This window comes from Microcystis sp. CS-574, from assembly GCF_028329095.1.
GTDB lineage: Bacteria > Cyanobacteriota > Cyanobacteriia > Cyanobacteriales > Microcystaceae > Microcystis > Microcystis ichthyoblabe_A.
This window is the reverse complement of the sequence record NZ_JAQMSY010000072.1, coordinates 1-57,671: the sequence shown is the minus strand read 5'-3', so window position 1 is coordinate 57,671 and position 57,671 is coordinate 1. Positions and strand designations below refer to the sequence as shown.

Annotated in this window: 53 protein-coding genes and 2 pseudogenes (1 of these 55 running past the window's edge); 35 read left to right on the top strand and 20 right to left on the bottom strand. The window is 41.8% G+C overall.

The features are described 5' to 3' along the window. Positions 1 to 52, top strand: the 3' portion of a protein-coding gene (locus PN470_RS05110; RefSeq protein WP_271937454.1) for a 2Fe-2S iron-sulfur cluster-binding protein. Its footprint begins 281 nt before the window's first position; the window shows 52 of its 333 coding nt (coding positions 282-333); its start codon lies off the left edge, out of view; the stop codon is at positions 50 to 52. Between the two features lie 104 nt (positions 53 to 156). Then, the gene (locus tag PN470_RS05105) at positions 157 to 702 is read left to right on the top strand and encodes a hypothetical protein (RefSeq protein WP_130758216.1); all 546 of its coding nucleotides are present in this window, start codon (positions 157 to 159) and stop codon (positions 700 to 702) included. Here PN470_RS05105 and sds read toward each other — a convergent pair. Beyond that, on the bottom strand, positions 699 to 1,670 hold the full coding sequence (gene sds, locus PN470_RS05100; protein WP_002775476.1) for a solanesyl diphosphate synthase: 972 nt from the start codon (positions 1,668 to 1,670) through the stop codon (positions 699 to 701). The genes PN470_RS05105 and sds overlap by 4 nt on opposite strands. A gap of 288 nt (positions 1,671 to 1,958) precedes the next feature. Here sds and PN470_RS05095 point away from each other — a divergent pair, with 288 nt between their 5' ends. Beyond that, complete coding sequence (locus PN470_RS05095) at positions 1,959 to 2,654, top strand: HAD family hydrolase (protein ID WP_002775478.1); 696 nt, start codon at positions 1,959 to 1,961, stop codon at positions 2,652 to 2,654. Here the strand turns inward: PN470_RS05095 and PN470_RS05090 are convergent. Both PN470_RS05090 and PN470_RS05085 read right to left on the bottom strand, forming a co-directional pair. Beyond that, entirely contained in the window at positions 2,651 to 3,271 is a 621-nt protein-coding gene (locus tag PN470_RS05090; protein WP_002732774.1) for a CPP1-like family protein, read from the bottom strand. The genes PN470_RS05095 and PN470_RS05090 overlap by 4 nt on opposite strands. A gap of 86 nt (positions 3,272 to 3,357) precedes the next feature. Next, on the bottom strand, positions 3,358 to 4,419 hold the full coding sequence (locus tag PN470_RS05085; protein ID WP_271937449.1) for a CIA30 family protein: 1,062 nt from the start codon (positions 4,417 to 4,419) through the stop codon (positions 3,358 to 3,360). 469 nt (positions 4,420 to 4,888) lie between these two features. Between PN470_RS05085 and PN470_RS05080 the strand changes: the two are divergent. The 4 genes and pseudogenes from PN470_RS05080 to lepB all read left to right on the top strand — a co-directional run. After that, positions 4,889 to 4,990: pseudogene (locus tag PN470_RS05080) on the top strand (IS30 family transposase); the annotation flags it as partial. Between the two features lie 26 nt (positions 4,991 to 5,016). Continuing rightward, positions 5,017 to 7,428 carry a tetratricopeptide repeat protein gene (locus PN470_RS05075; RefSeq protein ID WP_271937447.1) on the top strand — a complete coding sequence of 804 codons (2,412 nt, stop codon included), beginning with the start codon at positions 5,017 to 5,019 and terminating at the stop codon, positions 7,426 to 7,428. A gap of 384 nt (positions 7,429 to 7,812) precedes the next feature. Beyond that, on the top strand, positions 7,813 to 8,028 hold the full coding sequence (locus PN470_RS05070; protein ID WP_002733358.1) for a hypothetical protein: 216 nt from the start codon (positions 7,813 to 7,815) through the stop codon (positions 8,026 to 8,028). A gap of 502 nt (positions 8,029 to 8,530) precedes the next feature. Beyond that, positions 8,531 to 9,133: a signal peptidase I gene (lepB, locus tag PN470_RS05065; protein WP_103111157.1), complete on the top strand. Its 603-nt coding sequence runs from the start codon at positions 8,531 to 8,533 to the stop codon at positions 9,131 to 9,133. 53 nt (positions 9,134 to 9,186) lie between these two features. Here the strand turns inward: lepB and PN470_RS05060 are convergent, their stop codons facing one another. The 3 genes from PN470_RS05060 to PN470_RS05050 all read right to left on the bottom strand — a co-directional run bounded on the left by PN470_RS05060 (position 9,187) and on the right by PN470_RS05050 (position 13,013). Continuing rightward, on the bottom strand, positions 9,187 to 10,158 hold the full coding sequence (locus PN470_RS05060) for a ribose-phosphate pyrophosphokinase (RefSeq protein ID WP_008201886.1): 972 nt from the start codon (positions 10,156 to 10,158) through the stop codon (positions 9,187 to 9,189). A gap of 204 nt (positions 10,159 to 10,362) precedes the next feature. Beyond that, positions 10,363 to 12,156, bottom strand: a complete 1,794-nt coding sequence (gene typA / locus PN470_RS05055; RefSeq protein WP_002740401.1) for a translational GTPase TypA — start codon at positions 12,154 to 12,156, stop codon at positions 10,363 to 10,365. 152 nt (positions 12,157 to 12,308) lie between these two features. Then, positions 12,309 to 13,013: a DUF1997 domain-containing protein gene (locus PN470_RS05050; protein WP_271937443.1), complete on the bottom strand. Its 705-nt coding sequence runs from the start codon at positions 13,011 to 13,013 to the stop codon at positions 12,309 to 12,311. Positions 13,014 to 13,137: 124 nt separating this feature from the next. On the opposite strand from PN470_RS05050, the gene PN470_RS05045 reads away from it, so the two are divergent. Beyond that, a complete protein-coding gene (locus tag PN470_RS05045) occupies positions 13,138 to 13,797 on the top strand; it encodes an SDR family oxidoreductase (protein ID WP_069474613.1) in 660 nt (219 codons plus the stop codon). A gap of 131 nt (positions 13,798 to 13,928) precedes the next feature. On the opposite strand, the gene PN470_RS05040 is transcribed toward PN470_RS05045, so the two are convergent. After that, positions 13,929 to 14,492: a Uma2 family endonuclease gene (locus PN470_RS05040; RefSeq protein ID WP_002734743.1), complete on the bottom strand. Its 564-nt coding sequence runs from the start codon at positions 14,490 to 14,492 to the stop codon at positions 13,929 to 13,931. Between the two features lie 278 nt (positions 14,493 to 14,770). On the opposite strand from PN470_RS05040, the gene PN470_RS05035 reads away from it, so the two are divergent. Further along, a complete protein-coding gene (locus PN470_RS05035) occupies positions 14,771 to 14,932 on the top strand; it encodes an ATP-binding protein (RefSeq protein WP_271937440.1) in 162 nt (53 codons plus the stop codon). 59 nt (positions 14,933 to 14,991) lie between these two features. Here the strand turns inward: PN470_RS05035 and PN470_RS05030 are convergent, their stop codons facing one another. The 3 genes from PN470_RS05030 to PN470_RS05020 form a co-directional block, all read right to left on the bottom strand. Beyond that, positions 14,992 to 15,294 carry a hypothetical protein gene (locus tag PN470_RS05030; RefSeq protein ID WP_002775500.1) on the bottom strand — a complete coding sequence of 101 codons (303 nt, stop codon included), beginning with the start codon at positions 15,292 to 15,294 and terminating at the stop codon, positions 14,992 to 14,994. 170 nt (positions 15,295 to 15,464) lie between these two features. Beyond that, the gene (locus PN470_RS05025; RefSeq protein ID WP_016517306.1) at positions 15,465 to 16,157 is read right to left on the bottom strand and encodes a response regulator transcription factor; all 693 of its coding nucleotides are present in this window, start codon (positions 16,155 to 16,157) and stop codon (positions 15,465 to 15,467) included. A 24-nt stretch (positions 16,158 to 16,181) separates the two neighbouring features. Beyond that, positions 16,182 to 17,390, bottom strand: coding sequence for an RNA-guided endonuclease InsQ/TnpB family protein (locus PN470_RS05020; protein WP_271937436.1), 1,209 nt, complete (start codon positions 17,388 to 17,390; stop codon positions 16,182 to 16,184). Between the two features lie 243 nt (positions 17,391 to 17,633). Between PN470_RS05020 and PN470_RS05015 the strand changes: the two genes are divergently transcribed. The 3 genes from PN470_RS05015 (at position 17,634) to PN470_RS05005 (ending at position 22,514) form a co-directional block, all read left to right on the top strand. Next, on the top strand, positions 17,634 to 18,998 hold the full coding sequence (locus tag PN470_RS05015; protein WP_272103895.1) for a sensor histidine kinase: 1,365 nt from the start codon (positions 17,634 to 17,636) through the stop codon (positions 18,996 to 18,998). Between the two features lie 463 nt (positions 18,999 to 19,461). Next, complete coding sequence (gene psb27, locus PN470_RS05010) at positions 19,462 to 19,863, top strand: photosystem II protein Psb27 (RefSeq protein WP_272103894.1); 402 nt, start codon at positions 19,462 to 19,464, stop codon at positions 19,861 to 19,863. Between the two features lie 281 nt (positions 19,864 to 20,144). Then, complete coding sequence (locus PN470_RS05005; RefSeq protein ID WP_272103893.1) at positions 20,145 to 22,514, top strand: endonuclease MutS2; 2,370 nt, start codon at positions 20,145 to 20,147, stop codon at positions 22,512 to 22,514. 142 nt (positions 22,515 to 22,656) lie between these two features. Here the strand turns inward: PN470_RS05005 and pyrC are convergent, their stop codons facing one another. Further along, entirely contained in the window at positions 22,657 to 23,691 is a 1,035-nt protein-coding gene (pyrC, locus tag PN470_RS05000) for a dihydroorotase (RefSeq protein ID WP_002775509.1), read from the bottom strand. Between the two features lie 581 nt (positions 23,692 to 24,272). On the opposite strand from pyrC, the gene PN470_RS04995 reads away from it, so the two are divergent. The 7 genes from PN470_RS04995 to PN470_RS04965 all read left to right on the top strand — a co-directional run bounded on the left by PN470_RS04995 (position 24,273) and on the right by PN470_RS04965 (position 32,075). Further along, positions 24,273 to 24,782, top strand: coding sequence for a hypothetical protein (locus PN470_RS04995; RefSeq protein ID WP_002740417.1), 510 nt, complete (start codon positions 24,273 to 24,275; stop codon positions 24,780 to 24,782). A 71-nt stretch (positions 24,783 to 24,853) separates the two neighbouring features. Continuing rightward, positions 24,854 to 25,633, top strand: a complete 780-nt coding sequence (locus PN470_RS04990; RefSeq protein WP_004158156.1) for a photosystem II S4 domain protein — start codon at positions 24,854 to 24,856, stop codon at positions 25,631 to 25,633. Positions 25,634 to 25,676: 43 nt separating this feature from the next. After that, complete coding sequence (locus PN470_RS04985; protein ID WP_271937427.1) at positions 25,677 to 27,725, top strand: DNA phosphorothioation-associated putative methyltransferase; 2,049 nt, start codon at positions 25,677 to 25,679, stop codon at positions 27,723 to 27,725. Between the two features lie 34 nt (positions 27,726 to 27,759). After that, on the top strand, positions 27,760 to 28,389 hold the full coding sequence (locus PN470_RS04980) for a Uma2 family endonuclease (RefSeq protein WP_002759010.1): 630 nt from the start codon (positions 27,760 to 27,762) through the stop codon (positions 28,387 to 28,389). A gap of 13 nt (positions 28,390 to 28,402) precedes the next feature. Next, positions 28,403 to 29,716: a dolichyl-phosphate-mannose--protein mannosyltransferase gene (locus PN470_RS04975; protein ID WP_271937425.1), complete on the top strand. Its 1,314-nt coding sequence runs from the start codon at positions 28,403 to 28,405 to the stop codon at positions 29,714 to 29,716. 61 nt (positions 29,717 to 29,777) lie between these two features. Further along, positions 29,778 to 30,788, top strand: a complete 1,011-nt coding sequence (gene trpS, locus PN470_RS04970; protein WP_103111167.1) for a tryptophan--tRNA ligase — start codon at positions 29,778 to 29,780, stop codon at positions 30,786 to 30,788. 237 nt (positions 30,789 to 31,025) lie between these two features. After that, positions 31,026 to 32,075, top strand: coding sequence for a DNA-methyltransferase (locus tag PN470_RS04965; RefSeq protein ID WP_271937421.1), 1,050 nt, complete (start codon positions 31,026 to 31,028; stop codon positions 32,073 to 32,075). On the opposite strand, the pseudogene PN470_RS04960 reads toward PN470_RS04965, so the two are convergent. Continuing rightward, positions 32,072 to 32,662, bottom strand: a pseudogene (locus PN470_RS04960) (ScaI family restriction endonuclease). The gene PN470_RS04965 and the pseudogene PN470_RS04960 sit on opposite strands and share 4 nt — an antisense overlap. Positions 32,663 to 32,979: 317 nt before the next feature. Here PN470_RS04960 and psb34 point away from each other — a divergent pair. Beyond that, positions 32,980 to 33,159, top strand: a complete 180-nt coding sequence (psb34, locus tag PN470_RS04955; protein ID WP_002740432.1) for a photosystem II assembly protein Psb34 — start codon at positions 32,980 to 32,982, stop codon at positions 33,157 to 33,159. Between the two features lie 74 nt (positions 33,160 to 33,233). On the opposite strand, the gene PN470_RS04950 is transcribed toward psb34, so the two are convergent. Continuing rightward, positions 33,234 to 34,016: a tetratricopeptide repeat protein gene (locus PN470_RS04950; protein WP_271937419.1), complete on the bottom strand. Its 783-nt coding sequence runs from the start codon at positions 34,014 to 34,016 to the stop codon at positions 33,234 to 33,236. A 62-nt stretch (positions 34,017 to 34,078) separates the two neighbouring features. Here PN470_RS04950 and psbP point away from each other — a divergent pair, with 62 nt between their 5' ends. From psbP to ureG, 4 genes are all read left to right on the top strand, one after another. Next, positions 34,079 to 34,627, top strand: coding sequence for a photosystem II reaction center PsbP (gene psbP, locus PN470_RS04945; RefSeq protein ID WP_002801162.1), 549 nt, complete (start codon positions 34,079 to 34,081; stop codon positions 34,625 to 34,627). 241 nt (positions 34,628 to 34,868) lie between these two features. Continuing rightward, positions 34,869 to 35,282, top strand: coding sequence for a hypothetical protein (locus PN470_RS04940; protein WP_271937416.1), 414 nt, complete (start codon positions 34,869 to 34,871; stop codon positions 35,280 to 35,282). 134 nt (positions 35,283 to 35,416) lie between these two features. After that, complete coding sequence (locus PN470_RS04935; RefSeq protein WP_271937414.1) at positions 35,417 to 36,004, top strand: Maf family protein; 588 nt, start codon at positions 35,417 to 35,419, stop codon at positions 36,002 to 36,004. 175 nt (positions 36,005 to 36,179) lie between these two features. Further along, positions 36,180 to 36,776 (top strand): urease accessory protein UreG, encoded by a 597-nt coding sequence (gene ureG, locus PN470_RS04930; RefSeq protein WP_004158168.1) that lies wholly within the window; start codon positions 36,180 to 36,182, stop codon positions 36,774 to 36,776. Between the two features lie 7 nt (positions 36,777 to 36,783). Here ureG and PN470_RS04925 read toward each other — a convergent pair whose 3' ends face one another. From PN470_RS04925 to PN470_RS04915, 3 genes are all read right to left on the bottom strand, one after another. Then, positions 36,784 to 37,509, bottom strand: coding sequence for a WecB/TagA/CpsF family glycosyltransferase (locus PN470_RS04925; protein ID WP_271937465.1), 726 nt, complete (start codon positions 37,507 to 37,509; stop codon positions 36,784 to 36,786). Between the two features lie 27 nt (positions 37,510 to 37,536). Further along, positions 37,537 to 38,967, bottom strand: coding sequence for an ABC transporter substrate-binding protein (locus PN470_RS04920; RefSeq protein ID WP_271937412.1), 1,431 nt, complete (start codon positions 38,965 to 38,967; stop codon positions 37,537 to 37,539). 169 nt (positions 38,968 to 39,136) lie between these two features. Beyond that, the gene (locus PN470_RS04915; RefSeq protein WP_271937410.1) at positions 39,137 to 40,738 is read right to left on the bottom strand and encodes a B12-binding domain-containing radical SAM protein; all 1,602 of its coding nucleotides are present in this window, start codon (positions 40,736 to 40,738) and stop codon (positions 39,137 to 39,139) included. A gap of 522 nt (positions 40,739 to 41,260) precedes the next feature. Here PN470_RS04915 and PN470_RS04910 point away from each other — a divergent pair. The 9 genes from PN470_RS04910 (at position 41,261) to PN470_RS04870 (ending at position 50,944) form a co-directional block, all read left to right on the top strand. Continuing rightward, on the top strand, positions 41,261 to 41,437 hold the full coding sequence (locus PN470_RS04910) for a DUF4089 domain-containing protein (RefSeq protein ID WP_002740449.1): 177 nt from the start codon (positions 41,261 to 41,263) through the stop codon (positions 41,435 to 41,437). Next, on the top strand, positions 41,434 to 42,765 hold the full coding sequence (locus PN470_RS04905; protein ID WP_103111172.1) for an AtzE family amidohydrolase: 1,332 nt from the start codon (positions 41,434 to 41,436) through the stop codon (positions 42,763 to 42,765). The genes PN470_RS04910 and PN470_RS04905 overlap by 4 nt, the downstream gene beginning before the upstream one ends. A gap of 271 nt (positions 42,766 to 43,036) precedes the next feature. Then, positions 43,037 to 44,314 (top strand): glycosyltransferase, encoded by a 1,278-nt coding sequence (locus PN470_RS04900; protein ID WP_103111173.1) that lies wholly within the window; start codon positions 43,037 to 43,039, stop codon positions 44,312 to 44,314. Then, positions 44,301 to 45,092, top strand: a complete 792-nt coding sequence (locus tag PN470_RS04895) for an MOSC domain-containing protein (protein ID WP_103111174.1) — start codon at positions 44,301 to 44,303, stop codon at positions 45,090 to 45,092. Before PN470_RS04900 ends, PN470_RS04895 begins: the two co-directional genes overlap by 14 nt. Positions 45,093 to 45,370: 278 nt before the next feature. Beyond that, positions 45,371 to 46,432: an Mrp/NBP35 family ATP-binding protein gene (locus tag PN470_RS04890; RefSeq protein WP_002733003.1), complete on the top strand. Its 1,062-nt coding sequence runs from the start codon at positions 45,371 to 45,373 to the stop codon at positions 46,430 to 46,432. Positions 46,433 to 46,643: 211 nt separating this feature from the next. After that, the gene (rodA, locus tag PN470_RS04885; RefSeq protein WP_271937404.1) at positions 46,644 to 47,924 is read left to right on the top strand and encodes a rod shape-determining protein RodA; all 1,281 of its coding nucleotides are present in this window, start codon (positions 46,644 to 46,646) and stop codon (positions 47,922 to 47,924) included. 533 nt (positions 47,925 to 48,457) lie between these two features. Beyond that, entirely contained in the window at positions 48,458 to 48,610 is a 153-nt protein-coding gene (locus PN470_RS04880; RefSeq protein WP_071846476.1) for a microviridin/marinostatin family tricyclic proteinase inhibitor, read from the top strand. 276 nt (positions 48,611 to 48,886) lie between these two features. After that, positions 48,887 to 49,864: an MvdC family ATP-grasp ribosomal peptide maturase gene (locus PN470_RS04875; RefSeq protein WP_271937400.1), complete on the top strand. Its 978-nt coding sequence runs from the start codon at positions 48,887 to 48,889 to the stop codon at positions 49,862 to 49,864. Positions 49,865 to 49,969: 105 nt separating this feature from the next. Next, positions 49,970 to 50,944, top strand: a complete 975-nt coding sequence (locus PN470_RS04870; protein WP_069474628.1) for an MvdD family ATP-grasp ribosomal peptide maturase — start codon at positions 49,970 to 49,972, stop codon at positions 50,942 to 50,944. A 202-nt stretch (positions 50,945 to 51,146) separates the two neighbouring features. Here PN470_RS04870 and PN470_RS04865 read toward each other — a convergent pair whose 3' ends face one another. The 4 genes from PN470_RS04865 to PN470_RS04850 all read right to left on the bottom strand — a co-directional run bounded on the left by PN470_RS04865 (position 51,147) and on the right by PN470_RS04850 (position 55,414). Then, positions 51,147 to 51,680, bottom strand: a complete 534-nt coding sequence (locus PN470_RS04865) for a GNAT family N-acetyltransferase (protein ID WP_103111179.1) — start codon at positions 51,678 to 51,680, stop codon at positions 51,147 to 51,149. Positions 51,681 to 51,833: 153 nt separating this feature from the next. Then, positions 51,834 to 53,897 (bottom strand): ABC transporter ATP-binding protein/permease, encoded by a 2,064-nt coding sequence (locus tag PN470_RS04860; protein WP_271937396.1) that lies wholly within the window; start codon positions 53,895 to 53,897, stop codon positions 51,834 to 51,836. A gap of 220 nt (positions 53,898 to 54,117) precedes the next feature. Next, positions 54,118 to 54,372: a DUF7219 family protein gene (locus tag PN470_RS04855; protein WP_002734677.1), complete on the bottom strand. Its 255-nt coding sequence runs from the start codon at positions 54,370 to 54,372 to the stop codon at positions 54,118 to 54,120. A gap of 97 nt (positions 54,373 to 54,469) precedes the next feature. Beyond that, positions 54,470 to 55,414: an NAD(P)/FAD-dependent oxidoreductase gene (locus tag PN470_RS04850; protein ID WP_272103892.1), complete on the bottom strand. Its 945-nt coding sequence runs from the start codon at positions 55,412 to 55,414 to the stop codon at positions 54,470 to 54,472. A gap of 97 nt (positions 55,415 to 55,511) precedes the next feature. Here PN470_RS04850 and PN470_RS04845 point away from each other — a divergent pair, with 97 nt between their 5' ends. Then, complete coding sequence (locus PN470_RS04845; protein ID WP_271937392.1) at positions 55,512 to 56,339, top strand: YaaW family protein; 828 nt, start codon at positions 55,512 to 55,514, stop codon at positions 56,337 to 56,339. A 1-nt stretch (position 56,340) separates the two neighbouring features. Then, positions 56,341 to 57,615, top strand: a complete 1,275-nt coding sequence (locus PN470_RS04840) for an O-antigen ligase family protein (RefSeq protein WP_271937390.1) — start codon at positions 56,341 to 56,343, stop codon at positions 57,613 to 57,615. Positions 57,616 to 57,671: the final 56 nt, after the last annotated feature.

The window sequence follows — 57,671 nt, the reverse complement described above, 5'->3', positions numbered from 1 at the left end:
TAAATACGATGGTTTTTGGGGACAAGGAGACTCAGTGATCAGTGATCAGTGATCAGTTATCAGTTATCAGTGAGCAGTATTAAGTATTAAAGTGTTAAAGTATTAAGTGGCAAGTTCGGAGCCTTCTTTTCACTGTTTACTGATTAAGGTTATCAAATGAACGAGACAATAACTTTTCGGATATCACCAATAATTCGGGTAACTTTATTAAGTTTATATGTGGCGTTAACCATCCCTTTACCCTTTTTAGCAAAAGTCACTAATTCCCCCGTTAATCCCAATTTTCTTTGGTTAGGAATCAGCTTAGGATTAATCGCTTTATACGGAGCTTTAAGTGAAAGAGTGATTTTATCAGAAACAGGGATACAAGTTACCTATCCCCAATGGTTTCCTGCTTTTCTTCGCTCTGGTTGGTGGTTAAATTGGACAGATATAAAAGAACTTAAATGTCGCAGTACAGGACAGGGTGGTTTAGTTTATTATTTCCTTGATCGCTCCGCAGAAAAAGCCTATTTATTGCCGATGCGAGTAGTGGGATTTAATCGCATGGTCAAAATAATCGAGGAAAAAACTAACCTGGATATGACCGATATTCGCCCCCTTTCTCAGCCTTGGATGTATGGAATTCTTTTTATTCTCACCCTATTTTTATTATTAGTCGATGCTTGGACTATTGCTACGGCGAGAACTATGATTCCCTAATAAATTCGGCTCAAAACGTAATCCACTAGCTCGATTAACACCTCTTTTGAGGGAGAAGAAGCTAAACAGTCAAGGTGTTTTAAGGCACTTTGTCCGTATTGATTGGCTAACTCTTTTGAGCGAAGAATACCTTGGCTAGAGTGAATAAAATCAAGAGCTTTTTCGATGTCTCCTTCCTGACTAAATTCCCGTTCGATTAACACTTCTATATAGGGATTTTCCTCCATAGCAAAGAGAGCGGGAGCAGTGATATTACCACTGATCAAATCGGAGCCAGAGGGTTTTCCTAATACTTCCGTGGGAGAGGTAAAATCGAGAATATCATCGACGATTTGAAAAGCTAATCCTAAATTGCGACCATAATTATATAAATGATGATTAACTTCAGCCGATTGCTCGCTTAATACCCCAGCGGCTTTGGCACTATTGGCAATTAAAGAAGCTGTTTTGTAGTAACTTTTTTCTAGATAAGCTTCCAGGGAGATACTGGTATCAAAGCGATTAATTCCCTGTTGAATTTCCCCTTCAGCAAAATCGCGAATCACTTCTGAGAGCAATTTTACCACTTCTAAATTATCTAAATTAGCTAGATACCAAGAGGATTGAGCGAAGAGAAAATCCCCCGCTAAAACCGCCACGCGATTGTCAAATAAACTGTTAACGGTGGGAACACTGCGCCGCAATTCTGCCTCATCTACCACATCATCATGGACAAGACTGGCAGTGTGAATCATCTCCGTGATTTCCGCTAATCGACGATGACGGGGAGTGATATCCCGGTCTAACATGGTAGCGCGAGATACCAGCAACACGATCGCCGGTCGAACGCGTTTACCACCGGCTTCGAACAAATGTTCTGCTGCCGCCGCTAAAATGGGATGACGAGCGCCGACGAGATTTTTTAAGTTATCGGTCAAAAGACGGAGATCATCGTCAACGGGTGCGAATAAAGAAGTTGTTGGGATCATTGGTTAGCCAATTGGCGAGATAGTTACGAAAGTTTACATATCCTTACATTTATTTTAAGCTAACCGTCCAGACTAGGGAAGGGGAAGCATCAGTGATCAGTGATCAGTAAACAGTGAGGGGTTGGAGGTTGGGGTTTTGGGGTATTAGTTGAAATTTCCCCATCTCCCCCCACACCCCACACCCCACTTCCCTCATCCCTAATTTTTTTCCTGACAAAACTCTTGTCATTGTCAAGACTCTAGGGTAACTTGTATATAAAAATTAATAAAGCGAGAAGTATTAGAACGATGTTGAGACTAATTAGCGACTTTGACGGCCCGATAATGGACGTATCGGAGCGATATTACCAAGTTTATCAATACTGTTTACAGAAAACCGCCTATAAAGGTCAAATTATCGGGGAATTATCGAAAGCGGAATTCTGGCAGTTAAAACGGGATCAGGTTTCTGAGAAGCGTATCGGGGAAATGTCAGGATTAGATGAAGATCAAGCGCGTAAATTTGCCCATCTTCGTCGTCAAACTGTTCATACTTTACCCTATCTTGTCCACGATCGCCCGGTGGTTGGTTCTTTGGAAACTCTCCAGAAAATCCAAGAGTTAAAGATCGATTTAGTCGTGATGACGATGCGGCGGGTATCTGAGCTAGATCATGCCTTTAATCGCCACGATATCGGTCGTTTTTTCGCCGCTAATCGTCGTTATTGTCTAAATAACAATTACACCAAAACCAACGACGTGCGCGACAAAACCCTGCTTATGGCTAAGGCCGCTAAAGAACTGCCGGCGGCTGCCGATACTTGGATGGTGGGGGATACGGAAGCGGATATTGCCGCCGCTAAGAGCCAAAATATCAAGGTTATTGGCGTATTATCGGGGATTCGCAGCCGTTCCCGTTTAGAGAGCTACGAGCCTGATTATATCGTCAATAACCTTGGGGAAGCAGTGGACGTGATCTTAGGATCCCTACGAGCGTTCGGTTAACGGAAAAAACTACTAATCACCCAAAAGATCAGAAAAGTGATGAGCGCATAAATTTGGCGATCACCGAAAATATTCAAATCAGCCTTGGCCGCTAAACTGGCTAATCCCGCTCCCAGAGCGACTCCTAGCACTAAACCAGCGAGAGTGAATAGTAAGGCGCGGCCAAAACGTTTTTCTTTGCGGTTGAAAAAATAGATATTAACGAAAACGCCAAAAGCTAAGAGCAGCGGTAAAAGGGAGCCACTGGGATCGGGAACTAACAGCGTTATTGCTCCTAAACAAGCGTAAATCACTGCTGGTACACCTATATCCTGTGCAGAAGGTGTATCGATTGAGCTTCGCCACCAGTTAGGAGATTTACTGCTAGTAACTGGTTTACTTTCCACCGGAATCGTCAGACGTTCGGGAAAACGAATGCGATCGGGTACTTTAATCCTACCTTCCTGTCGCATCCGCAGTCGATCCATGAGGACAGAATCGTAGGCCGCCTCGATCGATTCGACAATTTTGCTATCATTCTGATACTGTTGCACCAGTCTTTGTTTGGCCTCTTGAATTTCTTCAAAAGAGGATTCTTCAGTAACCCCAAGTTGTTCGTAGGGATTCTGTTCACTCATGAACATACCTCCTTAATTATGCTCCCGATAGTCATGATCTTAACCCGATGTTCTGTAGTTTAACTTGAGATGCAAGCTTATTTAAATTAATTAAGTTTAGCGAAAATCTGGCTAGAATCGATCGCTTCGTAGGGATAACCACTGGCATCTAAAAGGCTTTTTTCGGCGATTTCTCCTTCCTTAACGATAATTAAGCGGTTTTTACCCCCGTAGGCCTTAATTGTGACAATTTCTAAAGCAAATAATCCTGGGGAGAAACGGGGATTTAAGGCCCCATCGTACTCGAATTTACTCTGCATTAACTGCAAAGCATAGACGCTACTGCTATCAAAGGGTGCTGCCTCCCGCAGGGTTTTGGCCCGCAGCACTGGGATTAAATCGCCAAAAGGAATAGAAATCGTTTGCCAAGTGCGATCAAGTGTATCAAAAGAATAACAGTAACCGATGCCGTCCCAACGTCCTTCACAACGCAGAATTAATTTATAGCGTTTTCCGTCCCCTTGTACCTGTAATTCTATTCCCTCGTAGTTAGATAAATTTAGGGGAGGATTCAGGTTTCTGGTACGAACTGAGGCAAAACCGCCGTTATTTTCAGTTCTAACGATACCAGAAAAGAGAGCGCGTCCTCCGGTTAGGGTTATCTGACTCTCACTCACTCCTCCCATTACCACATCATCCACCGCACCCCAGATTTCTTTTATATCACTGCTGGGATTGCTAAAGTCAAAGAGGGTTTTTTCAGCGGTTATACCGGCATTTTTCAGTAAATCAAGTAAATTAGCTAAACTATGGCGGTTATTCTCCCCTTGACAGTAGATAATCTCATCAATCCCCATGAACAATTGCGGGGTTTGCAGAGCGAATAAATCGACATTTTCAGCAAATAATTGACGTGCAGACTCGATATTATCGACTAAAGCGCGAATTTGATAGTTTTGCTGCTGTAGTTGAGCGATTACCTTTCTACCGATCGCGTTTTCACCACCAATGACTAAAATAGTCTTCATGCCTTGCTCATTTGTTAGCTGAATTTTTTTATCTTCCCCGAAACCGAGCAGTTTTTGCAGACAACTCCAGAGGGGAATACTATCAAAATAGTCCAGAGTTTGCCAAAATCTCTGAAAATCCCAGGTTTTTGACTCAGCCATAAATTTTATCTCCTTACTGCCATTAATTTTTATTTTATCGAGTTAATTTGGCTGTTTGAGATCAAAGACTCTCCTGTAAAAATCAAAAATCTTCCGTTAGGTGAGGAAACTCCGAGACAGGAGGAGAAAAAAGACAAGAGACAACTATCCTACCCATAAAACCGAAGATGATGTCAAATTTATCTGTGCTTTTAGATATTTTGACCCGATAGCGGCTCGAGAACTTACTTTTGCGGGAGGTCTATTAATTTTGACTCTCTTATTCTTCGTCTGATCAGTTTAACTTAATATAGGAGCGATCGATCTTTGTGTCCTTTGTGGTTCGTTCTATTCGCTCGTACCCAGCAAACCCAAGAGGACCTATTTTTGCTTTGTTCGATTCCATACTATCTAAGTTTCTAAGCTGATTCAAACTACTAATTTGCCATAACCAGTCTAGGATAGCCAACGGAAGGATGCTGCAAAAGTTGTGGAGTTAATTAACAATCATTCCCGAAAATGTCTTGACTATCGAACCCCCTTTGAGGTATTTTATCAAATACGATCGGATAGTGATGCAATTCAGATTTGAGTTTACTGCAAATTTTTTTAATCATCATGCCACAACAATCCTTAATCCCTAAAACCCCGACAGAGCAAGCCATCCCCAATCCCCTAGCACAAAATAGTTTAAATGTCAAGCTTTTTAGAAAAATATGTTTATTGTCTCCCCTGTTGTTTTGGGAATTATTTGGTTTAGCAGTTAGCTCGGTGAGAGCAGTGGAAAACCTACAATGTCCCGTCATTTCTAGGGAAGAGGTTGATACTAATGCTCTCCAAAGAGAAATTGCTAATTATTCGGCCACTCTGCGAGTCTATCCTAGCGATCTGGGTACGATTAAACTTTATCTTCAACGGGGAATGGCCCGAGAAAAAATCAATGATCAAAACGGTGCGATCGATGATTTTAGTCAATACATTTGGTATAGTAATTATCATGCTCCCGCCTTCAAAGATAGACAGTTACTAGCCCAAGCCTATTACCAAAGAGGTGTGTTAAAGTTAGCCATGGTCATTGAGGGGGAAAAAATCCCTATAGCTGAGGAAATCCCTGTTATTGAGAAAGAAACACCATTGATTGAGCGAGAAAGCCGAATTAAATATCAACATCAGCTAAAATTATTGGAAGCTGCCCGCTCAGATTTTCAGCAAGCCTTTAAATATAATCCCAATAAAAGCGAAGTTTACTTTAACCTAGCAATTATTGCATTTTTGCTCAATCATCAATCCTTGGCTTTAGATTATTACCAGCGTTTCATCGGTTATGAAACTGAGAATTATCGCGGCTATTATCATCGAGGAAACCTTTACTCTCACTTAGGCAATTATGCGGCGGCTATCAAAGATTATGATCTGGCCATTTCATACAAACTCGATCTAATTGAAGGCTATTATAATCGGGCCATAGCTTTAGAAAAGATAGGGAGAAAACGAGATGCTTTTAAGGATTATAAAATCGTTTTAAAATGCTCACCTAACTTATTTTTAGCCAAGAATGCTCCTAGCAGTTATCAAAACCGCGCCAGAGTACAAATTGAAATGGCTGACGAGGAAGTAGAATTAGCCAATTTATCGAATAATTCCCCCGAAGGATATCAAACAGCGATCGAGTATTATAATGGAGCCATCAAAGACTTAGCACTTGTCATCCGTATTAATCCCAACTACGATAAAATTCCCCATTCTAGAGCATTTCTTAAACGGGGTTATGCTCACCTAAGACTCAACAATAATCAAGGGGCAATTCAAGATTATAACCAAGCAATTTATCTGCAACCCCAAGACGCAAAAGCCTATGTATATCGTGGGTTAATGCGAGCCAATAAATATCAAGAATACGCAGGAGCTTTAGAGGATTTTACTGCGGCAGTGGCACGAAATCGTCATGATGCAGCCGCTCACTATCATCGGGGGTTAGTGCTGTATAAATTAGGGCGTTATCAGGAGGCAGTAGATAATTATAATATTGCCTTAGCCCAAGATGATCGGATTAATACACCTAGTTTTACTTCTCGCTCTGTCTGTAGCGAAAATATCCAAGAATCTGCCGACAAAAATTATTTTTATAACTCCAGAGAAACCGATTTTCGTCCTAATTATAACATCTCTTGTCATGCTCAAGCCCGGGGAGATGCTTATTTTGCTCTGAAAAATTTTGCCGCGGCCGAAAGAGATTATACTACTTATATAGTTGCCCATCCTAACGATCCAGAAGGGTATCATAAACGGGCCAATGCGCGTTTTGAAAAAGGGGATAAACAGGGAGCGATCGAGGATTATAATGTATTTCTACAAAAAGTCCGCGATGCGAGAATTTTCTATAGTCGTGGTAATAGTAGCGCTGACGTGGGAGATGATCAAGGAGCGATTACAGATTATCTGCAATCTTTGAGCATTAGTCCTATCGATGTGACAGTGTATAGTAATCGGGGAAATGCACGCACGGATACCGCTACTATTCCCGATAATGTACAAGTAACACCGAGAATATCGGAGAATCCGATCGCCTATAATAATCGTGGTATTATTCGACGACAAACTGGTGATAAAGAGGGTGCTTTAGAGGATTTAGATAGGGCAATCAGCTTGAATTCCAATAACCCAATCCCCTATAATAACCGGGGAGTTATTCGCTTTGATTTGGGAGATAATGCCGGTGCTTTGGAGGATTTAAATATGGCTATTGCTCTCCAGTCTAACTATGCTGAAGCTTACTATAATCGAGGTTTAGTTAAGGAAAAAATGGGCGATAAGAAGGGAGCGATTGCGGATTATCAATTAGCAATTACTTATCGTCCCAATTATGGCGAAGCTTATTATAACTTGGCTCTTGCCACCTACGATGATAAAAATCCTAGTAGTCGAGTAGGGAGCCTTAACTATTTGCAAAAAGCCGCTAATGCTTTGATAAAAACTGGTAATTTAGAACTGTATGAACGCGCGGTAGAATGGATGTTAAAAATGCAGTAATTTGTCTAAAAAATAAGCTCATTTTTGACAAAGGCTTCAAGATTTTATCATTGATTAGCTTTCTTGCATAATTAATTTTTGGGGGGTCAAAAGGCTCCCAGAAAAAATCTGGCAATTCTCCCCCCGAAAAAGAAGGCTATAAACTAAGTACATGAAAGCTTTTAGCTGAACAAATTAGGTTTTATAGCAATTCCATTTGATACGTAAATAGAGCTTGCTATGGTAAAATAAAAACGGTTCTTCGGTTTGTGTTATGCAATGGACGGGGGTTATAATAGATGTAACCCTTATATAGAAAAACATTTGGCAATTTTTGTCAATTGTTTTTGATCTAGAGCGAACTAATCAATTAAGTCTCTTGCCAGATAAGGATTTAGTCGATTTATGTCCCCCTATCGAACCATACCAAGTAACGAAGAACCTTTCTATCCAGCCGTGATTAATTACAAGAATACGCAAGAGGCTAATCAGCAAATACCGCAAGTACCGCAAGAGATGAAGAATAAAGCTAAGGCAGTCAATATTAATCAGTGGTGTCCTCGTCGAGAGTTAAAACCAGTGGAAGACCCGAAAATTTACGATTACATAGAATGTAAGTGAGTGAATTACTGAATATTAACTTCGAGATATTGAGGTCGATAAGTACGAACGTAATTCAACACCTGGTCGAGATCCGCTCGGTTGGTCAGGGCGATACACCATGAGGTTCCGTCTTCGCCATTGGGTTTTTCAAAGGACGGATCGTAGTGACCCACATTCCGCACCCTAAGTGTCACAACGTCTTAAAAGAGGAAGGGGCGTGAGCCAAAATACTTATCTAGAGGAGTTATACCATTTTTCTTTATTCGCGTCACAACGAATGCAGGCTTGGCAAGCATTCGAGCGTGGATGTCTGTCATGGATTTAGAAATTTGGTATAATCTTACCGTTTTCTACCCCCGAGGAAATTCCCCTTCCGGCAGCAGAATGGGGCCTTGACAAATTAACAGTGATCCGGTATGTGTGGGAAAATTGTCTTAAAATATTATCTACGCTGCTACTATCACTAAACTAAAAAATTAAAGAGCGCATTAGCTTAATCCTTCTCAAAAGTTAAAATTCTATGGCTGAAAGCTTGAACCATAAATCCGAAAAACCTTCTCCCCCTCCCGTACCCCAAGAAAATCCTTGGCTAGAAGCAGTTAAAACCATTGTCACGGCTGGAATTTTGGCCTTTGGCATCCGCACTTTTGTGGCTGAGGCCCGTTATATTCCCTCTTCTTCCATGGAACCCACTCTCCAGATTAATGATCGCCTAATTATCGAGAAAGTTAGCTATCATTTTCAGAAGCCAGAACGGGGTGATATAGTGGTTTTTAGTCCGACAGCCGCTCTAAAAGCTCAAAATTTTCAGGATGCTTTTATTAAACGGGTGATTGGACTGCCGGGGGATAAGGTGCAAGTCAAAAACGGTTTAGTTTACGTCAACGGTAAAGTTTTAGCGGAAAAGTATATCGCCGAAGAACCTAATTATACTTACGGACCGGTGACAGTTCCCCCCGATCAATATCTGGTTTTGGGCGATAATCGCAATAATAGTTATGATTCCCACGCTTGGGGCTTCGTTCCCCGGGAAAACTTAATCGGTCGCGCTGTGGTGCGTTTTTGGCCCTTCGATCGTCTGGGAGGACTTGACAACCCCGAAGCTGCCATAAATCAGAATTAATGTCAACAAAATAAATATAAAAATTCCCCCTAAAACTAGGGGGATTCGGCCATCTATTTGAACATATTACTCACGGAATTGTCCTCATGGATGCGCCATATGGCCTCACCCAGAATCGGGGCAACCGGCAAGACTTTCAGTTGCGGGAAAAAATGGTCTTGTGGGACGGGAATCGTGTTAGTAACGATCACTTCCTCGACTATGCCACTGGATAAACGCTCGATCGCAGGACCGGAAAAAACCGGATGGGTGGCACAAGCATAAACCTGCCGCGCCCCTTTGGCTTTCAGTAACTGCGCCCCTTGAGCGATCGTACCGGCCGTATCGATCATATCATCGACTAAAACCGCCGTTTTATCCTTAACATCGCCGATCAAGTTCATCACTTCCGCCACATTATGGGTTTGCCGGCGTTTATCAATAATTGCTAGGGGCGCATCACTGAGTTTTTTGGCAAAAGCCCGCGCCCTAGCCACCCCACCCACATCGGGAGAAACCACGACGATATCGGGTAATTGTTTACTGAGAAGATAGTCCACCACCACTGGGGAACCGTAAACGTGATCGAAGGGAATATCGAAATAACCTTGAATTTGGGACGAATGCAAATCCATGGCCAACACGCGACTTGCCCCCGCTTCCGTGATCAGATTAGCCACCAGTTTAGCGGCGATCGATTCCCGGCCGGCGGTTTTGCGATCGGCGCGAGCATAACCATAATAGGGAATTACGGCGGTAATTTGTCGGGCAGAAGCACGACGACAGGCATCAATCATGATCAACAATTCCATCAAGTGATCGTTGACGGGATTGCAACAGGGTTGAATTAAATAGACATCACAGCCCCGGATCGATTCCTGAATCTGGATGTACAATTCACCATCGGCGAAACGTTTACGAATCATCGGCCCCACATCCATACCCAGATAACGGGCCACCTCTTGGGCGAGAGATACATTAGCGGATCCCGAAAAGAGACGCAGACGATTGCTGTCCGACGCGGCGGGAAACATCGGATGTCGCATCAAAGTAGCAGAATAGCTCACAGCAGATTCTTTACCCTCAAACTCAAGGCACTTTTTTCTATCATCTCAGTTTTGTTGAAAATCTGAGTGGATTTCTTTGTTAGATCTCAATCATAACCAATTACCGATCATTTTCGAGCCGTTGCAGCCCCTTTTAGCAGCAACGGCCATGGCAAAATTGCCGCCGGATTTTGTCAAAACCGATTAACGTTTGGCTAACTTTTTCACCGGTAATTTACGCAGACGGATCGATTTCGGGGTAATTTCCACCAACTCATCTGGTCCAATGTATTCGAGGGCGCGTTCGAGACTCATATCCACGGGGGATTGTAACTGAACCAATTCATCCCCGGTGGCGGAACGATGGTTAGTTAACTGTTTAGTTTTACAGATATTGATCTCCACGTCTTGAGGCCGGTTACTTTCGCCGATAATCATGTTTTTATACACTTTTGTCCCCGGAGTAATAAAGAATACCCCCCGGTCTTCGGCGTTTTTGAGGGAGTAGAAAGTGGCGACTCCTTCCTCAAAGGCAGTAATCACACCATTGTAACGGGTGGCTAATTCCCCGGAGAAAGGACGATATTCGAGAAAACTATGGTTCATAATCCCCTCACCGCGACTCAGACGGATAAATTCCCCCCGGAAACCGATTAAACCCCGGGCCGGAATCACGAATTCCAATTGAGTACGGCCATTGCTGCCCGTCTGCATATCCTGCATTTCCCCTTTCCGTTGGCCAAGACGTTCGATACTGGAACCCACCGCTTCTTCGGGTACATCTAAAACGAGGTATTCGTAGGGTTCGCAGGGTTGACCGTTAATTTCGCGATAGATAACCTGCGGCTGCGATACTTGGAATTCGTAGCCTTCCCGACGCATGGTTTCGATGAGAATGCCTAAATGTAGTTCTCCCCGGCCCGAAACCAGGAATTTCTCGGCAGAATCACTTTCTTCCACCCGTAGGGCGACGTTAGTTTCTAATTCTCGCATGAGACGATCGCGAATTTGCCGCGAGGTGACGAAAGTGCCTTCCTGACCGGCAAAGGGAGAATCGTTCACCGAGAAGGTCATTTGTAGGGTCGGTTCATCGACTTTAATTAGGGGTAAAGCTTGCGGGTCATCGGCTAAAGTTACCGTTTCCCCGATGTTAGCGTCGGCAAAACCAGCCACAGCGACGATATTACCGGCGCTGGACTCGTTTAGTTCCACCCGTTTGAGGCCTTCAAAACCAAGAAGTTTTGTTATTTTACCCTTGACAATTGCGCCCGTATCCTTTACTAAAGCAGCCTGTTGACCAGCTTTAATTACGCCGTTATGGATGCGGCCGATAACGATGCGTCCTAAGTATTCCGAATAATCGAGGGTGGTTACTTGCAGCTGTAGGGGTTTGTTAACGTCCCCGGCCGGTGGTGGAACGTGGTGTAAAATCGCCTCAAACAGGGGCTGCATATCTTTGTCTTCGTCTTCGAGGCTTTCTTTGGCGAATCCTTGCATCCCGGAAGCGAACAGAGTAGTAAAATCACATTGGTCGTCATCAGCACCCAGTTCCACAAACAGATCGAAAACTTTGTCCACGGCTAGGTTAGGATCGACGTTAGGGCGATCGATTTTATTGACCACGACAATCGGTCTTAATCCCTTTTCTAGGGCTTTTTTCAGCACAAAACGCGTCTGGGGCATCGGCCCCTCGTTAGCATCGACAATCAGGATACAACCGTCCACCATACCTAAAACCCGTTCCACTTCGCCACCAAAGTCGGCGTGACCGGGAGTATCGACGATGTTAATCAGGGTGTCTTGGTAACGAACGGCGGTGTTTTTGGCCAGAATGGTGATACCGCGCTCTCTTTCGAGGTCATTGGAATCCATGACGCAGGTGGGTACATCTTCCCCTTCTCGAAAGATTCCCGACTGTTTGAGGAGTGCATCGACGAGGGTGGTTTTCCCGTGGTCAACGTGAGCAATGATAGCAACGTTACGGATAGGCAGAGACATAAAATATTGAAGTAGTCTTAGGTTTATTTTTACGAGTAAACATTTCTTAATAATTCTAGCTTAGACTGACCAGCACCGTTAGCAAATCTTTATTTTTCCTTGGTTTCCCATCAGCAAGCTCTACTGCTTACTGTTGACAGACTCCCCAAACCCTAGGCAAGCAACCCACCCTCGCAGGAGTCGAGACGATAGAAAAGACAACTGGAGGCAGGGGGTAGGGGTAAATTGAAGCTAGAGTGAAAATCCTCTTGAACTTTATAGGTTAACCGGGGGGAAACTTGGCGAACAATTTGCGTCAACAGTTTGTCACCGGTTTTTTGGAGAATGGGACGGGGAATCTTATAAATAAACTTGGGAAACTTAACCATAACATTTATATGCAGTTCCCAGGTGACTTGGGTGATAACCGCCGGAATATCCCGTCCCTGTTGCCGAAAAATTGCCTCAATTTCCTGACTAGGAGAAGATAGCGGCATTTCCTCTAGTTTCATAATTGCCTGATAATCCACTAGATAGCCCAAAAACGGTTGATCGGGAATGGCAACACTGCGAGTATGATAGACTCCATTAACCGGCAGATCGAGAACCACAGCGATTTTCGGCTCCAGTTCATAGCCAAAAGCGCCATATTTACCGATGGTGATAAGATAACCATTGTCACCAAAGGGCAGAGTTTTCATCGGTTCGGCACAACGACAAAACCAACCTTCGTGAGCGCCCAGATAATCGGCAACCGTGTCCTGATTGCTATACATATCCATAGAGCCGGCAAAACGGGTTTGAAAACCGAGAAATTGATTGTCTTCTTTGACTTCTACAGATTCGCGAGCTAGGGAGTTAATGGGGGGACACTGCATGACTTATAAACCTGGCAAATGATAGTGTTAGAAAAATTTGGGGATTAACCGCCAAAGGATCGGGGAAATTTGTAGAATTGAGATTAGTGTAACGTATTGTTAAAAACTATTTGGTTAAGAAGCGATGAAAGCATTTGTAGCAGGAGCCACAGGGGAAACGGGACGGCGAATCGTTGCCCAATTAGTCGAACGTCAGATTCCCGTCCGCGCTTTGGTGAGAAACCGCGAGAAAGCGGCGGAAATTTTGCCAGCAGGGGTGGAAATCGTCGTCGGAGATGTCCAACAGGCCGATAAGTTAGAGGCACTAATCGCTGATTGTAGCGTTTTGCTATGCGCCACGGGAGCCAGACCGAGTTTTAATCCCACGGAACCTTTGTTAGTGGACTACTTGGGAACTAAAAATCTCATCGATGCGGCCAAAAAGAAAGGAATCGAACATTTTGTTCTCGTTACTTCCCTCTGTGTGTCGAACTTTTTCCATCCCCTCAATCTCTTTTGGTTAATTTTATTCTGGAAAAAACAAGCGGAGGACTATTTAATCAATAGTGGACTAACCTACACGATTGTGCGCCCCGGAGGCCTTAAAAACGATGATAATCTTAATGCCATTAAAATGTCATCCGCCGATACCCTTTCTGAGGGCAGTATTCCCCGCACGAAAGTGGCCTCGGTTTGCGTAGAATCCCTATTTTATCCCGCCGCTAACAATAAAATTATCGAAATTGTTGCTCCCTCAGATGCTCCCAATCTCGATTGGACTCAATTGTTTCAAAGTGTCGGCTAAACAGTTATCAGTGATCAGTAATCAGTAAACAGCAAACAGTAATCAGTGAACTGATAACCCAAATGTGGAAACTAAAAACTCATATCTGATAACTGGTAACTGATAACTGGTAACTGGTAACTGATAATCCGTTAACCTCTTAACCAGTCAAATAATTGACCGAGGGTGATTTGAAAATTCGTCGCAAAAGCGGGGACGGGTAAAAGAGCATTTTCTGATTCAAAAATAGCGATAGTTCGATCACTAAAATAAACAAAGATAATTTCTTCTTCAGGGTCGATTAACCAACCCATTTGAGTGCCGTGATCCAGACAATAAAGGATATTTTTAACAACTTTAGTCTGATTTTGATCTGGAGAGAGAATTTCAATTAGCCAGTCAGGAGCGATCGCAAAAGTATTTAATACTTTTCCCTCGCTATCGCGAGGAATATTTTCCCAGAGAAAAACTGAAACATCAGGAACTAGAGAACGACTGCCAAAAGTACAACGCAATTCAGGATAGGCACGGGCAATTCGTTGGGGTTTTAGACTAGCGTTAATAGCTGGAACTAAATCACCTTGAATAGTGCTATGTTTACCCTGGGGCATCGGTTTAGGAATAATTTGACCATCAATAAATTCCTTGGCGGGTTTAGTTTCTGGTAATTGCAGAAATTCCCTTATTGTCAGGGAATTATTAACAGTGACAACCATAAAATTTTTTTATTGATCGCTATGATCGTTAATTTTATCGCAATTTCTCCAAGCAGAGAAGATCCAAACAGTTATACAGGGCTGGCTGAATAAATCTAAAAACCTTGTTGGGTAAGACTTTTAGATCTTTTGTCAATCAAAAAGTACTGGATATGGGAGTGATCGGGGGGAAATTTAGGCACTTTTTCCCTGAAAATTAGGTAATTGGCCACCTCAAAACTGGTAAAACCCCACACCCCACACCCCACACCCCACACCCTGCCACCAGGAAAAACTTTTTGCCGCAAACCCTATATAAAAATGTCCGTCACATCGCCTGGACAGGGTTGGGGTTGGTGGTAGCGCAGAAATGCGTGGAACTACACGGAGGCTCGATCGAAATTACTATTATCCCCAGTAATGGAACCACTGTCACGATTCTATTACCGAAACTGGCCTGAAAATCAATAAATCGGAGCGAGAATCATTCTCAATCAGGGGAAAACTTCCGGGGAAGAAATTAGGAAACACCACCCAGACGGGCATATTCTAAAATTGACCGGCTGAGAGCATCGCGATCATCGCGGGTGAGATAATAATTCCGGCCACCGATATCATTAAGAAATCGCAGTAGGGCAAGACAAGCGGACTCTAGATCCGCCCGGTGTCGGGCAGCCGCTAAAGCTTGTTCAGAGGTGGCATAAACTAGGCAATCGCTAATTCCTTCCCTGCCATCCACTCGCCAACATTGAAAAGAATAACCCTGCATTTCTAGGATCAATTCAATCTGCCAACCGTGATAGTCAAATCGCGTATAAATCATTTCAAGCAGCCCCGTTTAGGAGAGGAGAGTCACAGGTTTGACCGCTCTGATTGTTTAGAAGCCCTGCACCTGTCTAACTTTCTAATTTAACGGGTGATTATGGAAACCCTCTGCAAACTTGGTGCAGATTTCGTGCAGAAATGATTTTGTCCACTGTCTAAAGGCAGATATTACTTTAAACGATAACCAAGACCGTGAACGGTTTCAATAAAGTCTTCCGGCGCGCCGAGGGATTTTAGCTTGTGACGAAGACCGCGAATATGGGAAGTAACGGTTTCCTCGGCTGGAGAATCGTCCAAAGACCAAACTCGCTCAATAATACCCGATCGACTTAAGACCCGGCGCCCATGGGTAACAAGTAATTCTAAGAGAGCGAATTCCTTGGGGGTGAGGGAAAGAAATTGACCGTTATAACTGGCCTCGTGGGTACTGGGATTTAACTGCAAACCCCCCCAAGATAATAAAACACTGCTGGTGCTGCTGCCGCGTCGGATCAAGGCCCGAATCCGCGCCATTAATTCGCCCAAATCGAAGGGTTTAGTGACATAATCATCGGCCCCTGCGTCTAATCCGTCGATTTTATCGATTACCGTATCCCTTGCGGTTAATAATAGGACGGGAACGGTGGCATTAGCAAAGACGGGATGATGGGATTCCGCTCGTCGCAGACGTTGACAGAGTAAAGTTCCGCTTAATTTGGGCAGGGTGACATCGAGAACTAAAAGATCATATTTGCCTAATTCTAGCCAATTCCAGCCTTCTTCTCCATCTCTAGCCACATCGACAACGTATTGTCGCTCGCTCAATGCCTCTCGCAAAATCTCGGCTAGTTGCATATCATCTTCTACTACTAAAATTCGCATGGTCTAGACTTGACACTCCCGCCGTCAAGCTGACGCTGTGACGGGGGATTCTTGATTCACAGAAACCCGCTTTTCGGTACAAGTACCAACGAGTCTTACAGTTTCTCCCCAAGCTTGAAATTCCGACTGTCCATCGGTATTTGTTGACAGTATTCTCATACCTTCTTCCCTTACATTCTTGGCGGCGTTTTCATCTCTATCGTGCTGCGTCTTACATTCTGGACAAATCCATTCACGAATACTGAGAGTCAATAAATCATTTTTAAATCCACAGCAAGAACAGAGTTTTGTACTCAGATAAAACCTGTCAACTTCTACAAGTTTTCCTCCCTCTCTTTTTAGCTTGTAGTCCAAGAAATTAAGCAACATACCAAAACCAGCGTCATGTATTGATTTAGCTAATTTAGTCCTTGCTAACCCTTTAATATTCAGATTCTCGGCTACAACGATTTGGTTTTCATCGCATAACTTTCTGGAGAGTTTATGAAGAAAATCCTGTCTAGTATTTGCTATCTTTTCGTGAACCTTGGCTACCTCCTTAATGGCTTTTTGGCGATTATTAGACCCCTTGGCTTTACGAGACAATGCTTGTTGTCTCCGCTTTAAACGTTTAGCATATTTTCTGGTAGGTTTGATTGGGTCAATCTTGTAGGTTGTTTCACCATCAAAAACCGTAACTAAAGAAGATAAACCTAGGTCTATCCCTGATATTTTTAGTTTTTCAATGGTTGTTGAGTCATCCATCTCAAACAAGATGGCAGCAAAATATTTATCTGTACTGGTTTTAGAAACAGTTACGGATTTAATCTTACCATTTATTACTTGAGAAATCTTAGCTTTTACAACCCCTAATTTAGGTAGCTTAATTCCCTTATTTCTAATTGAACAACTTTCAGGATAACGGATTGATTGTTTTTTGTGCTTACTTTTAAATTTAGGGAATTTTGTTCTTTTTGAGAAGAAGTTCTTAAAAGCAGATTCTAAGTTTTTCAATGATTGCTGCAAGGTAGCGGCAGTAGCCTCAGCTAACCATTCAAAATCCAGTTGTTTCTTGAGTTGGGTAAGGTCTTTTGCCATGTCACAGTAGGTCATTCCTTTACCAGTCTCTAGGTACTGATTGTTAGTTTTATTTAAGTAGTAATTCCAAACAAAACGGACGCAACCAAAGTTTTTAGCTAAGGCTAGTTCCTGTTTTTTGTTTGGGTATATTCTCACTTTTAAAACATTTAACATCAGCCTGACCCCATCTGTGCTATCTTTTCAGTATAACACTTACCGCTTAAATGTGTCAAGCTCATACATACCTTGAGAATCAAGCCTTTCCTTATTAGGAAACGCTGTCGCGTTAGTTTAGATTCTGGGGGCAATTCATCTCCCGTTAATTTCTGGTATATTTTTAATTAAGGAGAAATTTAAGGGGAGTCCTCTTGCTCCATTTAGATAGAGTAAGCTGGAAATAGCGTCGGTTAACTTCTGATGAATTGGCTCAAACAAGGAAAATGGATCGCGGGAGGTTTCGGGCTAACTGTCTTATTGATGGGAACTATTAGCCTAGTTTCCTATCGCAATACCCTCGCCCTGCGTCAGCGCGCTGCCCAGGTGGAAGTTACCTACGAGATCATCGATAATCTCGCTAATCTTTACGCTAACATGGCGGTGGCCGAATCGGGAAGACGGGGTTATATCAAAACTGGCAGCTCTAGTGAATTGGGCCGTCATCGTCGGGCGATCGCTTTGATGCAGTCTAACTGGCAACTCCTGGCCAAACAATTAGAAAACGGCACGGATTTCGAGCGGGAAATGGTGACTCAGATCGGGGATTTAATGTATCGGCGAATTGCTCTATTTAATCAATCGATCGCCACCTATAAATCCGATCAATCCGATGATCTTTTGCAAGATGCAATCACGGTTAAAAGTGTCGATATCCGGGATAAGTTTCAAAATCTTCTTACCTATTTACAAGCTAGTCAGAAAAGAAATTTAAGAAGTAGCATCGCTAGTTCTAGGGATAGTATTAGCGAAAATTCTCTGTTGGTTTTACTGGGAACTTTTACTAGCTTTGGGATTATTTGCGGAGTTTATTTTTTAGTTTTTTGGCAAGAGAAACGGCGACAAAAAAGTGAGGAAATTCACCGATTATTACTACAAGAAAAAGAAATTTCTGATCTGAAAATTCAGCTTTTTTCTATGATATCCCATGAGTTCCGAACTCCTTTAACCGTGATTCTTTCCGCCTCGCAGTTATTAGAAAATGGCTTAAAAGATGCAGATCAGTCGAGCAGAAAAAACCTATATAGAATCCAGTCTTCTGTCAAACTAATGAATCAATTTTTAACAGATATTTTGATTTTAACAAGGGCAGAATCTGGTAATCTCAGTTGTCGGCTAGAGCCGCTCGATATTGAAGCTTTTTGTTTAAATTTAGTCGAGGATTTTCAATTTATCAATAAAAATAATACCCCGATTAAATTTGTCAGTCAGGGATTGATGATCCGTCCTTATCTAGATGAGAAACTCCTCTACTCGATTTTAAGTAATTTACTCTTAAATGCGATTAAATATTCCCCCACAGGAGCAGGGATTAGTTTGATTTTGTGGAAAGATAGCGATCGCATTGTTTTTCAAGTCCGGGATCACGGGATCGGCATTGCCGAGGAAGATAGAGGTAAGATCTATGAACCCTTTTATCGGGGTCAGAATGTGGAAAATATTATCGGCACGGGATTGGGGTTAGCAGTGGTTAAAAAATGCGTCGAACTCCACCGTGGCGAAATCGCCCTAGATAGCCAAGTGGATAAGGGAACAAGCTTTACCGTCAAACTGCCCATTTCACCCTAGTTCCAGCTTGAGCGGCCCAAAGATTACAAAATTTAACTTTCTTTCTTTCGAAACAGGACGAAAGCAACGAAGAATTTTTAAGTAAGTAGTTATAATTAAATTGAAGATAGATTTTGCCTCTGATCCCCCCTGCCCCCCTTGATAAGGGGGGTGTCTGACAACTTTTAACACCTACCTACTTATCTTCTAGATTGATCGCTCGCAAAGTCCAATCTCGATCGACCCTGAAACCGTCACCAGTGCCTGATCGCGGACCGAATTAGTCCAGAATCAACTCCCTCCGGGTTGATGGCATCGCAACTTTTAGGCAAAAACAGGGCTTTTACCGCCCAAAAAGCCTATATTTTGGCTATTTACCCCCAGTTGACCCCTGATTTTTGCAGCAGGTTGACTCTCCTGGGGAACTGGTCACGGTTTCCTGATAGGATAAGGTGACTTGGGATTAACTTATGGTGTTGAAAATATGTCTCTAAAACCTTACATTTCTCGCTTATTAGCTTTGGTTCTCGTCCTGGTCATCGGATTGATGGGTTGTTCTGGTAGTTCGGGGTTAACCGGCAATTATGGACAGGATACCCTGACGGTGATTGAAAGTTTAACCACAGCCCTTGATTTAGTCAAAGATGACCCGAATAAAGCGGCAGTTGAGTCGCAAGCAAAGGAACAAATCAACGATTACATCTCCCTCTACCGACGAGATAAAAAATCCGGGGGTTTGCGTTCTTTCACTACTATGCAAACAGCCTTAAACTCTCTAGCTGGTTATTATACCGCCTACGGTTCCCGTCCTATCCCCGACAAACTCAAACAACGTTTAAAACAAGAATTTAAACAGGTGCAATTCTCTCTCCAGAAAGGAATTTAGATACAGTTATCAGTGATCAGGGGTGAATCTCACGTTTGTGACTTTCTCTCACATATTGGTGAGCAGCAGAAGTCATTCAAAGAGGGCGAATGCAATTCGCCCCTACAATAAATAATATCATCAGGCCAATGGTAGGGGCGCACCGCGTGCGCCCCAAATATCATCTAGATATTTCGACCAAATTGAGATGCACCCGTTATCAGTTATCAGTAGAACTCGACCTAATCAGACCAAATCTGGTTAGACTAGAAATACAAAGCGTATTATAAAAAACTACAAAATTGATTCAAGACGAAACCCTAGAATTATTGGAATGGCCGCGGCTATGTCAACACCTAGCTACTTTTGCAGCGACTAAACTAGGTGCGATCGCGATTCGTCAATTGCCGTTACCGGAAAGCAAAGGGGAAAGTTTAAACCTACTCTGCCAAACCAAAGAAGTTTATAGCTTAGAACAAAAATTAGATAGTCGTCTTTCCTTTGATGGGATTACCGACATCGGCGATGCCCTAGAAAGGGCGCATCTGGGGGGTTTATTATCGGGACAGGAACTTTTAAATATTGCCACGACTTTAGCCGGAGTGCGACGTTTACGGCGTTTAATTGACGAACAGGAAGATATACCGGTTTTAAAAGAGTTAGTAGCGGAAATTCGCACCTATCCAGAGATAGAACAGGAAATACACCGTTGTATCGATGAAGATGGCCGCATATCCGATCGCGCTAGTCCCCAATTACGCGAAATTCGGGGACAAATGAAGGTGATTAGAGAGCGAATTTACCGAAAATTACAGGATATCATGCAAAAACAGGGCGGTGCTATCCAAGAAGCAGTCATTACCCAAAGAAGCGAGCGCTGGGTGATTCCCGTCAAAGCATCGCAAAAAGAGCAAATACCGGGGATAATTCACGATACTTCCAGCACAGGGGCGACTTTTTACATTGAACCTCACTCTATCGTTGACCAAGGCAATCAACTGCGGCAATATCGTCGTCTGGAACAAATCGAAGAAGAAAAAATCCTGCGACAGTTAAGTAATCTGATCGCCGAAGCTTTTGAAGACTTAGAATATTTACTAGCGATCGCTACTAGGCTCGATCTGGCCACCGCCAGGGCCCGTTACAGTTTATGGTTAGAGGGTAATCCCCCCCACTTTATCGATGGTTCGGAAACGATTACTTTACGGAATTTGCGTCATCCTTTGCTCTGGTGGCAAAAACACCACGAACAGGGGGGGGAGGTTATACCAATAAATGTGCAGATTAGCCCAGAAATTCGCGTTGTTGCCATCACCGGACCAAATACCGGCGGAAAAACCGTTACTTTAAAAACCCTCGGATTAGCGGCTTTAATGGCGAAAGCGGGCTTGTTTATTCCAGCGCGGGAACCGGTAGAGATACCCTGGTTCGATCAGGTTTTAGCCGATATCGGCGATGAACAGTCTTTGCAACAGAGTTTATCAACTTTTTCGGGTCACATTCGCCGGATTGTCCGCATTTTAGCGGCTTTAAATTCTCGTTCCTTGGTTTTACTCGATGAGGTGGGAGCCGGTACGGATCCGGCCGAGGGAAGTCCTTTGGCGATCGCTATTTTACAATACCTCGCCGATCATAGTTTACTGACGGTGGCTACCACTCACTACGGGGAATTAAAAGCGTTAAAGTATCGAGATTCTCGCTTTGAAAATGCCTCGGTAGAGTTTGATGATCGCACTCTTTCCCCTACTTATCGACTATTATGGGGCATTCCGGGGCGTTCTAATGCTTTAACTATTGCCCAGCGTTTGGGATTAAGTGCCGAAATTGTGGCCGAAGCGAGAAATCATCTGGGGGGGTTATCGGAGGAGATAAATCAAGTAATTGCTGGTTTGGAAGCGCAAAGACGGGAACAGGAGTCAAAAGCTAAGGAAGCTAGTCAATTACTCCAACAAACGGAGAAATTTTATACAGAAGTGTCCACACGGGCTAATTCTCTACAGGAGAGAGAGCGAGAATTAAAGCGTTATCAGGAGCAGGAGATACAAAAGGCTTTATTATCAGCAAAAGCAGAGATTAATGACGTTATTCGCCGATTGCAAGCAGGAACAAAAACCGGTAGAGATGCCCAAAAAGCCACAGAGGAATTAACTGCGATCGCAGAAAGGTTATTACCAAAAACGGAAAAAACTAAGGTTAATTATCGTCCGCAAGTGGGGGAAAGAGTCCGCTTGCCCAATTTGGGACAAACTGCCGAAGTTTTAGCAATTTCACCGGAATCAGACGAGATTTCCCTGCGTTTCGGTATGATGAAGATGACCCTACCCTTAGACCAGATTGAGTCTTTGGATGGTCAAAAAGTGGAAACTGCGCCAAAACCTGCCAAAAATTTGCCCCAAACTCCCACAAAACCCCAGGAGACTCCTTTAATTCGTACTGCTAATAATACCGTCGATATTCGCGGTTCTAGGGTGGCAGAGTCAGAAACGGATATCGAACAGGCGATCATCAGGGCTACCCAATCGGGTATATTATGGATTATTCACGGTAAAGGTACGGGGAAATTGCGTCAAGGTGTTCACGATTTCCTATCCCGTCATCCCCAAGTAAAACGCTTTCAATTAGCACCCCAAAATGAGGGCGGTTCGGGGGTAACTATCGCTTATTTAACTTAGGGTTTTCAGATGTGATACTAAATCCCTTGAGTATAGGCTACATATCAGGGCAGGCACTCATGCAAGGGGCAAGAGGGGGAATAAATAATCAGTCTTTAATAAATCGTGAATTCTTGACCGCAACTATCAAGACTGGCGGTTTTTATTGCCCTAATTGCCAGCTTATCTCTTCACCTGCTCGTAACGGTACCAGTCCAGATTCGGGAAAGGGCAATTCATCGGGAATGCGCCAAGGGGTTTTGTTTAATGTGATTTGTTCCGTATTCCGGGGGAGTTGATAGAAATCTGGCCCGTGAAAGCTGGCGAACCCTTCCAGTTGCTCAAGCGCATCGACGCTCTCAAATGCTTCTGCGTACAACTCTAGGGCGTGCAGAGCCGAATAACAACCCGCGCAGCCACAGGAACTTTCTTTGCTGTAGCGAGAATGGGGCGCACTATCAGTCCCTAGAAAAAACTTGGGATTGCCCGATGTTGCCGCTTGCAAAAGTGCCAAACGATGATCCTCTCGTTTCAAAATCGGCAGGCAATAAAAATGGGGACGAATGCCACCGGTAAAGAGAATGTTTCGGCTAAACAATAAATGTTGGGGCGTAATTGTGGCGGCGACGTTGTTGTTAGCAGATAGAACAAACTTGACCGCATCGGCAGTGGTAATGTGTTCAAAGACGACCCGCAGTTTCGGAAATCTGGTTATCAGTGGGATTAATTGCTTCTCAATGAACACTTTCTCGCGATCGAACACATCAATATCACCATCGGTAACTTCTCCGTGCAGTAGTAGCGGCAGCTCCAGCTGCTCCATCGCTGCCAAAACGCGATCACACCTACGAAGGTCCGTCACCCCCAAGTCGGAATTAGTTGTGGCACCGGCCGGGTAGTATTTCACCGCTTTGACAAACTGGGAGGCTTTTGCCGCCATAATTTCTTCGGGACTGGTATTATCGGTGAGATAGAGGGTCATCAATGGCTCGAACTGTTGACCCTCTGGAACTGCGGCTAGGATGCGATCGCGGTAGGCGGCGGCATCGGCCACGGAGCGCACTGGGGGCTTTAAATTCGGCATGATAATGGCACGGGCAAACTGACGCACCGTATGGGGTAGAACCGCTTTCAGTGCCGCACCGTCGCGGAGATGAAGGTGCCAGTCGTCGGGTCGAGTGATTGTGAGTCTTCGCATTGTTCCATCATACAACGGTTAGGAATCCCAGCGCCACAACTAAACACAAGAGAGAAGTCAATCTTCGGTCAAGGAATCAATTCCCTATTTCAGCAGTCAAGTCGGTTTTAACTAATAAGCTGCCGCGCATCTAAATTGGTATAGGTCGATAAGATAAGGCTAGAACTGCGGTATTTATTTCTCTTTTTTTTATAAATTCAATTGGCGTACAAGTGAATTACTTAAGACTAGATATTATTACCAAAAATCTAATCTCTCTTTTAGTTTTTACCTCAGATGTAGCCGATGAAAACATTCAAATAATGACAGGAGTGAGTCAAACTTTACAGTCTAATCCCAATGGTAATAGTCCTAAAAAACTTCTTGTTAATAATAACAATTAAACCATCTTTATTTATAGTAAATTAGTGCCAGAAATAACCAAGATAGAGCAATTTCTTGAATTGCTAATAATTCCACATTAATCAATCCTATCCAAGATTGACTAACGCATCCCCTTGAATATTTTCTTGATCGAGCGGCTTTTCAGTCCCCAAAATCCTTACAATAGGAGATGAAGATAGCCTAAAAAGTTGGAGAATATGAATTATCTCATTGCCGTGTTAGCTGATCGCATACAAGCAGAAGAAGCTGCCGTTGCCCTGGAAAAGGCGGGAATTCCCCAATCTCAAGTGACCATTCTCGGTCGCGGCTATAAAAGTGCTGATGAGTTCGGTTTGATCGATCCCTTCCAACAGGCCAAAAAACGGGCTACTCTCATGGCTTTTTGGTTAATTCCCTTCGGTTTTGCCGGCGGCTACCTTTTTAACCTGATTACGGGATTGCATACCTTTGATTGGGCTGGAGAACCGGGCAATCATATCGTCGGCGGCATTGCCGGGGCGATGGGGGGGGCGATGGGGAGTATTTTTGTCGGTGGTGGCGTGGGTTTATCGTCCGGCAGTGGCGATGCACTTCCTTATCGCAATCGTCTCGGTGCGGGAAAATATATTATTATCGTGCAGGGTTCGGAAAACCTGAAAAATCAAGCGACTCTTATCCTGCGTCAATTTAACCCCGAAAATCTGCAAGGATACGCCCTAGAACGGTGAACGGTTATCGGGAATAAGTTATCGGTCATTTGATTTTTTCCTAAGAATTTTTGATTAATTACCAGAAAACAATGTTACCAAGAGAAGAATTACTAAAGGGTGTTGAAAACCGCGAGGAGATAGCGAAAGTTATTGATAAAGCCGAACAAGCGATTAAGACTTGGGAAGTGACGACTACAGACTTTCTTTCTCCTGCGGTTTTAGCGGAAGTGGAACGAGTTTTTCAGCGTTTAACTGATGTGTCAATGCAAAAATGGGGCGGTTATCCCCAAGCAGAAAGACAGCGCCTCGGTATTGCTAGAGTTGATCTACCTTTGACAGTAACAGATATTCCCCTATCTGCCCTTGATATTGCTGGTAATTTTCTTTTTGATACCGCTAACCATCGGGATTTTTTAGGGGCAATGTTGGGGACGGGTATCGTTCGGGAAAAAGTCGGTGATATAATCGTTTTAGGTGAGCGAGGAGCGCAGGCGATTGTAGTGCCTGAATTGGCAGATTTTTTATCTGCTAATTTGCGACAAGTGCGTTCGGTTCCAGTGAAAACTAGCCTGATTCCTTTGACGGAATTAAAAGTTAGACCACCGCAAAAAAAAGAAATTAATACCGTGGAAGCTTCCTTACGTTTGGATGCGATCGCATCGGCGGGTTTTGGCATTTCTCGCAGTAAAATGGCCGAGGCAATTAGCGCTGGGGATGTGCGAGTTAACTGGAAAGATATCAGTCAATCTAGTTATAACGTTAAAACCGGTGATTTGATTTCTTTTCGGGGAAAAGGTCGTTTAGAAGTGGGTGAGGTTACTGTGACCAAAAAAGAGCGCTATCGGGTTCATTTAACCAGATTTATTTAGTTTTTTCTGTCTCTAGAATTTGTTATTAGACAGATTAATTGCCATGGCTGAGAATTTCGCCTTAATCGTGCAACTGTGTCAAGTGAGTCCCATCGGTAAACTATTACCGGGGGCGCTTTATGTTCATCGAGAAGCATTACATCAACTGGATCCTATCCTCCAGAGTTACGAACAACAAGCAAGAATTAATCAGCATTTATCTGAGGCAACAATAATTAAATTTAGCACCGATAAACCGAAAATATCTTATCTTTTTTATCCCGATTTTGATCGGGAACCTCACCCAGTTTTAACTAAAAGTTTAGTGGTAGATCTGGGGACACTAATCTTAAGTGAATGGAATTATCAAAATGCTGATAATCCGCCTATTTTACACCGAAAAGAAACTTTTGTTACTAGGGACTATCCTTTTTATGAACAATTCGAGCATCTCACAAAAATCGAGAGTGCTTTAGGACTTTTAAACAGTTCTTATCCCATCGGTACTAAACAGGAATGGCAACGACTTTTAAGAAAGCATCACCTTGATTTTGCAGGAGATTATTTAGTTTGTAATTTAGAGGGACAAAGGGAAAAATCGATAATAATTGATCGCCACAAGGCTGCTCTTGTTCGCAAAACCCTTTCTCGTCCAGCAAGATTAGCATTAGCGGCGGGATTATTCCTTCCTGAAACCACTTTTTTTGATTACGGTTGTGGTTATGGAGGTGATATAGAACGCATAGCTGAACAGGGTTATCAAAGTGAAGGTTGGGATCCTTATTATCGTCCCGATAGTCCTTTAATTGAATCTGATATTGTTAATTTAGGCTATGTAATTAATGTTATTGAATCCGCCGAAGAACGGCAGGAAGCTTTATTAAAAGCTTGGCAATTAACCCGTCAAGTTTTAATTGTTTCAGCACAGATTTTAATTGATGATAGCGAACGGGGTTTAATGGCTTATGAAGATGGAATTATAACTCGTCGCAATACCTTTCAAAAATACTATCAACAGGAAGAACTAAAACAGTATATTGATAGCAGTTTAGGGGTTGATTCTATTCCAATAACTTTGGGAATTTATCTAGTTTTTCGAGAGGAAGAAAAAGCGGAAACTTTTCGTTTATCGAGATGTCGTTCCCGCGCCACCACACCTAAAATTAAAACCCATCTCAAACGCTTTGAAGATTACGAAGATCTATTGACTCCCCTAATGGAATTTTATACCCAGCAGGGACGTTTACCCGTCGCAGGAGAATTATTACAAGAGGAAGAAATTAAGGCAGAATTTGGCACTTTTAGACGAGCTTTTCAAGTGATTTTACAAGTAACAGAAGCGGAAGAATGGGAGATAATTGCCGATAAAAGACGCGCAGATCTTTTACTTTATTTAGCTTTAAGTCAATTTAGCCACTGTCCGAAAGTAAGGGAATTATCCCCCGCTACCCGTGCCGATTTTAAAGCTTTATTTGGCAGTTATCGCAATGCTTGCGCTCTAGCAGAAGAAGTGTTAATAAGTGCGGGAAATTTGCCAGCGATCGCTCGTACTTGTGAAAATAGTTCTCTAGGCAAACTTTCCCGTTATTCCCTAACTATTCATATTAGCATTCTGGAAAAATTACCGATGTTATTACGCTTATATGAAGGTTGTGCTAGTCAAACTATCGGACGGTTAGAAAATGCTAACGTTATTCGTTTATCCTTTCGTCAACCCAAAATTTCCTATCTCTATTACCCCAATTTCGATACAGAAATACATCCGATTTTAGCCACTAGCATGGATGTATATTTAGGTTCGGCTGATTTTAGTTTTCGCGATTATCGGGATAGTCCTAATCCGCCAATTCTACACGAAAAAGAGCTTTTAGTAACGGCGGATTATCCCAACTATGATAAATTGGTTCGCTTAACTCAATTAGAAAAGGATTGGGGATTGTTAGAAGATCGAAAAGCGATCGAACGTTTACAGGGTTGGCAAAAATGTTTAGAGGAGCATTGTGCTACAATCAAAGGCTATCAGATTCTGTGGCGAAAAGATGCCGATCCCTATAAAGTTAGGATTTTACGCGCTAAAATTCAGACCAGAAGAAATCAAAATAAGTCTTCCTGAGTAATTAAGTAAAATAGACGAGGTAATTAATTTTATGATGACTACGATTCGGTTACAAGGATTAGAAGATTTCGAGTTAAAAGCTAATGATCCTGAACAAAGAATGTTTATTTCTGGGGTTAATTGGCAACAGTACGAAACCCTCTTAAAACATTTAGAAGATAGTTCCAGTTATCGCATTACTTACTTAGATGGAATGGTAGAAATTATGGCTCCTAGTCGTCGTCACGAAGTTAGCAAAAAAAATATCGGTAGATTGGTAGAAGTTTATTTAGAATATGCTGAAATTGATTTCTGGGGATTAGGTTCCACCACTTTGCGAAAACAGGAAAAAGAAGCGGGAAAAGAACCAGATGAATGTTTTTGTTTATTTATAGAAAAAGAGTTTCCTGATTTGGCGATAGAAATAATCTTAACCAGTGGCAGCTTGAAAGTTTTAGAAGTTTATCAAAGATTGGGAACTCAAGAGGTTTGGTTTTGGCAAGATAATCAGTTAAAAATCTATTCTTTACAAGAGAATGGCGAATATATTTTAATCCCTAAAAGTGCTTTATTACCGGATTTAAATTTAGAATTATTAGCCGAATACGTCAACCATCCTAATCCCCGTCTTGCTGTCAAAGAATTTCGCTTGCGTTTAACAGAAAATTCCCAGTTATCATAACTATTATCTTTCCATGAGTTCTCAAGTAAAATTTAACCTATCTATCCTAGGGATATTTGTATTTTCTCTAGGAATAAGATTCTGGAATCTCAGTCAGTTTAATACTCTTGTTTTCGATGAAGTTTATTATGCTAAATACGGCAATGAATATCTAATCGGTAAAGAATTTTTCCAGTCTCACCCACCATTAAGTCAATATTTAATTGCTATTAGTATCTGGATTGGCTCCCATTTTCCTGCCGATCCTGAAACCATTAATAATTTAACGGGTTCCCTGCGCTCAACTTTTAGTTATCGCTGGTTAAATGCTTTGACTGGTTCTTTTATTCCCCTCATTATCGGCGCAATTGCTTATCAATTAACCCAGAGAAAAACTGTATTTTTAATCACAACTTTTCTCGCCAGTTTAGACGGATTATTTCTGGTGGAATCCCGCTACGCTCTCAATAATATTTACTTAATTTTATTCGGTTTATCTGGACAATTATTTTTTTTATTAGCACTCCAGAAAAATCAGAAACTTAATTGGCTATTATTATCAGGAGTTTCTTTCGGTTTAGCGGCAAATATTAAATGGAATGGCTTAGGATTTTTACTGGGAATATTTATTTTTATCGGTATTGCTTGGTTAATAAAATTATTTAATCAAGAGCAGTCAAAAGATCATCTTTGGACAAAGGCAACTAACCTGAGATTAGAGGACATTTTTATCGCCTTAATTGTCTTTCCTCTTATTACCTATAGTTTGCTGTGGATACCTCATCTTCTCGTCAACCATCAATATAATTTTTGGCAAGTACATCAAGAAATTTGGTCATTTCATCAGAGAATCAAGGGTAATCAATCTGATGTTCATCCCTATTGTTCTCCTTGGTATAGTTGGTTAGTAATGGGGCGACCTGTGGCTTATTATTTTAAGAGAGTAGGTGATAAAATTTATGATGTTCACGCGATGGGAAATTCGTTGTTATGGTGGTTTTCTACGATAGCAATTCTAGTGGTTTTTAGTCGATTATTTAACCGAAAAGAGCGAGTAATTTCTGCCTATCTTATCTGTAACTATATTGCTAATCTGCTGCCCTGGTTAAAAATTAGTCGCTGTACCTTTCTCTATCATTATATGGCTGCCTATAGTTTCACTTGGATTGCTCTAGCTTGGCTCTTAGCCGATGGTTTAGAAAGTTCCAGTCCTATTTATAAAAATGGCTCGCGCTCGCTGATAATTTTGATAACTTTTGCTTTTATTCATTGGCTACCAATTTATTTAGGCATTCCCCTGTCAGTGCGGGATTATTATCTTAGAATGATTTTTCCCAATTGGATTTAGGATGAAATTAGCACCAAAAACTGATACAATAAAATCATGATAAAAAGCGATCGCATGAGTTATGGGTAAACAAAGAATCTTATCTGGTGTGCAACCAACTGGCAATTTACATTTAGGCAATTATCTAGGTGCGATCCGCAATTGGGTGGAGGGACAACAAGACTACGATAATTTCTTTTGTGTGGTCGATTTACACGCGATCACCGTTCCCCATAATCCCGCCACTCTTGCGGAGGATACTTTAGCAATTGCCGCTTTATATTTAGCCTGCGGAATTGATTTAGAATACGCGACTATCTTTGTCCAATCCCACGTTAAAGCTCATACAGAATTAACTTGGTTATTGAATTGTATCACCCCTTTAAATTGGTTAACCGATATGATTCAATTTAAAGAAAAAGCAATTAAACAGGGGGAAAATGTTGGCACGGGGTTACTCGATTATCCCGTACTAATGGCTGCCGATATTCTACTCTACGATGCCGATAAAGTACCCGTGGGAGAAGATCAAAAACAACATTTAGAATTAACCCGCGATATAGCTGTTAGAATTAATCATCTTTTTGGGCAACCGAAACAACCAATTTTAAAACTTCCTGATCCGATGATCCGCAAGGAAGGAGCGCGGGTGATGAGTTTAACCGATGGCCGGAATAAAATGTCTAAATCCGATCCTTCCGAGATGAGTCGGATTAATATTCTCGATAGTCCCGATGTCATTGCCAAGAAAATTAAACGCTGTAAAACCGATCTAGTTAAGGGTTTAACTTTCGATGATCCAGAACGTCCCGAATGCCATAATTTATTAACTCTCTATAGCATTTTATCGGGAAAAAGTCAAGAGGTGGTCGCAGCAGAATGTGCAGATTTAGGTTGGGGACAATTTAAACCGATGTTAACAGAAGTTACCATAGAATCTCTGCAACCTATTCAGGAAAAATACGCCCAAATTAGAGAGGATAAAGATTATTTAGCCACAGTTTTACGGCAAGGTCGTCTCAAAGCAGAAGCGGTGGCCAATCAAACTCTCGATCGAGTCAAAAATGCCATGGGTTATTTACCACCATTTTAGGGATAATTTTCGGGTGCATCTGATAATTATCCAATCTACTCAGTTGAGATTTTTCAAGGAAAACTCGCTGCTTTATCAGTCAATCTTTAACTCTTGGTGGGGTTTTACCCCCCCCATCCAGGGTAAGGGAAGGAGAATGATTACAAAAGTTATTAAATTAAGCACAACTCCAGTGATATTTTGGTAAAATAAGGGCATAATTAAAACTATCAAAATACTTACCTGTCCTTTGAGATTATGGTTGTAGAGTCCCAGCGGAAACAAAAAAAACTATCGTCTAGGGAAGATGAGTCTCGTCCAATTGCCAGCAAGGAACAAAACTCTTATCTAGCAGAGGGAATTGTTGATCATCAATCAACTCAGATTGCTCCTTCCTCCTTACTACAGCCATTTTCTCCAGAGTTAGAAAAAGATAGAGCCAACAAATTTAATTTTCTTAAAGAAATTCTGGTTAGTCATCTTGGTCAACCTTTTTACTCGGACAACGGCTTTATTCTTTATCAAGGAGATGCCACAGACTTTTTGTCTAAACTATCTCATAGTGACATAAAAATTGACCTCACTGTTACATCACCACCTTATAATATTGGCAAAGAATATGAACGAGTTCTTTCAATCAATGACTATGTTGATTGGTGTGCTAATTGGCTGGGGCAAATTTATCAGATTACTCAAGATAACGGTGCTTTTTGGCTAAATGTTGGTTATTTAGAAGTACCAGAAAAGGGATTATGTGTTCCGATTCCCTATCTTCTTTGGGATAAGTCTCCCTTTTATCTTTTACAAGAAATTGTCTGGAAATATGGGGCCGGTGTTTCTACAAAAAATCGTCTTAGTCCTCGCAATGAAAAATGGCTTTTTTATCTCAAAAATTGCCAAGAATATACTTTTAACTTAGATAATATTCGTGACCCTAACGTTAAGTATCCCAATCAAAAGAAAAATGGTAAATATCGTTGTAATCCCCTCGGTAAAAATCCTTCTGATGTGTGGGAAGTTTCTAAAGTCACTACAGGAGAAAAGCGCAGTTCTAAGGAAAGAACCGGACATCCCGCACAATTTCCTTTAGCAATTGTCGAGAGAATTATACAAGCTTCATCTAATCCGGTAGAAATAATTCTTGATCCCTTTGCCGGTTCTTGTTCTACAGGAATAGCGGCCTTGGGATTAGGAAGAATTTTTGTGGGTTTTGAAATTCGACCAGACTATTGCGAGATAGCTGCAGAGAGATTTAAAAGATTTAAAAAAGAAAGAAGCAATACTTATATCCAAGGCTCATTATTCTAGATTTTTCGATACAATTGGAGCAATTTATAGTTTTCTACGTCAGAGGAAAGACGCGATTGTTGACCTGTAGCTGCCTTTTGCCCAATCCAATCCCCAGAATCAATCCAACCGAAACGAATTAGTTTAATCTGAGGATTAGTAGTATTAGAAAACTTCTCAAAGTTAACTGCTAAATAGTATCCAGACTTACCTTTTTTGCTGTTATTAGAATTTTGAGCATAGCTTCTATTGCCATATATATGTCTAGGATCAGAGGAGGTTTTGACTTCAATTGAAAAAAAGTCATCAGGTATATAGACAATATCTTTATCAGATATACTGATATCTCCTCTCCAGAAATCGGGATATTTTGCTTTTAGTTATAAAGGAATTAATTCATGAAGTAGAAAACCCATAATTTGAGGTTTAGGGAAGATATCCCTACCAATTCTAAAACCTTTTGTACCTAACTGAGAATTAAAAATTGATTGCCAAGATGTTAAAACAACATCAACAATTGCATCGGTAGATAGGGGATGTCTTTCCACAAGTCGTTGGGTGATAGATAACCAATTACTAGGAGAGAAATCTGCATAGGGAGAATTCATCTATAGTTTTTTTCCGGCGTTATTAGATACAGTAACTAATATTAACGCAACCACCTCCCCCTATCCCAACACCTAATACTAAATTCTGTATTAAAAACGGATTTGGTATGATTAGCCTTTTTAAACTTGTTTTCGCAGTTTCAATCATTGGCAATGCGATCGCTAATAAAAATAGCAGAGTCCAGCAGTTACCCCAAGACTAAGAATTGTTATCCCCGTGGGAATTTTAAATATCCCCAACTCGGTTACTGATATGTTGTACGATTGTAATAAGAGGATTTTTTTCCTGAAAAATTGTCATATTTGAGGTTTTGATTATGCCTTATACAAATGAAGAAGGTGGACGCTTAAATAATTTCGCCGCCGAACCGAAAGTTTATCAAGCGGATCCGCCGACTAAATCGCAACAACGTAATTATATTTTCTGGGGTGTTGCTGCGATCACACTTGTCGGTGGACTGTTAGCCGTCGCTTTTTACGCATCTCAAGCTGGTTAAAATTTAGTCCCTCGTAGTTGCGATTTAGCCCCTTTCACTCCTATTTAGAGCTAAAATCACAACTACTCCCTATTTTAGGGCTTTTGACCCTGAATTAATGCCACTGCTGACTGAGACTTAGCCGCAGTCCCCTGTTTACCCTGAGATAACGCTAGACGAGCTGCTGCCTCTAAATCAGCGATCGCTTTTTCCCTGTTTCCCAATTTATAATGGGTTAAACCCCGATTGTGGTACGCTTCGGCAAAGTTAGCATTGATTTTCAGACTCTCATCATAGTCCCTTAAAGCCATTTCCTGCTGTCCGGCTCGGTTATAGGCTAGAGCGCGATTATAGAAAATGCGATCCTGTCCTCTAGTTCCCTGTAAACTCAAAGCTTTTGTGTAATCCTCGATCGCTTCTAGGTGTTTACCTAAGTCATCCTTAGCATTACCGCGATAAATAAAGAAATCAGCAAAATTTCCGTTTAAAGCGATCGCTTTTGTGCAATCTTCCACGGCTGCCTCGTATTTTTTCGTCAGATAATGCACATAACAACGATTACCGAGAGCATTAACATAATTGGGGTTGATTGTCAAGGCCTGGGTATAATCTGCGATCGCTCGCTCGTACTGGCCGAGAACTAATTCCGCATAGCCGCGATTATAGTAAGCATCGGCATCCTTCGGTTCTAATTGTAGAGCTTGAGTAAAATCGGCGATCGCCCCTGAGTAATCCCCTGCGGTTAAACGATCCACCCCCCGATTATAAAATTCTACAGCTTTCACGGGGTTAGCGGTAGTTTGAGCGTTTAGGGGAGAGATAGTCAGTAAAAAACTGGCTATAGCGATAATAATTGTCAATTTTTTCTTAATTTTCATAATCCCTTCACCTAAACAATTCAAGGTAAAATTAAACAGCCCTACTTACAGGTCAAAATATCATGATTAAATCTCTTTTGGCGACTTTCCTCCTAATTACCACCCTCCTCTTCACCGGTTGTACAACTCCCATCGCTGGACTGCAAGGATATACCAGTGGCAGCCAAGGCTATCAATTTTTATATCCTAAGGGTTGGACGCAGGTGGATGTGAAAAAAGTTGCGGGAGTAGATGTGGTTTTTCATGACTTGATCGAAACGAGCGAAAATTTAAGCGTTATTATCAACCCCGTCCCCGACAATAAAACTTTAACAGATTTAGGGACCCCCTCGGAAGTTGGCTATCGTCTCCTAAAAAATAACAGTCTTAACCCCAATCTTGATAAGGAAGTAGAATTAATTCGCTCAGAATCCCATCAAATCGACGGACAAGATTATTATATCCTCGAATATCAAGTTAAATTAGCCAACGGCCAAGAACGTCATAATCTGGCCAGCGTCACGGTTAATAATAATAAACTCTATTCTTTTAATCTTTCCACTTCCCAAAAACGTTGGACGCAAATTCAAGAACTCTTTGAAACTATCGTTGATTCTTTCTCGGTTAGTTAGGGAAACTGGCAATAGGCAATAGTAAAATGTAGGGTGCGTTAGACGGCAAAAATTCCTGTTTTGACTTAAAGGTAAAAATCCGTCATAACGCACCACCTATCATCAACTAGGTAGCCAGTTATAATTAAAGATAAAATACTTACTTAATCAGTAATCAGTAATCAGTAAGAAAGTCGTAACTGATAACTGGTAACTGATAACTGATAACTGGTAACTGGTAACTGATAACTGGTAACTGAATATGAGTAACTCGGAAGAAAATAGACTAGATAGAATCGAATCTCTTGCTGAAACTACCCTAACAGAACTACGGGAGATTAAATCAGGACTACAGGAGATTAGATTAGGATTACAGGAGATTAAATTAGGACTACAGGAAACCAATCAGGGATTAAAAGAAACTAGAGCGATCGCTAATTCTAACGCCAAATCGATCGAAGCGTTAACTAATAGTCTTGCTGAGTCTAAAAAAGAATGGGAAAAAGACAGACGGGGACTTTATCAACTGCTAGGACAATTAACTCGATCGATGTCGGATTTTTATGAGGTTCAGTCAGATTTTTACAATCGATTTGACAAAATTGAAGAAAGAGAATCACGCATGGTTGAGATTTTAGATCGTTATTTTCCCCCCGAAAATCCTACAAATTCCTAGCAGAAATAGCTAAAAACCTGATAACTGATGGTGGGTTACGGCAAATAGATAAATTGATAATTTAAGTCTAATAATTTGTCATTGCCTAACCCACCCTACCTAACTATCTCCTATCTTGTTTACTGAAAAAACTTATGTCTATTCCCTTGATTCTTGCTTCCGCTTCTCCTGCGCGTAAAAAACTATTACAAATGGTGGGAATTGATCCGATTGTGCGGGTAAGTAACTTTGATGAATCGACAATTAATGCTGATAATACTCTCCATCTTGTCCAAACTTTAGCCCAATGTAAAGCGCAAACGATCGCCCCCCAATTTGATACAGGATTAATTCTTGGTTGTGATTCCGTCTTAGAAGTAGCGGGGGAAGTCTATGGCAAACCCAAGGATAAATCAGAAGCGATTGATCGTTGGCAAAAAATGCGCGGTCAGGTGGGTACACTCTATACAGGTCATGCTTTAATTGATCGAGTTAATCATCAAACCTTGACTCGTTGTGGGATTACTAAAGTTCACTTTGCCAATATCAGCGATGAAACAATTATTGCCTACGTTAACACCGAAGAACCCCTCAAATGTGCCGGCTGTTTTGCCTTAGAAGGAAAGGGGGGTCTATTCGTGGAAAGATTAGAGGGATGTCACAGTAATGTTATCGGTTTAAGCTTGCCCCTGTTTAGGCAGATGTTAACGGATTTTGGCTACCAAATCACTGACTTTTGGTGATCTTTTTGCCGATAATTTCCCCAAATTTATTGGCAAAAGGGCTTGACAAATTCTCAGATTTGTGTTAACTTTTTATTATAGTGGGAATCCGTGTCGCCCTGCGAACCCCTCTTTTTTCTATCCGATAGCCCCAAAATTTTTAACCCTTTCCTTTTCACTTTTTCCCGAAAAAACTATGTCTTGCTTGCGCGTGGGAATTGCCGGTCCGGTGGGTTCAGGAAAAACAGCCCTGCTCGATGCCTTGTGTAAGAATTTGCGGGATCAATATCCGATCGCCGTAGTCACCAATGACATTTATACTCAAGAAGATGCCCAATTTTTAGTGCGATCGCAAGCTTTAGCTCCAGAAAGAATTTTAGGAGTAGAAACGGGAGGATGTCCCCATACAGCTATTCGCGAGGATGCCTCAATTAACTTAGTTGCCATTGAACAGTTAGAGAGAAAATTTGCTAACTTAAAGCTAATTTTTCTGGAAAGTGGTGGTGACAATTTAGCGGCAACCTTTAGCCCGGAATTAGTAGATTTAACCATCTATGTGATTGACGTGGCAGCCGGGGATAAAATCCCTCGCAAAGGAGGACCTGGTATCACCAAATCGGATTTATTGGTAATCAATAAAATAGATTTAGCCCCGATGGTGGGGGCAGATTTAGGGGTGATGGATAGAGATGCCAAAAAGATGCGCGGGGATAAACCCTTTATCTTCACCAACTTAAAAACACGGGAAGGATTAGAGCGAGTGATTGCCTTTATCGAAAAGAATTTATACTAAGCTATTACTAGGAATAAAAAAGAGAGCGCCAGAAAAATTTAGGTAAAGCTAACATTCTTTTCCAGCGCCAAGGTTCCTGATAGAGTCGATACAACCACTCTAAATTATTGTCACAGAAAAAGCGAGGGGCGCGGATTTTTGTCCCGGACCAGATATCAAAACTACCCCCCACACCTACCCAGATAGCTTGGGGACAGAGATGGCGATGTTCCCTAATCCAATATTCTTGTCGGGGTACTCCTAAACCAACTAAAATTAACCGCGGTTGTTGATCTTTTAATACCTCGATCCAATCGGACATTTCCTGGGAGGATAGATAACCGTGGTTAGACAGAATACGGATATTAGGTATCTTTTTTTGCCAATTACTTGCCGCTTGTTCAGTAATCCCCGGTTTACCACCAAAAAAAGCAATAGGAAAACTTTCTCCCTGCATTCCTAACTCAGTAATTAAGGATTCTGATAATTCAATACCGGGGCAGCGGGGTTGTTTTTTACCCCTTAATTTTAAGTAAATAACAATCCCCGCGCCGTCGGGAATAACTAAATCTGCTTCTCGAATAACTTGGGCAACTTTAGCATCATTTTCCCCTAACATTGCCATTTCTGCATTAAGAGTGACAACGTGGGAACCAAAACCTTGATAGAGGCGATCGATTAACCAACGACTGTAGTTATCGAGGAGATGAACCGGTAAACCAAGAACAGAATATTTGGGGGGAGTTTCTAACATATAAGTCATCTTGATTTAGTTGTCATTTTATCGAGAAATTGGCACAAAATCTACCCCAAAACTAGAACGAGAACCGGGTTTAACTACCACTAATTGCACGGATTGATTGCGATCGCCAGAGGGTAAAAATCGCACGGGATTAGTCGCCCCGGGTACAGAAAAATCACTGCTTCTTAACGCCTGTTGAACTCCCTCTCGGCTAGATTCTGCCTTAATGCCAGCGATCATAATTCCAGCGATTAAAGCCTGGGTAGCGTCATAGGCGGTGGCAGTGCGCCAATTTACGTCTCCTTGCCACAATTGGCGGGATTTATTCACAAAAGGACTGTTCGGATTAGCCGCCAAATGCCAAGCGACAGCGACAATCATGCCCAGGGCATTTTTTCCGCCTACATCCAGAGTTTTGGGGCTATAAACGTCATCACCCGCCACAATCGGTAATTTTTGGCCATTGATCTGAACCACCTGCAAAGCCTTATCTAGGGTACCACTATCCCCAAGAAGGGCGATGAGATTTGCTCCCTCCTGTTGAGCTTGTTGGAGGCTTTTAGAAGGGGTAAAAGTGAGGGAAGATAGATCAAATTCACTCACCACTTGACCTCCTCCTAATCCTAAAGCGGTGGTAAATTCAGATTTTAGGGATTGACTATAACCACTTTGGGAGTTAAAAAATACCACTGCCTTGACGTTAGGAATTTTTTGCAAACTAGATTCGGCTAATGCTCGTGCTGCCACAAAATCACTGGGAACAGAACGAAAGATATAGTCACCAAAATTGGAGAGTTTAACTGAGGTACTGATGGGGGAAATCATTACTAATCCCGCTTTTTGATAGATAGCAGCCGCCGCTAAAGAGGTGTCACTGCTAGTGTGTCCTACTACTCCTAAAATGCTGTTGTCAGCCGCTAATTTTTGGGCAATTTGAGCAGCAATTTCGGGATTATCAGCATCATCAGCAATGAGAACTTTTAAAGGAATGCCATTAATTCCTCCGCTTTGATTGATTTGATTTTGAGATTGGGCAACTCCTCGTAAAACTTCTAGGGCGGTGTTGACATTGCTACCAATTGGCACGGAAACGGCGATAGTATAGGACTTAGCTTCACCAATACGGGCGTTATTTAAGTAGATGAGAGCTTCAGGATCATTTTGATTAGCTCGCAGGGATTTTTCTAGGAGATAAACTGCTTGCTGAAAGTCTCCTTTTCCGAGTGCCTGTATAGCAGCTTGTTTGTCAGAAGCAGCCCCTTCAACTATTAATAAGTTTTCACCTTGACTAAATCTTGCTTGTGGCGATACCGATTTTTGCTCTGGTGATATTTTCTCGATTTCAGAAAGATTGGTTGGGTTATTTGATCCTTGAAAACGATTGTATAACCACCAACTACCAGCCCCAAAAAATATTAGGGTAATCAGCAGGGATAAAAGCAGGGTAACTGTATCATTTTTCTGGCTCATGGGCTGATAACTAAGATTAAATTAATGGTTTAATCGAGATTGATAATTAATAAAAGCACCAATTCAATTCTGAATTGCACCAATATCCGATCTACCTTGATAGAATACCTCATTTGGGGTCTGATAGTCAAGACATTGTTTAAATGTGTCTTAGCTTATTAGCAATATTTTACCTTTTTGTTTGGGAATCTTCTAAATGTTTTATTAAAACATTTGAGGATAAAGTACCGTGTAAATGACTCCAGGGTAAAACCTGTTCTAAACGCCATTGTTGATGAACATAATAATCTAGCGGGGGAATTTGTCCTTTTAGTTCCTTAAAAGCGCGTTTATAACTGCCTAAAGAATCACCGTAGCCACGGGTTAATTCTAACAGGGAAGTTAAGCGGCGATCGCCTCTAGACAATAGGGCTTGAATCACTGACCAATTATAACTCTCTGGTCGAAATTCTATGCCCTGTTTACCTAATTGTTTCTCTAGATATTTTAATCTTTTTTCGGCCATTTTATTAACTCCAAACCACTGAAAAGGAGTATGGGATTTAGGCACAAAGGTGCTGCAACCGAAAGAAATTCGCAGTCCAGAGGCGGCTTTTTTTAAGGCTATTAACATTTCCACAGTCGCCGCAATATCTTCGATTTCTTCTCCCGGTATTCCCACCATACCATAGAGTTTTATCCCTTTTAAACCGCCCGCTTTAGCATTAATGGCAGCTTGGATAATTTCATCATTGGCTAACTTTTTGTTGATAATTTCCCGTAGGCGATCAGACCCACTTTCTACGGCAATAGTAATTGATTTGCTGTCTCTTAGGGATAAAATTCTGGCTAATTTTTCCGTGACAGTATTAGTTCTAACTGAAGCGATCGAGAGTCTAACTCCCTCAAATTTTGGTTGAAAAAGATAATCAAGTAAGGTTTCAAATTCAGGATGTTGGCTGACGGAAGCACCTAATAAACCCAAGCGATCGGTCACTTTTAAACCTTTTTCAATGGCGGGAATTAAAGATTCTAAACTAGCGGTACGAAAGGGTAAATTTAAATAACTAGCTAAACAAAAACGGCACATTTCTGGACAACTTCGCACCACCTCTACCATATAAATATTCTCCCATGCCGCTTGTTTTGTTACCACCGTAGAAGCTGAAAGGGTATTACTGCGATAGGTTTGTTTACTAACAAAGGTAGGAACATTATTATCTATGGGTAGAATTGCCGTAATTTCACCTTCTGGACTGTCATAATTAACGGTATATAAACTAGGAACATACACCCCCGGAACCTGGGCTAAATGACGGAGTTTTGTCGGTCGATCGGCGTTTCTAACCTCTTGATAGGCATTAATAAAATCAGCAATTAAATTTTCACCATCTCCCAATAAAATTACATCAAAATAAGCGGCAAAAGGTTCGGGATTAGCGGTTAAAACTGGTCCACCTCCGAAAATTATCGCCTGCTGATCTTGCCGTTGATGACTGTGACAAGGAATTTCTAAAGATTCTAACAGTGAGAGGATATTAACATAGTCTAATTCCCAGGAAAAGGAAAAGCCAACTAATTCGGGATAACGGGGTAAAGATTCTTGAAAATCCGTAAATAAACGACTAACTTGTATATCCGATCGCAGGGCTAAAGTTGCCCAAACAATTTGATAACCTAAACTGGTTATACCCACAGAATACTGATTAGGAAAGGCAAAAATAGTTCTAAGGGCATCACTGTGGGGTATTGCGGGAGTAAAGAGGAGTTTTTCGTCTTGTAAGATGGTCATTTCAGTTATCAGTTATCAGTTATCAGTGACTACCAGTAGTCTTCAGTAGCTTTTAATTTTCATTCTCTTGAAAGGGGAGACTTGTTACCTCTTGTTTTTGGTCATATATAAGTTTAATTTAATCGGGGGGTGAAGGAGGGGAAAATATCTCAATATACAGTTATATGATCATATCTCAGGTTATGATGCTGGGGAGTCGGGGGTCAAGAACAAATTTAAGTTATACTTCCTCCCTAGGGATAGCTATTGTATTTACAGGAGATTTTCTCTTATATCCTAGCAATTTTCACAGCTTAACTAGGTGTCGATTTTATTCCTGAGCGCCGCTTTCAAGCAAATCTTGATCTCCTTCACCCCAACCAGAACGAAATCTATGAAGGCTGCATCTCAATTTGGTCGAAATGTCTAGATGACATTTTGGGCGCACGCGGTGCGCCCCTACTATTGGCGCAATAATATTATTTATTGTAGGGGCGAATTGCATTCGCCCTCTTTGAATCACAAATATGGAATGCAACCTCTATGAATAATCCAGAAGAATACGTTATAATCATGGCGAAAATCCTAGATTTAACCATTCCCGATCGCTATTTAAATTCTGTGGTTGAAAACTGGCAACGCTTGCAAGAAATCGCCAGTTTAGTGACAGAATTTCCCTTAGAGGATGACGGGGAAAGCGCCCTCAGCTTTGAACCATGACTATTTCTGTGAGCAATTTAGCTCGATCGATCCAAAATCGTCAAACTAGCGCCTTAGAAGTTATTAGCCAGACTCTGGCGGAGATAGAGGCAAAAAATCGCCATTTAAATTGCTTTACCGACATTTTACAGCCTAGAGCGCTCGCTCAAGCCCAAAAAATCGATCTAGCGATCGCCAATGGGGAACCCGTCGGTGTCTTAGCAGGAGTCCCCTTCGCCGTCAAAAATCTCTTTGATATCAAGGGTATTGTCACCCTTGCCGGTTCCAAAATCAATCGAGATCACCCTGCCGCCGGACAAGATGCGATCGCTATTCAAACCCTAGAAGCAGCCGGGGCAGTTTTGGTGGGGGCGACCAATATGGATGAGTACGCCTACGGTTTTGTCACCGAAAATGCCCATTATCGAGCCACTCCCAACCCCCGCGATCCTAGTCGCGTCTCGGGGGGATCCTCCGGCGGTTCCGCCGCTGCCGTTGCCGCTAATTTAGTGCCTCTCGCCCTCGGTTCCGACACTAATGGTTCCGTGAGGGTTCCCGCCGCTTGCTGTGGCGTGGTGGGGCTAAAACCCACCTTTGGGCGCGTATCCCGTCAGGGCCTATTTTTGTTCGTTAGTAGTTTAGACCATCCGGGATTTTTTAGCGACAATGTGGCGGATATGGCGGCTATTTGGAGTCTTTTTGCCAAAAATAACCTTAAAGCTCCTTTAAATGGCTTAGAGGGCGTAAAAATAGCCCTTGCCGACGATTATTTTCAGCAGGGAGCCGAACCGGAAGTATTCGAGGCGGTGACAGCGATCGCTGAACGTTTAGGAGTGAGCCAAAAAATCACCATTCCCGAAACCGCCCGCGCCAGGGCAGCCGCCTATATAATTACCGCTTCCGAGGGCGCAAATTGGCATTTACCGCGTTTACAGACCAGATTAGAGGATTTTGACCCCGCAACCCGGGATCGCTTCTTGGCAGGGGCATTAATTCCCTCTAGCTGGTATTTACAGGCTCAACGTTTTCGCCGTTGGTATCGCGATCGTCTGCGAGAGATTTTCGCCGAAGTCGATATTATTCTCACCCCGACGATTCCCTGTATTGCGCCACCATTAGGAGTAGAAAAAATGATTATTGACGGGCAAGAGCTATTAATTAGACCCAATTTAGGCAGATTTACCCAACCTTTTTCTTTTATCGGTTTACCTGCCCTTTCTTTGCCGATTAAACGTCCATCCCAGCTACCTTTAGGTTTGCAAATCATCGCCGCACCCGATCGCGAAGACTTAATCCTAAGGGTAGCCAGGGTTTTAGAGGAAATGCTCATAGATATCCCGCATAAGTGAGATATTAAGGGCGCACTTAATCCTAAAATCCCTAATTTAAGGACATATAGGCAAAAAGGTCATTTTTCTAGTCTAAGTAAACAATCTATTCGTTTTTTCTTCTCTGAATGCTGACTACTGGCTCGGAGACTACTTTTCAATGGTTGATAGGGTCTTATTTTTTTGAATTTAACTCGATTTCTCGACTCATTAGAACAATTCGAGCCTATAATATAATTAGGTTCGAGTCAAGAATCAATCTTTTTATTGCCATCTATCTGCAAGGAAATCTATGAAAATTGTCATCCCGATCCTATTTTATAGCAAAGGAGGAGTAGAAAGAGTCATTATCTCTTTGATACCTAGCTTATTAGAATACGTCGAACAGATTATTATCGTCCTCCCTCGTAAGGAAATTGAATATTTTAAGTCTTTAATGCCCGATTCCGATAAACTTATCTACGAAAATTTTGATTTTTATCCCCATAGTTTTGAAACAAAATTAATCTATGTTTATGGTCTTCTAGCGAATTTTTATAAAACCCTAAGACTAACTTCTATTCATCATATTTTCTCTCGTAGAATTGGACTTTTACGCATCGAAGCAAGAATTAATCAGATTATCAAGCGTTACCAAGCTGATCACTGTTTGTATGGAATGACTAATCAGATTTCTCCTCCTAATGTCAAGGTTACTTTAAGTGGCATTATTTATGATGTTTTTTGGCAATTTGCTCCCTTAACTTACTCAGAATCTTATCAAGAACCCTACAATGAAGCGTTAAAAGAATGGTTAGATCGGGCTGATCTACTGTTCACAATTTCTCAAAAAACTAAAGAAGATGTTTTAAAAATTTTTCCTAATGTTACCTATGCTAGTAAATTAAAAGCTGTACTTTTAGCAGGATTTGTCGAGCAGTCTAATCCCAAGAGTGATTTAGTCAAAAGTGAGCTAGTTACTTTTTATTTTCCCTCCTCTTTTGGTATCTACAAAGATCATACAACTTTGCTTAAAGCATCCATTACACTAGCGAAAAAAGGTTTAAAATTTCAAATAGTTTTTATTGGTAAAGAAACCGATAATCTAGTTAATGGAAATCTGCAATTGTCTCAACAGTCCCAAACCCAAGAATATCAAGATTATCTCAAAGAATGTACCCGACTTTATCGGGAAAATCAAGAAATTTTCGAGAGTCACATCAAGGGATTAGGTTATCAAGACTATGAAACATTGCAGTTTTATTATCAAACCTGTTCCTGTGTGGTATTTCCCTCAAAATACGAAGGTTTTGGATTAGCAATAGCGGAAGCCATTTTACAAGGTATTCCCGTTATTGCTTCCGATTTAGAAGTGTTTCAAGAACAGGTAGAATTATATAATTGTCCCGAAAGAGTGCAATTCTATCCTAGGGGAGATGCGGACAGTTTAGCCAATTGTTTAGAACAATTTATCCTCAATCCAATTCCTCGCTTGTTACCCGAAGATATCCCCAATAAAATTAATTTCTGGACGTGGGAAGATGTGGCTAAAAAATATGTAGAACTACTGAAAGAAAATGCAGGTTACTGATCTCTATATCTACCCGATTAAATCCTGTCGAGGTATTCAATTATCCCAAGCTGAAGTGACTCCTAAAGGTTTACTCTGGGATCGAGAAATGATGTTAGTGGATGGTAAGGGTAAATTTATCACCCAAAGGGAATATCCGCAATTAGCCACCGTTTCTGTCACCATAACAGAGGATAACTTTTCTCTGAAAACATCTCAAGATTCCCTGACTTTTCAGCCTAATTTCACAGGAGAAAAAAGAGCGGTTCAAATCTGGGAATCCCAAACCATAGCCATGGATCAAGGAGATGAAATCGCCGAATGGTTTGAGAAAATTCTCGACATTCCTTGTCGTTTAGTGCGACAATCTCCCGATTATCCACGTCCCGCGAATCCTCGCTATGCAGGGAACGATCATACTCCCGTCAGTTTTGCCGATGGTTATCCAATTCTATTAACTAATACTGCTTCTTTAGAGGACTTAAATCGGCGTTTAGTTGCACCGGTGCCGATGAATCGTTTTCGGCCTAATATTGTTATTAGTAGCGATCGAGCTTTTAGCGAAAGTAGTTGGCAAAAGATCACAATTGGAGAGATAAATTATGCCCTAGTTAAACCCTGTAGTCGCTGTATTATCACCACCACCGATCAAGAAACAGGTAGGAGAAATCCCCAGCAAGAACCTTTAAAAACCTTAAGCACTTTTCGCAGTTTCCCCGGGGGCATTATGTTCGGAGAAAATGTCATCCCCGAAAAGACAGGTACAATTAAAGTCGGCGATCCTATTACCGTAATCTAGGGAAATGGGGTTATCAGTTATCAGTTATCAGTTATCAGATGTGAGTTTTCAGTTCACTGATTAAGTACCTAAGCAAAATTAATTACACATATCTAACCCCGCTCTTGCCTTTTGCCTTTTGCCTCTTGCCTATCTTCACTAGGAAATTAATTTTGCACGACTACTTACTGTTCACTGTTCACAGCAAAAAACTCCCCACTCCCCACTGATAACTGTGCCGGCATCAAGGTTAAGATAAATAACCATAAGAACAATACTTGATTAGAGACACTGAAACCATGCCCCTTGATACCGCATCGATTTTAGAAGTATTACGTCCCGTTCAAGATCCAGAACTGCAAAAAAGCCTAGTGGAATTGAACATGATCCGCAATGTGGCGATCGATGGCGGAAAAGTTAGCTTTACCCTAGTTTTGACCACTCCTGCCTGTCCTTTGCGCGAATTTATCGTGGAAGACTGCCAAAAAGCCGTTAAACAGCTGCCCGGGGTGGAAAGTGTCGCCGTGGAGGTAACTGCCGAAACCCCGCAACAAAAAGCTTTACCCGATCGCCAAGGTGTGGAGGGGGTTAAAAATATTATCGCCGTTTCCAGTGGTAAGGGCGGTGTGGGAAAAAGTACCGTGGCTGTCAATATCGCCGTCGCCTTGGCTCATTTAGGGGCAAAAGTGGGGCTATTAGACGCGGACATCTACGGCCCCAACGCCCCGACAATGTTGGGCTTAAATGACGCACAAGTGACCGTACAGGGCGCAAATGGCGAGATATTGGAACCCGCTTTTAATCATGGCATCAAAATGGTTTCCATGGGCTTTTTGATCAACCCCGATCAACCGGTAATCTGGCGCGGTCCGATGTTAAACGGCATTATCCGTCAGTTTCTCTATCAAGTCAATTGGGGCGATTTAGACTATTTAATCGTCGATATGCCTCCCGGTACTGGGGATGCACAATTAACTTTAATTCAATCGGTCCCCCTAGCCGGTGCGGTGATTGTCACCACTCCCCAGACGGTTTCTTTAATTGATGCGCGTCGGGGTTTAAAAATGTTCCAACAGCTAGGGGCGCGGGTTTTGGGTATCGTGGAAAATATGAGTTATTTTATCCCTCCCGATCAGCCCGATCGCTCCTATGATCTATTTGGGTCCGGTGGTGGGGAAAAAACCTCGCAAGAATTGGGCATTCCTTTACTGGGATGTGTGCCTCTGGAGATAGCCCTCCGGGAGGGCGGTGATACTGGTGTACCAGTAGTTTTAGGGCAACCAGAATCGGCCTCAGCTAAAGCCCTGATAGCGATCGCTCGTCAGGTGGCGGCGAAAGTATCCGTGGCAGCCTATAGTTAGGGTTTGCGGCAAAAAGTTTTCCCTAGGGGCAGGGTGTGGGGTGTAGGGTGTAGGGTTTTACCCATTTTCAGGGAAAAAGTCCAGGGATTTTCCCCCCGATCACTCCAAGGGCCGGTACTTTTGGATTTCAAAAAGGTCTAAAAGTATTATCGAACAATGTTTTTAGATTTATTGAGCAAACCCTAGTTAGTTAGTAAATTTGGGGAGAGAAATGGTGAGAAGACAGTCCCTTATTAGTAGGAAACTAAGCGGTTTTAGTGAGCAGTTTAGCTTCATTTTCCGGGATATAGCCCAAATGGATCGGCTTTTGTTCGTTTTGGTGACGGGTTTAACCGTTTTCGGTGGTTTAATGATTCGTAGTGCCGAAAGACATACCACTGCTCTCGATTGGTGGCAACACTGGTTATTCGGATGCGTGGGAGTGGCGATCGCTTTATTTCTGGCCCGTTGTCGTTACGAAAGTCTGCTCAAATGGCACTGGTTAACCTATCTTCTCACCAATCTCTCCCTAATTGCGGTAATTGTCCTAGGGGTGACGGCGAATGGGGCGCAAAGTTGGATTAATATCGGCAGTTTTAACGTGCAACCGTCGGAATTTGCCAAGGTAGGTTTAATTATCACCCTAGCAGCCCTCCTACATCATCGTCCCGCCGATAATCTTTTTGCGATCGCTCGTGTCTTTGCCGTCACTGCCATCCCCTGGGTGTTAATTATGGCGCAGCCGGACCTGGGGACAGGATTAGTCTTTGGGGCAATTACCCTAGGCATGATTTACTGGGCTAATGCGAAACTACCTTGGATGATTATCCTCTTATCTCCCCTCGCATCGGTTTTTCTGTTTAATTTACTTTTTCCTGCTTGGATTGTTTTAGCAATTATCATCGCTGTGCTTGCTTGGTTTACCCTTCCCTACCGTTTTTTATCTACTTTCATCGTGGTGGCAACTAATCTGGCAGTGGGTAAATTAGGCGAGGTTTTTTGGGGTTTATTAAAAGAATATCAAAAAGATCGTTTAACCCTATTTCTTCACCCAGAAAAGAATCCTTTGGGGGGAGGTTATCAATTAATTCAATCCCGCATTGCCATCGGATCAGGAGAATTATTGGGACGGGGATTACACCAAGGCACCCAAACCCAATTAAATTTTATTCCCGAACAACACACCGATTTTATCTTCTCGGTAGTCGGGGAAGAACTCGGTTTTGTTGGCAGTATTCTAGTTTTAATAGCTTTCTGGTTAGTTTGTTGGCGTTTGTTAGTCATTGCTAATACTGCTAAAGAAAACTTTGGTTCTTTAATAGCGATCGGTGTTCTCTCAATGATCGCTTTTCAGGCAATTCTTAATATTAGCATGACCGTGGGATTAGCCCCGATTACAGGGATTCCTCTACCTTGGTTAAGTTATGGACGTTCATCTTTATTAACCAATTTTATCGCCTTGGGTTTAGTGGAATCCGTGGCTAATTATCGCCCCCGTAAGCGTTTATACTAAGTAGTTGTGCAGCTATCAGTTATCAGTGATCAGTTATCAGATTTGAGTTTTAAGTGTGGAGTATTAAATCCCACTTTCCGCACTTCTTAACATTCAATTGATGATTTTTACTAATATATTCCTTCCAAACCCTTGCCAGTAAGAATTATAACTACAATGATGGATTTTGATCAAGGTGAAGAATTGTAAATTTTTTTCTCAGAAAAAATCAATTATTGAAAATGTTCTCAATAGTAGTTTCTACAATCAAGGTTTTTCGTTAAAACATCTTGGGGAATGTAAAAATATATAAAAGTATATGAAGATGTGCGGAATGTCGGATTTAGCGGAAATTTTTCTTAAATTTTTCTTAAGTGCTTGACATTGGCCAGATTAGTGCTTATGATGTTTTCCATCACCCAAATAAAAGCAAATTATTTGCACAATACCGATTTTGAAAGCCATGCACAGCAAAGCTTTCAGGGGTTATTGCAGGTGGTTAGTTTTATCTGAGTGATTAAACCTATTCACTCGAAATTACCAGAGGAATAACTATGGCATATCCCAACGATCAACAAGGTAAAGCACTTCCTTTCTTTGCTCGTTTCTTGTCCGTAAGCAAAGAGGAATCTTCCATCAAGTCTCCTTCCCCTGAGCCTACCTTCGGGACCACCTTGAAATACCCTTCTGACTGGGAAGAGTATTAAACTCAGATCACTTGAGTAATTACAGCACTTTTCTTGATTACACCGTACAGACAAAAAGCTAAAAGCTCCACTAAGCAAGGCTCGCAGCCAAAAAACTATACGTTGAGATCCTGAGAAGTGCTGTCAACTAAATTTAGTAATTACTCAAGAAAAAACCAATACTGCAATAAGTCAAGCAAAAGCAAGACTTTTTGCAGCATTTTCTTGAGATTAGGATCAATAAAGACCGACCCAAAAGCCTTAAGATGGGTTAAAATGTAAGGACTTGCAATTGACATGAAAGAATCGCCTAAAGTTGTTTTATTGTTGACCCATAGCGGCGATTTTTTCACGATTGACCGCGTGGCTGAGGCGATAGAAAAAAAAGGAGCCACACCTTTTCGCTTAGATACCGATAAATTTCCCTTAGAGGTTCAATTAGCAGCCCAATTTAATGGGAAAAAAAGTTTTTATCAATTAACCTATAACCATCAATCTATTTATAGTCAACAGGTGCAATCTGTTTGGACAAGACGTATTTGGCAGCCTGAACTAACAGGGGATTTAGATCCTCAGTTTCGGGAGGTTTGTGTGCGAGAATCCCAGACGACTTTGGCTGGTTTTTGGGATAGTTTAAGGTCAGCGCGTTGGTTAGATAATTTAGCGCAAATTGAGAGGGCTAAAAATAAGTTATTACAACTTCGTTTGGCCTCAGAAGTTGGCTTGATTATCCCCCCCACTTTAGTGACCAATAATCCTGATGCTGCCCGGGAGTTTTTTTCCCAGGTTCAGGGAAGAATGGTGAGTAAATTGTTAACTGCGATCGCCCACAGCATGGAATCGCCGGAATTTTTTCTTTATACCAGTAGGGTGAAAGCAGAAGACCTTGAGGAAGCGGAATCTTTACGTTATTGTCCCATGGTTTTTCAAGCGGAAATTCCTAAACAATTAGAATTGAGAGTTGTCGTGGTTAATGGACAGACATTTGTGGGAGCTTTAGAATCTTCTCAGTATAATAATTCTGCCGTAGATTGGCGAAGACCGGGTATTGATCCTGGTGCTTGGCAACATCATACTTTACCCGATTCACTATTGCAGCAACTTCAGATTTTTATGGCTAATTTAGGGTTGAATTTTGGGGCGTTTGATTTTATCTTAACTCCTGGGGGAGAATACGTTTTTTTAGAAGTTAATCCGGGTGGTGAGTGGGGAATGTTAGAACGGGATTTAGATTTACCTATTTCTAATGCGATCGCTGATTTTTTAGTATGCTAAAAATCAAACCAAAACCTAATCAGGATTTTGAGGATTTTAGGATTATCAAGATTCTCAATCCAAAATCTAATCAGGATTCTCAATCCCAAATCATCAAGGAAATCTATGACCGTTTTAATTGTTACTTTTAGCCACGATAATGAAAGTATTCCTCTGGTAATCAAAGCCATAGAAACGATGGGGAAAAAAGCCTTCCGTTTTGATACCGATCGCTTCCCTACAGAGGTGAAAGTTGATCTTTACTCAGGCGGTCAAAAAGGCGGAATTATTACCGATGGAGACCAAAAATTAGAGCTAAAAGAAGTTTCTGCTGTCTGGTATCGACGCATGAGATACGGACTAAAATTACCCGATGGGATGGATAGTCAATTTCGCGAAGCTTCTCTTAAGGAATGTCGGTTAAGTATTCGAGGAATGATTGCTAGTTTATCTGGCTTTCATCTTGATCCAATTGCTAAGGTAGATCATGCCAATCATAAACAATTGCAGTTACAAGTAGCGCAACAATTAGGTTTATTAATTCCGGGGACTTTAACTTCTAATAATCCTGAAGCTGTCAAGCAATTTGCTCAGGAGTTTGAAGCAACGGGAATTGTGACTAAAATGCTTTCTCAATTTGCTATTTATGGAGACAAGCAAGAGGAAATGGTTGTTTTTACCAGTCCTGTTACAAAGGAAGACCTAGATAATTTGGAAGGTTTGCAATTTTGTCCCATGACTTTTCAGGAAAACATTCCTAAAGCTTTGGAATTACGCATCACTATTGTCGGTGAACAAATATTTACGGCGGCGATTAATTCCCAACAATTAGACGGTGCTATCTACGATTGGCGAAAAGAGGGAAGAGCGCTCCATCAACAATGGCAACCCTACGATTTACCGAAAACTATTGAAAAACAACTACTAGAATTAGTGAAATATTTCGGTCTCAATTATGGTGCAATTGATATGATTGTCACACCAGATGAACGTTATATCTTTTTAGAAATTAATCCCGTTGGCGAGTTTTTCTGGCTAGAACTTTATCCTCCTTATTTTCCTATCTCCCAGGCGATCGCTGAAGTCCTCGTCAACTCATAAACCAACAAATACAGAGCCAGAGTATTTTATCGCATCGACGAGGCTCTGACTCCAGATTTCCCCCCCGACTACTGACTTGAAAGAGGGTGTAGGGTGTGGGGTGTGGGGTGTAGGGTGTGGGAAGTGGGGAAGTGGGGAGTTTTCTCAGTGAACTGATAACTGATAACTGATAACTGACTCCTAACCCCACCAACAAACTTTTTCAGCAAACCCTACTTAATTTCCAGATCAAGACTTTCTCTCGCGCTTCTATCAGATCCATGCCTATTTTTTCTAAAACTCGCTTTGAAGCTATATTATCGGGAGCGCAGCCAGCGGTCACTGTTTGCATACCAGGTTGAGAAAGTGTCCAGTCCATCATTGCTTTTGTCGCCTCAGATGCGTAGCCTTGTCGTCGATATAACGGTGCTACTTGATAGCCAATTTCTACAGCATCTGTGGGTAAACCTGTGACATCAGGAATAATTTTGATCATCACATGACCAATAAGAGTATTTTCTGCTTGATGAATAATTAAACTCCCCCATCCCCATTCATTTTGTAAGGGGAATTGCAGCAAAATATTCGCAATATCAGGGAAAGCTTGAATCAATTCTTGTTCGGCCCAGTCATCGGCAACTTTTACCCCCAAAATTGTTGCTAATTCATCGATACCTATAATTGCGGCCTTGAGAAGTTCAAGCTTTAAGGGGACTAAATATAATCGTTCCGTCACCAGTTTTTCCAGTGCTTTCATTTGATAAAACTCCTATACCAGTTATCAGTTATCAGTTATCAGTTAGTAGCTTGTTAATCAACTTACCCAGCAAAAACCTGATTCTCTAGTTCTCCTGAGAGGGGAAAGTCTGAATACTCTGTCTCAATTTCAATCTGTTTGTCACCCCATTAGCTATATTCTCACCCATTTTAAGGTTTTTGGGTCTTTATCGTAACGATAATTAAAACCATCTTTGGCAGTAATAATTTTACCTAAACTGGCACGACTCCGGACGTTACTTAAAGAATAATCAGTTAGGGACTGCATTTGTTGATGGGACAAACCTTCTGCTATTTCAGAAACTCCGGCAATTTCCGCATCATGCTCAGTTTTAACCTCAGACAAAGTCTCTATTTTTACCGACGAAAAATTTTCTGATTTTTTTGACATCATCACTAGGTTATTCACTTTTTTGCGCTGATAATCTTCTACAGTTGACAGCTGCCAATGGGAATTTTCTGTTAACTCTAAGACCCATCGATGATAATTAAATAAACTTTCCCGATGACCAACACTAATAAAGGTGGTTTCACTTTCCTGTAATTGCTGATATAAGCTGGCTTCATTGGCCAAATCTAAAGCGCTGGTTGCTTCATCTAAGATAGTAAAAGTGGGTTTAGTGATTAATAGTCGAGCAAAAGCTAATCTTTGTTGTTCTCCGAGGGATAAAATCTGTTCCCAATTGACTTGTTTATCCAAGGTATTTTTGTCAGTTAATAAATGTTGCAGGTTGACTTTTTTTAAGATGTTTTCTAATTCTTCATCGCTCACCTGCTCATTGGTATGGGGATAAAGTAATTGCTGGCGTAAAGTGCCAAGGATAATATAAGGACGTTGGGGTAAAAATAACATTTTAGCTAAAGGAGGACGAACTAAACGACCACTACCTGCTTTCCATAAACCGGCGATTGCTCGTAACAAGGAACTTTTTCCTCGACCACTGGGGCCAATAATCAGTAAGCTTTCTCCCAAAGGGACAGAAACCGATAAATTCTCCACAATTACCTTTTCATAATCGGGAGTTTGTAGGGTAAAATTTTCAAAAGCTAGACGATTATCTTCCAGGGTGGTAATACGACTTAAGTTTTTCGGCTCTTCACTGGCAACTTTTAAGGCATCTGTCAAGGTAGCTAACCGTTCAATATAACTTGAAACTTTACCCGATGTTCCCCATTCAGTAATTAATTGTCCCAAGGCATTAGAAAAAAGGAAACAGCATAAACTCGCTTGACTAATTTCCCCATAATCGATTTCGTTTTTAATAAACATCGGGGTCAAAATAAACATTGAAAATACACTAATCGCTGACTGATAACCTCGATTAAAAAGATTATTAAACCGTTCCCAATTGATCAGGTTTTCCGAGCTTTGAATAACCCGTTGAAAACGGTCTTCAATGATTTTTTCTTCCTGCTCTTCTCCCTGAAAAAAAGCAATTGATTCGGCGTGGTTACGCACATGGGTTAAAGCATAATTATAATCAGCTTTATTATTAAGCTCCGATTGATTAATTTTGTTTAATTCTTGAGTTAGATAAATTGCTATGAAATTTCCTGCGATTGTATAAATTATTAGATAAACCGCAATTTGCCGAGAAATTGTCCAAAGAATAATCGCAAAAGTAATCATTTGCAACCCTTTTTCCACGAAGGTGATTAACAACCTTAGGGTCATGGTCGTAATTGGTTCAATTTCTTGAGATAATCTTTGATCGGGATTTTTTAAAGCTGAGGTAAAATCAATGTTATAATAAGCGCGATCATTGAGATATTTTTTAACGGTTTGTTTGGTTAACCACTTATACCAATCCAATGCCACTTGACGACGAATAAATTGAGAAAAAGCAAATAACCCCGTTGTTCCTATAATCAACAAACTGGATAACCAAAGCGTATTTAGATATTTAGAAAGATCTCTATCTTCAATAATAATATCGAGTACATAACGATTCCAGTAGCTACTAAAAGCTTCTACCCCGACTGTTGCCAAGATACTTAAAAGGATCAAAGCTGACATTCCCCAAGAAATGATCACATCTCCAAAGGCACGTCCATTTAACTCCGTTGGATACCAATAGGGTTGAGCGACAATTTTTAGGCTTTCCCAAAATTGACCAAATAGTGAAAAGGGATTATTGGCGGACTGGTCGGACACAACAGGGTTTTCCGTTGCTTGTTTAGTAGTATATTGAGGCATCTAGATCCAATTGGCAGTTCTTTTACTGTTCTCTTGACAACTCGCTATCATATTGTAGCGGCAGAATTACCTCTTGTTGTCTTTTGATAACATTTTTATCTAGAAGATGAAAGCCAGCTATGGTCAGAAAGCTCTGACATAACTTAAGAACTACTTGACCCACTTTTGTTACTGTGGCAGTCTAGATGCTGTTTACTGATCACTGAAAAACCCCCATCTCTCAATCTCCGTCATCCTCAAAATGATTAGCTAACAGGAATTTTCGACTGGTATTCAACTCTTGCCAAAGCTGGTTAATTTTCTCGTAAGCTTCCGTGGAGGTAAGCTTTCCCCCACTGTGTAAACCAGCGATAAAAGAGACTCTCAGGGCGAATTCCTGCAAATTAGCGTTAAAAACTAAATTTTGTGGCGTGAATAAACCCCTGTAGCTGGTTTTAGGGTAGAGAAAGTTATCTTTAGAATTGAATTTTTCCATTGTTACCGACCCCCAGTATAGGATACCTACATTATTATATGTTTAACCTTTTGTTAACCCAACCTTAACCTAAGAATTTAAACCTGTCCCTAGATTCTTAAGAGAGTAGCTGCTGAACTTGATTAGCCGCCGCTATCCCAGAAGTTAAGGCCGTTTCTAGGGAAGAATTTCTCGATAAATCTCCCCCTTGACACCAATCACCACAGGCAACTAGAGGTAAAGGACTATTAACACTTAAACAGGGTACAGCTAAACCCTGACGGACTAAAGCATAACGCCAACGGTGCAGCTGAGACCAATCCGGGAGAGGCAAAGAAGCACGAGAGAGCAAATCTAGCTTAACTGCTTCTAAATACTCGCTATCGAGATATTTAACCGCAAAATCGGCACTACTATGCACAACAAAGACATAATCAGGGGATGATTGCCGTTTACTGCTATCAAGTCCTAACCAAGCGATATCGGTGGAGGGAGCAACTGCGGGTAAAGAATCGCCATAACCCGCCATTACCGTTAAACAGGGATCGTAAACGATTGATCGCAATTCTGGCATAGTAGTTATATGAGAGTTTTCTAACAATAACGCTGCTTGCGGGGCGGGAATAGCCAGGACAATCGCCGAAAACTCTCCCCGAATTTGACCGTTATTGTTTAAAACCCATTTTCCTTGACGATTTTCCAGACGAGTAACCAGAAAATCTCGTTCAATTTCTAAACCTTTAGCTAAAAATTTCGCCACGCTATTGATGCCAGAAGGAGCAACATAGCTAGAATCAAACCAAGAAGTAACTATATTCTCTCTCAGGAGATTATCAATTAAAGCCGCCGTTTTTTCGCCCTGAACAGTCAAAAAAGGCAAGCCATGATCCACAGCGATCTCTTGATTAGCTCGATTAACCCGTCGCGTGGCTAAACGACCACCAATGCCTCTAGACTTATCAAATAGCTTAACAGTATAACCTCGATCGCACAACTGACGAGCGCAGGTTAACCCGGCTAAACCCGCACCGATGATCCCAACCTTAATCGAAAAATTTGTCACTAGCCTTCCTAATCCTGTGAACCCTTGAGTTAATATTAGTAGTAATCAGCACTAGCGAAACTAAGTTGATTATTGGGGCTGAGGAGGAGAAACCACATTGGACGAACTACGCACAGCTTTGGAGTTAGCCACCGAGGAGGAACTACAGCAAATCACTAACATCCTCTTTTGCCGTCGTTTTAACCCTCTCGATTATCTACGAGCGCCGGACGCAATCGCCGTTCAAAGTCAAGATTGGGATAGTTGGTTAGATAGCGTCGAGGATCGTTTTCGTTACTTGGCTGCCGACGGTGTGACAGTATTAAAAGGTCAAACCGAAAAAGTTAGTTATCGTCAAATTCTCGTCCGTGTCTGTCATTTCCTCAAGGTTCCCTACTCCCAAAAAATGCCGACAACGGAAATTGAAGCGGAAATCTATCTTCACCTCGTTAACAAAGCTTGGAAACGTCTCCCCCCATCGGAACAAAAATCCCTCTCGATTCAAATTCAAAAAGCACTCGCGGATTCCCACACTCCCCAACCCTTACCGGTTCACCTACAACACAATCCCCTCGATATAGTCCTCAAAGGCGGCAGCGTCATCGCCATTAATTCTATCCTGAAACCGATTCTGCTCAAACATATCGCCGGGCAGTTCGCTCTCCATTTTGCCCGCTATCAAGGGGCAAAAACTGCCCTAGTCCAGGGTGGGACAATTGTTAATCAAATCGCCCTACAAACGGCTAAACAGGGCATGACTAGAGCGGCAGCCCGCTACGGAGCCGTCAGAACCGTGTTAAGTTTGGTAGGACCGGCTCTATGGGGTTGGTTTATTGCTGATCTCGGTTGGAAGGCGATCGCCACTGATTACGGCCGGATTATCCCGACTATTTTTGCTCTTGCCCAAATTCGTCTGACTCGTGAGGATTGTTGGCAACCTGCATAACATGAAAAAGATTTTTTGTCAAGGGTGGGAGTGGAATTTAATACTTTTTTCAGTTTTTATCGCCATGGTTCTGCCGGAGTTGGCGGGTATCGGCATTATTATCGTCTTAATAAGGGTTTTTACTGGCAATTTTCGGGCAATTATCCAGTCACGTCTCAATCAAGGTCTCGGTATCGTCACTCTTTGGTTAATGATTAGTGCCAGTCTTTCCCCAACTCCGGGGGATGCTTGGATTGGTTTAGGAAATTTTCTGCCTTTTTTCTTCTTTTTTAGCAATATTCGGCAATTAATTAAAAAACCCTCTCAATTGCGTCAACTAGCTTGGGTGATGGTTATTCCGTCGGTTTGGGTAGTGGTGATGGGATGGGGACAAATTTTTCTCGGTTGGCAAAAACCGGAAGCATTAAAAGGGATTTTTACCTGGCCCTACGGAGCGGGGGGTGAACCTTTGGGGCGGATGTCTTCGGTTTTTATGTATGCTAATCTTCTGGGGGCTTATTTACTCATAACTGTGATTTTAGCGATCGGTTTATTAATTCTAACTTGGCGGCAGTGGCACAGACAAAGAAATAACCTTTTAAATCTCAAAGTCGGGTTTTTAACTTTAACCATATTTATCGACAGTGTAGGGCTATTTTTAAGCAATTCTCGCAATGCTTGGGCCTTAGCCTTTTTAGGTTGCCTAATTTTTGCCCTTTATCTGGGTTGGAATACCTTAGTCGCTGGTTTTGTCCTCTTGGGGGGGGTGATTTCCCTTGCTTCTTGGGGACCAAATCCTTTCAGGGATAGTCTGCGTTTTTTGGTTCCTAGGGCGATTTGGGCGCGATTATCCGATGAAATGTTCCCCAATCGCCCTCTAGCTACTCTCAGATCAACTCAATGGCGTTTTACTCTAGAAATGACCCAAGAAAGACCCCTATTCGGTTGGGGATTACGCAGTTTTACACCTCTCTACGAAAAAAGTCAGGGATTGTGGTTAGGTCATCCCCATAATTTATATTTGATGTTAATGGCAGAAACGGGAATTATCGGCTTAATTTTGTTGTCTGTTTGGGTGGGTTGGATTTATGCCCAAGGGGTGCGTTTATTTATCTTTTTACGGCAACAAAAAGCCGGGGGGGAGTTAATTATCTTTACCTATCTGGTGGCCTTTGGTGCTTGCGTTTTATTTAATCTCGTCGATGTCACCCTCTCCGATGTCAAGATTAATACTATTGTTTGGCTTCTCTTGGCTGCCATTGCTGGTGTCAGTCAAAGGTTAAATTATGAATTATGAAGTGAGAAGTGGGGTGTAGGGTGTGGGGTGTAGGGTGTAGGGTGTGGGGTGTGGGG

Coding starts and splice junctions, on each gene's coding strand:
- PN470_RS05105 (WP_130758216.1), top strand. CDS start 157: ATGAACGAGACAATAACTTTTCGGATATCACCAATAATTCGGGTAACT.
- sds (WP_002775476.1), bottom strand. CDS start 1,670: ATGATCCCAACAACTTCTTTATTCGCACCCGTTGACGATGATCTCCGT.
- PN470_RS05095 (WP_002775478.1), top strand. CDS start 1,959: ATGTTGAGACTAATTAGCGACTTTGACGGCCCGATAATGGACGTATCG.
- PN470_RS05090 (WP_002732774.1), bottom strand. CDS start 3,271: ATGAGTGAACAGAATCCCTACGAACAACTTGGGGTTACTGAAGAATCC.
- PN470_RS05085 (WP_271937449.1), bottom strand. CDS start 4,419: ATGGCTGAGTCAAAAACCTGGGATTTTCAGAGATTTTGGCAAACTCTG.
- PN470_RS05075 (WP_271937447.1), top strand. CDS start 5,017: ATGCCACAACAATCCTTAATCCCTAAAACCCCGACAGAGCAAGCCATC.
- PN470_RS05070 (WP_002733358.1), top strand. CDS start 7,813: ATGTCCCCCTATCGAACCATACCAAGTAACGAAGAACCTTTCTATCCA.
- lepB (WP_103111157.1), top strand. CDS start 8,531: ATGGCTGAAAGCTTGAACCATAAATCCGAAAAACCTTCTCCCCCTCCC.
- PN470_RS05060 (WP_008201886.1), bottom strand. CDS start 10,158: ATGCGACATCCGATGTTTCCCGCCGCGTCGGACAGCAATCGTCTGCGT.
- typA (WP_002740401.1), bottom strand. CDS start 12,156: ATGTCTCTGCCTATCCGTAACGTTGCTATCATTGCTCACGTTGACCAC.
- PN470_RS05050 (WP_271937443.1), bottom strand. CDS start 13,013: ATGCAGTGTCCCCCCATTAACTCCCTAGCTCGCGAATCTGTAGAAGTC.
- PN470_RS05045 (WP_069474613.1), top strand. CDS start 13,138: ATGAAAGCATTTGTAGCAGGAGCCACAGGGGAAACGGGACGGCGAATC.
- PN470_RS05040 (WP_002734743.1), bottom strand. CDS start 14,492: ATGGTTGTCACTGTTAATAATTCCCTGACAATAAGGGAATTTCTGCAA.
- PN470_RS05030 (WP_002775500.1), bottom strand. CDS start 15,294: ATGATTTATACGCGATTTGACTATCACGGTTGGCAGATTGAATTGATC.
- PN470_RS05025 (WP_016517306.1), bottom strand. CDS start 16,157: ATGCGAATTTTAGTAGTAGAAGATGATATGCAACTAGCCGAGATTTTG.
- PN470_RS05020 (WP_271937436.1), bottom strand. CDS start 17,390: ATGTTAAATGTTTTAAAAGTGAGAATATACCCAAACAAAAAACAGGAA.
- PN470_RS05015 (WP_272103895.1), top strand. CDS start 17,634: ATGAATTGGCTCAAACAAGGAAAATGGATCGCGGGAGGTTTCGGGCTA.
- psb27 (WP_272103894.1), top strand. CDS start 19,462: ATGTCTCTAAAACCTTACATTTCTCGCTTATTAGCTTTGGTTCTCGTC.
- pyrC (WP_002775509.1), bottom strand. CDS start 23,691: ATGCGAAGACTCACAATCACTCGACCCGACGACTGGCACCTTCATCTC.
- PN470_RS04995 (WP_002740417.1), top strand. CDS start 24,273: ATGAATTATCTCATTGCCGTGTTAGCTGATCGCATACAAGCAGAAGAA.
- PN470_RS04990 (WP_004158156.1), top strand. CDS start 24,854: ATGTTACCAAGAGAAGAATTACTAAAGGGTGTTGAAAACCGCGAGGAG.
- PN470_RS04985 (WP_271937427.1), top strand. CDS start 25,677: ATGGCTGAGAATTTCGCCTTAATCGTGCAACTGTGTCAAGTGAGTCCC.
- PN470_RS04980 (WP_002759010.1), top strand. CDS start 27,760: ATGATGACTACGATTCGGTTACAAGGATTAGAAGATTTCGAGTTAAAA.
- PN470_RS04975 (WP_271937425.1), top strand. CDS start 28,403: ATGAGTTCTCAAGTAAAATTTAACCTATCTATCCTAGGGATATTTGTA.
- trpS (WP_103111167.1), top strand. CDS start 29,778: ATGGGTAAACAAAGAATCTTATCTGGTGTGCAACCAACTGGCAATTTA.
- PN470_RS04965 (WP_271937421.1), top strand. CDS start 31,026: ATGGTTGTAGAGTCCCAGCGGAAACAAAAAAAACTATCGTCTAGGGAA.
- psb34 (WP_002740432.1), top strand. CDS start 32,980: ATGCCTTATACAAATGAAGAAGGTGGACGCTTAAATAATTTCGCCGCC.
- PN470_RS04950 (WP_271937419.1), bottom strand. CDS start 34,016: ATGAAAATTAAGAAAAAATTGACAATTATTATCGCTATAGCCAGTTTT.
- psbP (WP_002801162.1), top strand. CDS start 34,079: ATGATTAAATCTCTTTTGGCGACTTTCCTCCTAATTACCACCCTCCTC.
- PN470_RS04940 (WP_271937416.1), top strand. CDS start 34,869: ATGAGTAACTCGGAAGAAAATAGACTAGATAGAATCGAATCTCTTGCT.
- PN470_RS04935 (WP_271937414.1), top strand. CDS start 35,417: ATGTCTATTCCCTTGATTCTTGCTTCCGCTTCTCCTGCGCGTAAAAAA.
- ureG (WP_004158168.1), top strand. CDS start 36,180: ATGTCTTGCTTGCGCGTGGGAATTGCCGGTCCGGTGGGTTCAGGAAAA.
- PN470_RS04925 (WP_271937465.1), bottom strand. CDS start 37,509: ATGTTAGAAACTCCCCCCAAATATTCTGTTCTTGGTTTACCGGTTCAT.
- PN470_RS04920 (WP_271937412.1), bottom strand. CDS start 38,967: ATGAGCCAGAAAAATGATACAGTTACCCTGCTTTTATCCCTGCTGATT.
- PN470_RS04915 (WP_271937410.1), bottom strand. CDS start 40,738: ATGACCATCTTACAAGACGAAAAACTCCTCTTTACTCCCGCAATACCC.
- PN470_RS04910 (WP_002740449.1), top strand. CDS start 41,261: ATGAATAATCCAGAAGAATACGTTATAATCATGGCGAAAATCCTAGAT.
- PN470_RS04905 (WP_103111172.1), top strand. CDS start 41,434: ATGACTATTTCTGTGAGCAATTTAGCTCGATCGATCCAAAATCGTCAA.
- PN470_RS04900 (WP_103111173.1), top strand. CDS start 43,037: ATGAAAATTGTCATCCCGATCCTATTTTATAGCAAAGGAGGAGTAGAA.
- PN470_RS04895 (WP_103111174.1), top strand. CDS start 44,301: ATGCAGGTTACTGATCTCTATATCTACCCGATTAAATCCTGTCGAGGT.
- PN470_RS04890 (WP_002733003.1), top strand. CDS start 45,371: ATGCCCCTTGATACCGCATCGATTTTAGAAGTATTACGTCCCGTTCAA.
- rodA (WP_271937404.1), top strand. CDS start 46,644: ATGGTGAGAAGACAGTCCCTTATTAGTAGGAAACTAAGCGGTTTTAGT.
- PN470_RS04880 (WP_071846476.1), top strand. CDS start 48,458: ATGGCATATCCCAACGATCAACAAGGTAAAGCACTTCCTTTCTTTGCT.
- PN470_RS04875 (WP_271937400.1), top strand. CDS start 48,887: ATGAAAGAATCGCCTAAAGTTGTTTTATTGTTGACCCATAGCGGCGAT.
- PN470_RS04870 (WP_069474628.1), top strand. CDS start 49,970: ATGACCGTTTTAATTGTTACTTTTAGCCACGATAATGAAAGTATTCCT.
- PN470_RS04865 (WP_103111179.1), bottom strand. CDS start 51,680: ATGAAAGCACTGGAAAAACTGGTGACGGAACGATTATATTTAGTCCCC.
- PN470_RS04860 (WP_271937396.1), bottom strand. CDS start 53,897: ATGCCTCAATATACTACTAAACAAGCAACGGAAAACCCTGTTGTGTCC.
- PN470_RS04855 (WP_002734677.1), bottom strand. CDS start 54,372: ATGGAAAAATTCAATTCTAAAGATAACTTTCTCTACCCTAAAACCAGC.
- PN470_RS04840 (WP_271937390.1), top strand. CDS start 56,341: ATGAAAAAGATTTTTTGTCAAGGGTGGGAGTGGAATTTAATACTTTTT.